This window comes from Nocardioides sp. P86 (genome assembly GCF_023712465.1).
Taxonomy (GTDB): Bacteria; Actinomycetota; Actinomycetes; order Propionibacteriales; family Nocardioidaceae; genus Nocardioides; species Nocardioides kribbensis.
On sequence record NZ_JAMAYE010000003.1, the window covers coordinates 285,199 to 342,869 of the forward strand.

The 57,671-nt window shown below is 75.9% G+C and carries 49 protein-coding genes (1 of these 49 running past the window's edge); 31 read left to right on the forward strand and 18 right to left on the reverse strand.

Annotation, left to right across the window (positions count from 1 at the left end; all coding sequences use genetic code 11):
• The first annotated feature begins 481 nt into the window (after positions 1–481).
• The 8 genes from M3673_RS14795 to M3673_RS14830 all read left to right on the forward strand — a co-directional run bounded on the left by M3673_RS14795 (position 482) and on the right by M3673_RS14830 (position 10,221).
• The gene (locus M3673_RS14795) at positions 482–880 is read left to right on the forward strand and encodes a hypothetical protein (RefSeq protein WP_251534517.1); all 399 of its coding nucleotides are present in this window, start codon (positions 482–484) and stop codon (positions 878–880) included.
• A gap of 111 nt (positions 881–991) precedes the next feature.
• Positions 992–2,941 (forward strand): M13-type metalloendopeptidase, encoded by a 1,950-nt coding sequence (locus tag M3673_RS14800; protein WP_308196155.1) that lies wholly within the window; start codon positions 992–994, stop codon positions 2,939–2,941.
• A 7-nt stretch (positions 2,942–2,948) separates the two neighbouring features.
• Positions 2,949–3,257, forward strand: coding sequence for a DUF2470 domain-containing protein (locus tag M3673_RS14805; protein ID WP_251534519.1), 309 nt, complete (start codon positions 2,949–2,951; stop codon positions 3,255–3,257).
• Between the two features lie 99 nt (positions 3,258–3,356).
• The gene (locus M3673_RS14810; RefSeq protein ID WP_251534521.1) at positions 3,357–5,462 is read left to right on the forward strand and encodes a RecQ family ATP-dependent DNA helicase; all 2,106 of its coding nucleotides are present in this window, start codon (positions 3,357–3,359) and stop codon (positions 5,460–5,462) included.
• A gap of 107 nt (positions 5,463–5,569) precedes the next feature.
• Positions 5,570–6,397: a hypothetical protein gene (locus M3673_RS14815; protein WP_251534523.1), complete on the forward strand. Its 828-nt coding sequence runs from the start codon at positions 5,570–5,572 to the stop codon at positions 6,395–6,397.
• A gap of 123 nt (positions 6,398–6,520) precedes the next feature.
• On the forward strand, positions 6,521–7,069 hold the full coding sequence (locus tag M3673_RS14820; RefSeq protein ID WP_251534525.1) for a hypothetical protein: 549 nt from the start codon (positions 6,521–6,523) through the stop codon (positions 7,067–7,069).
• 52 nt (positions 7,070–7,121) lie between these two features.
• Positions 7,122–7,988, forward strand: coding sequence for an LLM class flavin-dependent oxidoreductase (locus M3673_RS14825; RefSeq protein ID WP_251534527.1), 867 nt, complete (start codon positions 7,122–7,124; stop codon positions 7,986–7,988).
• Between the two features lie 958 nt (positions 7,989–8,946).
• On the forward strand, positions 8,947–10,221 hold the full coding sequence (locus tag M3673_RS14830; protein ID WP_251534529.1) for a hypothetical protein: 1,275 nt from the start codon (positions 8,947–8,949) through the stop codon (positions 10,219–10,221).
• A 66-nt stretch (positions 10,222–10,287) separates the two neighbouring features.
• On the opposite strand, the gene M3673_RS14835 is transcribed toward M3673_RS14830, so the two are convergent.
• The 3 genes from M3673_RS14835 to M3673_RS14845 all read right to left on the reverse strand — a co-directional run bounded on the left by M3673_RS14835 (position 10,288) and on the right by M3673_RS14845 (position 14,528).
• Positions 10,288–11,592, reverse strand: coding sequence for an acyltransferase (locus M3673_RS14835; protein ID WP_251534531.1), 1,305 nt, complete (start codon positions 11,590–11,592; stop codon positions 10,288–10,290).
• Positions 11,589–13,580 carry a glycosyltransferase family 2 protein gene (locus M3673_RS14840; RefSeq protein WP_251534533.1) on the reverse strand — a complete coding sequence of 664 codons (1,992 nt, stop codon included), beginning with the start codon at positions 13,578–13,580 and terminating at the stop codon, positions 11,589–11,591. Before M3673_RS14840 ends, M3673_RS14835 begins: the two co-directional genes overlap by 4 nt.
• A gap of 459 nt (positions 13,581–14,039) precedes the next feature.
• Positions 14,040–14,528, reverse strand: a complete 489-nt coding sequence (locus tag M3673_RS14845; protein WP_056865157.1) for a glutathione peroxidase — start codon at positions 14,526–14,528, stop codon at positions 14,040–14,042.
• Positions 14,529–14,723: 195 nt separating this feature from the next.
• Here M3673_RS14845 and M3673_RS14850 point away from each other — a divergent pair, with 195 nt between their 5' ends.
• From M3673_RS14850 to M3673_RS14860, 3 genes are all read left to right on the forward strand, one after another.
• On the forward strand, positions 14,724–17,624 hold the full coding sequence (locus M3673_RS14850) for a DEAD/DEAH box helicase (RefSeq protein WP_251534535.1): 2,901 nt from the start codon (positions 14,724–14,726) through the stop codon (positions 17,622–17,624).
• Positions 17,621–18,382 carry an SWIM zinc finger family protein gene (locus tag M3673_RS14855; RefSeq protein ID WP_251534537.1) on the forward strand — a complete coding sequence of 254 codons (762 nt, stop codon included), beginning with the start codon at positions 17,621–17,623 and terminating at the stop codon, positions 18,380–18,382. Before M3673_RS14850 ends, M3673_RS14855 begins: the two co-directional genes overlap by 4 nt.
• Before the next feature lie 159 nt (positions 18,383–18,541).
• A complete protein-coding gene (locus tag M3673_RS14860) occupies positions 18,542–19,792 on the forward strand; it encodes an MFS transporter (protein ID WP_056865159.1) in 1,251 nt (416 codons plus the stop codon).
• A gap of 34 nt (positions 19,793–19,826) precedes the next feature.
• On the opposite strand, the gene M3673_RS14865 is transcribed toward M3673_RS14860, so the two are convergent.
• Positions 19,827–20,402, reverse strand: a complete 576-nt coding sequence (locus M3673_RS14865; RefSeq protein ID WP_251534539.1) for a TetR/AcrR family transcriptional regulator — start codon at positions 20,400–20,402, stop codon at positions 19,827–19,829.
• Between the two features lie 120 nt (positions 20,403–20,522).
• Here M3673_RS14865 and M3673_RS14870 point away from each other — a divergent pair, with 120 nt between their 5' ends.
• The 6 genes from M3673_RS14870 (at position 20,523) to M3673_RS14895 (ending at position 28,890) form a co-directional block, all read left to right on the forward strand.
• Complete coding sequence (locus M3673_RS14870) at positions 20,523–22,115, forward strand: carboxyl transferase domain-containing protein (protein WP_251534541.1); 1,593 nt, start codon at positions 20,523–20,525, stop codon at positions 22,113–22,115.
• Positions 22,116–22,120: 5 nt separating this feature from the next.
• A complete protein-coding gene (locus M3673_RS14875; RefSeq protein ID WP_251534543.1) occupies positions 22,121–24,232 on the forward strand; it encodes a biotin carboxylase N-terminal domain-containing protein in 2,112 nt (703 codons plus the stop codon).
• Positions 24,233–24,381: 149 nt separating this feature from the next.
• Positions 24,382–25,314 (forward strand): hydroxymethylglutaryl-CoA lyase, encoded by a 933-nt coding sequence (locus M3673_RS14880; protein WP_193662068.1) that lies wholly within the window; start codon positions 24,382–24,384, stop codon positions 25,312–25,314.
• The gene (locus tag M3673_RS14885; RefSeq protein ID WP_193661663.1) at positions 25,311–26,453 is read left to right on the forward strand and encodes a hypothetical protein; all 1,143 of its coding nucleotides are present in this window, start codon (positions 25,311–25,313) and stop codon (positions 26,451–26,453) included. The genes M3673_RS14880 and M3673_RS14885 overlap by 4 nt, the downstream gene beginning before the upstream one ends.
• Positions 26,450–27,670: a hypothetical protein gene (locus M3673_RS14890; RefSeq protein WP_251534547.1), complete on the forward strand. Its 1,221-nt coding sequence runs from the start codon at positions 26,450–26,452 to the stop codon at positions 27,668–27,670. The genes M3673_RS14885 and M3673_RS14890 overlap by 4 nt, the downstream gene beginning before the upstream one ends.
• Entirely contained in the window at positions 27,667–28,890 is a 1,224-nt protein-coding gene (locus tag M3673_RS14895; RefSeq protein ID WP_251534548.1) for a hypothetical protein, read from the forward strand. Before M3673_RS14890 ends, M3673_RS14895 begins: the two co-directional genes overlap by 4 nt.
• Here the strand turns inward: M3673_RS14895 and M3673_RS14900 are convergent.
• On the reverse strand, positions 28,851–29,543 hold the full coding sequence (locus M3673_RS14900; protein WP_082500454.1) for an EcsC family protein: 693 nt from the start codon (positions 29,541–29,543) through the stop codon (positions 28,851–28,853). The genes M3673_RS14895 and M3673_RS14900 overlap by 40 nt on opposite strands.
• Positions 29,544–29,575: 32 nt before the next feature.
• Here M3673_RS14900 and aat point away from each other — a divergent pair, with 32 nt between their 5' ends.
• From aat to M3673_RS14915, 3 genes are all read left to right on the forward strand, one after another.
• Positions 29,576–30,280: a leucyl/phenylalanyl-tRNA--protein transferase gene (gene aat / locus M3673_RS14905; RefSeq protein WP_251534550.1), complete on the forward strand. Its 705-nt coding sequence runs from the start codon at positions 29,576–29,578 to the stop codon at positions 30,278–30,280.
• A gap of 152 nt (positions 30,281–30,432) precedes the next feature.
• Positions 30,433–30,912 carry a hypothetical protein gene (locus M3673_RS14910; RefSeq protein ID WP_193661659.1) on the forward strand — a complete coding sequence of 160 codons (480 nt, stop codon included), beginning with the start codon at positions 30,433–30,435 and terminating at the stop codon, positions 30,910–30,912.
• 157 nt (positions 30,913–31,069) lie between these two features.
• Complete coding sequence (locus M3673_RS14915) at positions 31,070–31,618, forward strand: hypothetical protein (RefSeq protein WP_251534552.1); 549 nt, start codon at positions 31,070–31,072, stop codon at positions 31,616–31,618.
• Between the two features lie 36 nt (positions 31,619–31,654).
• Here the strand turns inward: M3673_RS14915 and M3673_RS14920 are convergent, their stop codons facing one another.
• On the reverse strand, positions 31,655–31,990 hold the full coding sequence (locus tag M3673_RS14920; RefSeq protein ID WP_193661657.1) for a rhodanese-like domain-containing protein: 336 nt from the start codon (positions 31,988–31,990) through the stop codon (positions 31,655–31,657).
• Between the two features lie 89 nt (positions 31,991–32,079).
• Positions 32,080–32,946, reverse strand: coding sequence for a DNA-formamidopyrimidine glycosylase family protein (locus tag M3673_RS14925; RefSeq protein WP_251534554.1), 867 nt, complete (start codon positions 32,944–32,946; stop codon positions 32,080–32,082).
• Between the two features lie 198 nt (positions 32,947–33,144).
• On the opposite strand from M3673_RS14925, the gene M3673_RS14930 reads away from it, so the two are divergent.
• Positions 33,145–33,405, forward strand: coding sequence for a hypothetical protein (locus M3673_RS14930; RefSeq protein WP_193661655.1), 261 nt, complete (start codon positions 33,145–33,147; stop codon positions 33,403–33,405).
• 75 nt (positions 33,406–33,480) lie between these two features.
• Here M3673_RS14930 and M3673_RS14935 read toward each other — a convergent pair whose 3' ends face one another.
• A complete protein-coding gene (locus M3673_RS14935; protein WP_251534556.1) occupies positions 33,481–35,871 on the reverse strand; it encodes a bifunctional SulP family inorganic anion transporter/carbonic anhydrase in 2,391 nt (796 codons plus the stop codon).
• A gap of 396 nt (positions 35,872–36,267) precedes the next feature.
• On the opposite strand from M3673_RS14935, the gene M3673_RS14940 reads away from it, so the two are divergent.
• A complete protein-coding gene (locus M3673_RS14940; protein ID WP_193661652.1) occupies positions 36,268–37,515 on the forward strand; it encodes an ATP-binding protein in 1,248 nt (415 codons plus the stop codon).
• Positions 37,516–37,574: 59 nt separating this feature from the next.
• Here M3673_RS14940 and M3673_RS14945 read toward each other — a convergent pair whose 3' ends face one another.
• Positions 37,575–38,141: an OsmC family protein gene (locus M3673_RS14945; protein ID WP_251534558.1), complete on the reverse strand. Its 567-nt coding sequence runs from the start codon at positions 38,139–38,141 to the stop codon at positions 37,575–37,577.
• Between the two features lie 113 nt (positions 38,142–38,254).
• On the opposite strand from M3673_RS14945, the gene M3673_RS14950 reads away from it, so the two are divergent.
• Genes M3673_RS14950 through M3673_RS14960 form a run of 3 tightly spaced genes read left to right on the forward strand, consistent with a single transcriptional unit; the run spans position 38,255 to position 40,105 of the window.
• Positions 38,255–38,902: a glycerophosphodiester phosphodiesterase family protein gene (locus M3673_RS14950; protein ID WP_251534560.1), complete on the forward strand. Its 648-nt coding sequence runs from the start codon at positions 38,255–38,257 to the stop codon at positions 38,900–38,902.
• Positions 38,899–39,144 carry a glycerophosphodiester phosphodiesterase family protein gene (locus M3673_RS19710; protein ID WP_251534561.1) on the forward strand — a complete coding sequence of 82 codons (246 nt, stop codon included), beginning with the start codon at positions 38,899–38,901 and terminating at the stop codon, positions 39,142–39,144. Before M3673_RS14950 ends, M3673_RS19710 begins: the two co-directional genes overlap by 4 nt.
• Positions 39,145–39,154: 10 nt before the next feature.
• On the forward strand, positions 39,155–40,105 hold the full coding sequence (locus M3673_RS14960) for a DUF5926 family protein (RefSeq protein ID WP_251534563.1): 951 nt from the start codon (positions 39,155–39,157) through the stop codon (positions 40,103–40,105).
• A gap of 246 nt (positions 40,106–40,351) precedes the next feature.
• On the opposite strand, the gene M3673_RS14965 is transcribed toward M3673_RS14960, so the two are convergent.
• The 6 genes from M3673_RS14965 to M3673_RS14990 all read right to left on the reverse strand — a co-directional run bounded on the left by M3673_RS14965 (position 40,352) and on the right by M3673_RS14990 (position 46,816).
• Positions 40,352–41,743 (reverse strand): adenylate/guanylate cyclase domain-containing protein, encoded by a 1,392-nt coding sequence (locus tag M3673_RS14965; protein ID WP_251534565.1) that lies wholly within the window; start codon positions 41,741–41,743, stop codon positions 40,352–40,354.
• Between the two features lie 13 nt (positions 41,744–41,756).
• Entirely contained in the window at positions 41,757–42,134 is a 378-nt protein-coding gene (locus tag M3673_RS14970; RefSeq protein ID WP_193661649.1) for a Crp/Fnr family transcriptional regulator, read from the reverse strand.
• Positions 42,135–42,448: 314 nt separating this feature from the next.
• Positions 42,449–43,687 (reverse strand): arginine deiminase, encoded by a 1,239-nt coding sequence (locus M3673_RS14975; protein WP_193661648.1) that lies wholly within the window; start codon positions 43,685–43,687, stop codon positions 42,449–42,451.
• A gap of 197 nt (positions 43,688–43,884) precedes the next feature.
• Positions 43,885–45,243, reverse strand: coding sequence for a nickel pincer cofactor biosynthesis protein LarC (larC, locus tag M3673_RS14980; protein WP_251534567.1), 1,359 nt, complete (start codon positions 45,241–45,243; stop codon positions 43,885–43,887).
• A complete protein-coding gene (gene larB / locus M3673_RS14985; protein WP_251534569.1) occupies positions 45,240–45,980 on the reverse strand; it encodes a nickel pincer cofactor biosynthesis protein LarB in 741 nt (246 codons plus the stop codon). Before larB ends, larC begins: the two co-directional genes overlap by 4 nt.
• Positions 45,977–46,816, reverse strand: a complete 840-nt coding sequence (locus tag M3673_RS14990; RefSeq protein WP_251534571.1) for a prephenate dehydratase — start codon at positions 46,814–46,816, stop codon at positions 45,977–45,979. Before M3673_RS14990 ends, larB begins: the two co-directional genes overlap by 4 nt.
• Positions 46,817–46,839: 23 nt before the next feature.
• Between M3673_RS14990 and M3673_RS14995 the strand changes: the two genes are divergently transcribed.
• Together M3673_RS14995 and M3673_RS15000 are read left to right on the forward strand one after the other, a co-directional pair.
• On the forward strand, positions 46,840–47,244 hold the full coding sequence (locus tag M3673_RS14995; protein ID WP_251534573.1) for a DUF4446 family protein: 405 nt from the start codon (positions 46,840–46,842) through the stop codon (positions 47,242–47,244).
• Between the two features lie 314 nt (positions 47,245–47,558).
• Complete coding sequence (locus M3673_RS15000) at positions 47,559–49,193, forward strand: MFS transporter (protein WP_251534575.1); 1,635 nt, start codon at positions 47,559–47,561, stop codon at positions 49,191–49,193.
• Here M3673_RS15000 and M3673_RS15005 read toward each other — a convergent pair.
• The 3 genes from M3673_RS15005 to M3673_RS15015 all read right to left on the reverse strand — a co-directional run bounded on the left by M3673_RS15005 (position 49,175) and on the right by M3673_RS15015 (position 54,401).
• Positions 49,175–49,846, reverse strand: coding sequence for a response regulator (locus M3673_RS15005; RefSeq protein ID WP_193662065.1), 672 nt, complete (start codon positions 49,844–49,846; stop codon positions 49,175–49,177). The two genes, M3673_RS15000 and M3673_RS15005, sit on opposite strands and share 19 nt — an antisense overlap.
• Before the next feature lie 71 nt (positions 49,847–49,917).
• Positions 49,918–52,689: a DUF4118 domain-containing protein gene (locus M3673_RS15010; protein WP_251534577.1), complete on the reverse strand. Its 2,772-nt coding sequence runs from the start codon at positions 52,687–52,689 to the stop codon at positions 49,918–49,920.
• Positions 52,690–52,826: 137 nt separating this feature from the next.
• The gene (locus tag M3673_RS15015) at positions 52,827–54,401 is read right to left on the reverse strand and encodes a diacylglycerol kinase family protein (protein ID WP_056865189.1); all 1,575 of its coding nucleotides are present in this window, start codon (positions 54,399–54,401) and stop codon (positions 52,827–52,829) included.
• A 78-nt stretch (positions 54,402–54,479) separates the two neighbouring features.
• Between M3673_RS15015 and serS the strand changes: the two genes are divergently transcribed.
• The 4 genes in view from serS to M3673_RS15035 are tightly spaced (each overlapping or abutting the next) and all read left to right on the forward strand, a layout consistent with a single transcriptional unit that may run on beyond the window.
• On the forward strand, positions 54,480–55,814 hold the full coding sequence (serS, locus tag M3673_RS15020) for a serine--tRNA ligase (RefSeq protein WP_251534579.1): 1,335 nt from the start codon (positions 54,480–54,482) through the stop codon (positions 55,812–55,814).
• The gene (locus M3673_RS15025) at positions 55,807–56,691 is read left to right on the forward strand and encodes an HAD family hydrolase (protein WP_251534581.1); all 885 of its coding nucleotides are present in this window, start codon (positions 55,807–55,809) and stop codon (positions 56,689–56,691) included. Before serS ends, M3673_RS15025 begins: the two co-directional genes overlap by 8 nt.
• Positions 56,688–57,356, forward strand: a complete 669-nt coding sequence (locus M3673_RS15030) for a GNAT family N-acetyltransferase (protein WP_251534584.1) — start codon at positions 56,688–56,690, stop codon at positions 57,354–57,356. The genes M3673_RS15025 and M3673_RS15030 overlap by 4 nt, the downstream gene beginning before the upstream one ends.
• Positions 57,353–57,671, forward strand: the 5' end (the start) of a protein-coding gene (locus tag M3673_RS15035) for a Cof-type HAD-IIB family hydrolase (protein WP_251534586.1). Its footprint extends 476 nt past the window's final position; 319 of the gene's 795 nt are visible here — the first part of the coding sequence; the start codon lies at positions 57,353–57,355; the stop codon falls past the right edge of the window. Before M3673_RS15030 ends, M3673_RS15035 begins: the two co-directional genes overlap by 4 nt.

Genomic DNA, 57,671 nt, shown 5'->3' on the forward strand with positions numbered 1-57,671 from the left:
GCGGTGTCGTCGGCCCTTCCTCCGCCCGCTGCGGCCGTGCGGGTGACGGGGTGGCGCAATTGCGTGGTTGGGGCAGTCCTCGGGGGGGCGGGGTCGCGTGGATCGCGCAGACCCCTGCGGTGGGGGTGCCGGGGGAGCGCAATTGCGTGGTTGCCGCCCTCGCCGGGCACGGTGGGTCGCGTGGGCGCCCCGCGTCGTGTGGATCGTGACGATCCGCGGCCGTGCGGATGTGGGGGTGGCGCGATTGCGTGGTTGGGGCAGTCCTTGGGGGTGGCGGGTGGCGTGGATCGCGCAGACCGCTGCGATGGGGGTGCCGGGGGAGCGCAATTGCGTCGTTGGGGCAGTCCTCGGGGGTGGCGGGTCGCGTGGATCGTGCAGACCGCTGCGGTGCTGGTGCCGGGGAGCGCAATTGCGTGGTCGGTGTGCTCCACCGGCGCGCGCCACCCGCCGGCACCGGGCCGGCCCGCGAGATGATGGCGCCATGACCCACGACGACGGCCACGACCACGCCGCGGACCACCAGCACCACGACCGGCCCCACGACCACGACCAGCCCGGTCCCTTCGCCGACCTGGGCGACGAGGAGCGGATCCGCCGGGCGGGCCACATCATCCTCGACGGCGTCACCGCCGCCGACGCGCAGGGCGTCGACCCCGACGTCGACCCGATGGAGCTGGCCTTCTCCCACCTGCTGGAGATCGAGGCGATCGCGCTGGCCTTCGACGAGGCGGCCGAGGAGGTCGAGCTCGACATCTCGCCGCTGATGGGCGGGGTGATGCTCGTCGTGCGCCGTCTCGTCGCCGAGCTCGCCGTGCGCGAGGGCGTGAGCCAGGAGAGCGTCGTGATGGCCGTGCGCGCCGCGATCGACGACGCGGTCTGACCCGGCCGAACGCTCGCGGCCACCGCCCGGCGACCGCCCGGCGCGCCCCCGGCGGGCGCGACCCGCACCGGTCGCGTGCCCGCGGTCGGGGCGCCCGGCTAGGGTCGCTGCGTGAGCATCCTCGACGACGCCCGCGCGGGCATGGACCCTGCCACCCGCCCCCAGGACGACCTCTTCGGCCACGTCAACGGCCGGTGGCTGGAGGAGACCGAGATCCCCTCCGACCGCTCCAGCTGGGGGCCGTTCGTGCAGCTGGCCGACGCGGCCGAGCAGCACGTGCGCACGATCGTGGAGGAGCTCGCCGCGGGCGAGCCCCGCGACGACGACGCCCGCAAGATCGGCGCCCTCTACGCCTCCTTCATGGACACCGAGACCATCGCCGCCCGCGGCACCCGCCCGATCCAGCCGCTGGTCGACGCGGTCGCCGGCCTGCGCGACGTGCGTGACCTGGCCGCCTTCCTGGGCGAGTTCGAGCGGATCGGCGGCCACGGCCTCTTCGGGTCCTACGTCGACACCGACAGCCGCGACTCCGACCGCTACCTCTTCCACCTGGGCCAGGGCGGTCTCGGCCTGCCCGACGAGTCCTACTACCGCGACGAGAAGTTCGCCGAGACCCGCGAGAAGTACGTCGCCTACCTCACCCGCCTGCTCGGCCTGGTCGGTCACGCCGACCCCGCCGGCGCCGCGGCGACCGTGCTGGCGGTCGACACCCGCATCGCCGCCGGCCACTGGGAGCGCGCCGAGACCCGCGACGTGCAGAAGACGTACAACCTGCTCACCCACGACGACCTCCTGGCGCTGTGCCCGGCCTTCGACTGGGACGCCTACGTCACCAACCTCGCCGGCCCCGGCATCGACCAGGCCCTCGTGCTGGCCGAGGTCTGCGTGCGCCAGCCCTCGTTCTTCGAGCACCTCTCCTCGGTGCTGACCGAGGTTGACCTCGACGACTGGCGCCCGTGGCTGCTCACGCACGTGCTGCGCTCGGCCGCGCCGTACCTCACCGACGACTTCGTGGAGGCCAACTTCGACTTCTACGGCCGCACCCTCAACGGCACGCCCGAGCTGCGGGCGCGCTGGAAGCGCGGCATCGCGCTGGTCGAGGGCGCGATCGGCGAGGCGGTGGGCAAGGAGTACGTCGCACGCCACTTCCCGCCGGCCTCCAAGGCGATGATGGACGACCTGGTCGCCAACCTGCTCGCGGCCTACCGCGAGTCGATCGCGGCGCTGGACTGGATGACCGAGGAGACCAAGGAGCGGGCCTACGAGAAGCTCGCGACCTTCCGGCCCAAGATCGGCTACCCCGACCGCTTCCGCGACTACTCCCGTCTCCAGGTCACCCCCGACGACCTCATGGGCAACGTCGCCGCCACGTCGGCCTTCCAGACCGACCGCGAGCTGGGCAAGCTCGGCGGGCCGGTCGACCGCGACGAGTGGTTCATGCTGCCGCAGACCGTCAACGCCTACTACAACCCCGGCACCAACGAGATCTGCTTCCCCGCGGGCATCCTGCAGAAGCCGTTCTTCAGCCCCGACGCCCACCCGGCGGAGAACTACGGCGGCATCGGCGCGGTCATCGGCCACGAGATCGGCCACGGCTTCGACGACCAGGGCGCGCAGTACGACGGCGCCGGCAACCTCAACGACTGGTGGACCGCCGACGACAAGGCCGCCTTCGAGGTCAAGTCGCAGGCGCTGGTCGAGCAGTACGCCGCCTTCGAGCCGCGCGCCCTGCCGGGTGAGAAGGTCAACGGCTCGCTCACCGTCGGCGAGAACATCGGCGACCTGGGCGGCCTGACCATCGGCCACAAGGCCTACGTCATCTCCACCGGCGGCGCGGCCAGCGTCGAGGACCGCGAGCGGCTCTTCCTCAACTGGGCCTTCGTGTGGCGCACCAAGCGCCGCGTGGAGCAGGAGCGGCAGTACCTCACCATCGACCCGCACTCCCCGCCGGAGTTCCGCGCCAACATCGTGCGCAACCTCGACGAGTTCCACGAGGTCTTCGGCACCCGCGAGGGCGACGGGCTGTGGCTCGACCCCGCCGACCGGGTCAGGATCTGGTGAGCCGGCCGTGACCGCCGGGCCCGGGGCCTCGGGCGGCGGCCTCGGCGAGGACGTCGTCGACGCCGTGCTCGCACACATGAACGACGACCACGCCGAGGACTCGCTGCGGATCGTGCGCGCCCACGGCTACCCCGCGGCGACGTCGGCGGAGATGACCTCGGTCGACGCCCACGGCGGCACGTGGCACGTCGTCGACGCCACGGGGGAGGCCTCGCTGCGGGTGGCCTGGCCCGGCGGTCCGGTCACCGAGCGGGCGCAGCTGCGACGCGAGGTCGTCGCGCTGCACGAGGCCGCCCGGGCCGCGCTGGGCGGCTGAGCCGGCGCGCAGCGGCGTGCGGGCCCGGGGGTGCGCCGGGCGGGCGGTCCTGTGGACGGCGGCCCCCGGGCCGTCGGCGGACGCTGGTAGACAGGCCGCATGAGCGCAGCAGCCACCGAGGCCACCCCCGCCGAGGTCCGTCACGAGGCCGAGGCCCACCTGCGCGCCCTGGTCGGCCGCGACGACGCCGTGCTGCGCGAGGACCAGTGGTCGGCCATCGAGGCGCTCGCGGTCCACCGCCGGCGCGCGCTGGTGGTGCAGCGCACCGGCTGGGGCAAGTCGGCGGTCTACTTCGTGTCCACCCTGCTGCTGCGCTCGCGCGGCGCCGGGCCCACGGTGATCGTCAGCCCGCTGCTGGCCCTCATGCGCAACCAGATCGCCGCCGCCGAGCGCGCCGGCATCCGCGCGGTGACCATCAACTCCACCAACATCGGCGACTGGGAGCCGATCCACGACGCGATCAACGCCGGCGAGGTCGACGTCCTGCTCGTCAGCCCCGAGCGGCTCAACAACCCCGGCTTCCGCGACGAGGTGCTGCCCCGGCTGGCCGCCACCGCCGGCCTGCTGGTGGTCGACGAGGCCCACTGCATCTCCGACTGGGGCCACGACTTCCGCCCCGACTACCGCCGCATCCGCACGATGCTCGACGACCTGCCCGAGGGCATCCCGGTGCTCGCCACCACGGCGACGGCCAACGAGCGCGTGACCGAGGACGTCCAGCAGCAGCTGGGCCGCGACGTGCTCGTGCTGCGCGGCTCGCTCGACCGCGAGTCGCTGCGCCTGGGCGTCGTGCGGCTGCCGACCGCCGACCAGCGGCTGGCCTGGCTGGCCGACCACCTCGCCGAGCAGCCCGGGTCGGGCATCGTCTACTGCCTCACCGTGGCGGCGACCCAGGAGATCGCCGACTACCTGCGCTCGCGCGGCCACGAGGTCGCGGCGTACTCCGGGCAGACCGAGCCCACCGAGCGCCAGGCCCTCGAGAGCGACCTGATCGCCGGCAAGGTCAAGGCGCTCGTGGCCACCAGCGCGCTCGGCATGGGCTTCGACGCCACGCTCGGCTTCGTGGTCAACATGGGCGCGCCGTCCTCGCCGGTGTCGTACTACCAGCAGGTCGGCCGCGCCGGGCGCGGCACGAGCGAGGCCACCGTGGTGCTCCTGCCCGCCACCGAGGACCGCGACATCTGGGCCTACTTCGCCTCCCTCGCCTTCCCCCGCGAGGAGCTGGTGCGTCAGACCCTGGAGGTGCTGGCGCAGGAGGGCCGGCCGATCAGCACCGCTGCGCTCGAGCCGCGCGTCGAGCTCAACCGCACCCGCCTGGAGACGATGCTCAAGGTCCTCGACGTCGACGGCGCCGTGCGCCGGGTGCGCGGGGGCTGGGAGTCGACGGGGCAGGAGTGGAGCTACGACGAGGAGCGCTACGCCCGCGTGCGCGAGGCCCGCGAGCGCGAGCAGCGGGCGATGCTGGACTACCTCGACACCGACCGCTGCCGCATGTGGTTCCTGCGCGACCAGCTCGACGACCCGGCCGCCGAGCCGTGCGGGCGCTGCGACAACTGCGGCGGGCTGACCCTGTCGAGCGCGGTGTCGCAGGCCGCGGTGGAGGAGGCCCAGCAGCGCCTGGCCCGGCCCGGTGTGCCGATCGCGCCGCGCAAGATGTGGCCGGTGGGCATGGACCGCCTCGGCGTCGAGCTCAAGGGCAAGATCGCCGCGGCGGCCGAGGAGGGCCGCGCGGTCGCGCGGCTCACCGACCTCGGCTACGGCCAGGCCCTGCGCGAGCTGTTCCGCCCCGAGAGCCCCGACGGGCCGGTGCCGGTGCCCCTGGTGCGCGCCGTGGTGGAGGTGCTGGGTGACTGGCGTCCCCCGGTGGACGGCATCGTCGTGGTCGAGTCGGCCACCCGACCGACCCTGACCGCCGACCTCGCCGACGGCCTCTCGCGCTACCTCCAGGTGCCGGTGCTCGGGCGCTGGGCCGTCGTCGACCCCGACGTCGCGCCCGGCAAGGGCTCCATGAACTCCGCCCAGCGCGTCGCCGCCGTCGGTCGCCGCAGTGCCCTGGAGGCCGAGCCCGGCGCGCTCGAGGGCCGCTCCGTGCTGCTCGTCGACGACCTCGTCGCCACCGGCTGGAGCCTCACCCTCGCCGCCCGGGCGATCCGCGGCGCCGGCGCCGCCGCCGTCCACCCGCTCACGCTGGCCGCGCAGGCCTAGGCCCGCCCCGGGCCCCAGCCCCAGATCCCGCCCGGGCCGTTGCCCGGGGCGGCGAGCCCGCGTGGTCGTGACCCGCCCGTGACGCCGGGGCACTACCGTCACCGGGCATGACCCCGCGACCCGCCGGCCCCCGCAGGACGAGCCGCGCCCGGCGCCGGGGCGAGGGATCGGCGGGCCGTGGACCGGGGCCGGTCGCCGCGGTGAGGGGGTCGGGCCCCGTCCGCACCGGGCCCGACGGCGCCTCGCGGAGAGGCTGGTCCGCCGCGATCGCGACCCTGACCCTGACCGTGGCGCTGACGGCCTGCGGCGGCGGCGCCGGCCCGGCCGACCGGTCCGACGACGAGCGCCCCACCGCCGAGGCGACGACCCCCCGCGCCCTCGCGGCAGCGGTGATCGACCACGTCGGGCGTCCGGCGTCGGCCGCGGCGCCGCTCTTCCGCCGCGACGGCGTACCGAGCGGTGCCCTCGGGGTGGAGGTGGCCTTCCCCGACGACCGCGGGATCAGCACCCACGTCAGGGTCGTGGTCAGCCGGCGCACCGAGGCCTTCGAGCGTTTCACGTGCAACAGCCGGGCCACGCGGTTCGCCACCGGCTGTGAGGAGTCGAGTCCCGGAGGCGTGCGCACCGCGCTCAGCTGGGAGGCGGGCTACCCCGAGGAGGATCCCGGCTCCCTCAGCGTGGCCGGCCTCCACGACGGCTGGACCGTCACGATCAGCAGCCACGGACCGTTCTTCGAGGAGGAGCTCGGTGACGAGCGGGCCCTGGCCGACCGGTTGGTCGACCTCGCGGCCGATCCCGCCGTCGGCTTCCGCACCAGCGCGTCCTACGTCGAGGCCGGCGCGGCGATCGGCGACGACGTGTGGCTCGACTACTACGGGCAGGGCAACGGCTACCCGCCGCCGCCTGAGCTCAAGGACCCCGGCGCCACCGGCTGACCGGCTGCGGGGACCGGCCGACACCGCGGCGACCGGCTTGCGGCCCGCCCGGCAGCGGGTGGCCGCGGGGCCGCCGTACGGCGTGTCGCGTGACGCCGGGCCGTCGGTGTGGGAGCAAGGACCATGCGCCTCCTCCCCGCGGCTGCGGCCGCCGCCCTCGTCCTCGGGGTCGCCGCCCCGCTCGCCCTCACCGCCCCGGCGTCGGCCGTCACGGTGGTCGTCACCGACCCGACCGGTGACGCAGGCGGCGTCAAGCGGCTCGACGTGACCCGGGTCAAGGTCGCCAACGACGACCGCCGCGTCGTCGTGCGCACGACCTTCGCCGCCGACCGGTCCGGGGTGCTGGTCGTGAGCCTGGACCCCCGCGGCGACACCGGGCTGAGGCTGGTCGCCCGCAAGAACGGCAGCGGTGACGTGAGCGCCGAGGTCGTGGAGGGCGCCTTCACCGACCGCGAGCCCACCGAGGCGCCGCTGGAGTGCGACGGGCTGCGGCTGCGCTGGGCCGACGACGTCGCGCGGCTGTCGATGCCCTCGACGTGCCTGCACGACGGCGACTACGGCGCCGTCCGGTTCTCCGTGCTCACCGAGCGCGCGGGCGGCGGCGACTCCGACGAGGCGCCGCAGACCGCGCAGGGCGAGATCGGGAGCTCGGTCTGGATCCCGCGCGGCTGACACGGGCCGCCGCCCCGACCGGGCGGGGGCTCCAGCCCCTAGAGTCGCGGGCATGCGCTTCGGACTGACGATCCTGCCCGAGCTGCCCTGGGCCCAGCTGCGCCCGCGGTGGGAGGCCGCCGAGGCCATGGGCTTCGACCACGCCTGGACCTACGACCACCTCGTGTGGGGCGGTCTGCCGGAGTCGCCGTGGTACGGCACGACGCCGACCCTCACCGCGGCCGCCCTGGTCACCGCGCGGATCGGTCTGGGCACCTTCGTCTCCTCGCCCAACTTCCGGCACCCGGTGGCCCTGCACCGCGACGTGCAGTCGCTCGACGACGTGTCGGGCGGCCGCTTCCTGCTCGGCGTCGGCACCGGGGGCGACCTCGACTCGCGCATCCTCGGCGGCGAGGAGCTCAGCACCCGGGAGCGGGTCGACCGGTTCCAGGAGTTCGTCGAGCTGCTGGTGCGGCTGCGCACCGAGGACCACGTCGACGCCGACGGCCGGTGGTTCTCCGCGCGCGACGCCCGCACGCTGCCACCGCTGCGCGACGTGCCCCTCGTGGTGGCCGCCAACGGCCCGCGCTCGCTGCGCTTCGCCGCCCGCACCGGCGACGCGTGGGTCACCACGGGTCCGCGCGTGGACACCCTCGACGCATGGTTCGACGGCCTCGACCAGGCACGGCGGACCCTCGAGGAGGCGCTGGTCGAGCACGGTCGCGACCCCGCCGAGGTGCCGCGCTACCTCAACCTCGACTCGGCACCGCAGTTCTCGCTGGAGAGCGCCGGCGTCTTCACCGACATGACGGGGCGGGCCGCGGAGCTCGGCTTCACCGACGTCATCACGCACTGGCCCCGCCCCGACGGCCCCTACGCCGGCGACGAGGCGGTCCTCGAGCAGGTGGCCGCCGACGTGCTGCCGGCCCTGCGCGGCTGACAGTTGGCATGGGCGGTGCGGTCGCTGCGGTCGTCGCGCTCGTGGCCCGGGCCCCGGCCCACGCCCCGTCCTGACCGGCCGTGCCTGGCGGTGCGGCGCAGCCGCGGACCCCGGGTCGTCCGCACCGCGGTGTGGCCGCCGCTGGAAGAGTGCCGCGGGTTGGTCGAACGTTCGTTCAACCCGGGACGTGCGGGCCCGGGGTCGTCGGCGCCACGGTGTGGCCGACGCTGGAGGAGTGCCGCGGGTTGGTCGAGCGTTCGCGTCCGACCCCGGGACGTGCGTGCCCCGGGTCGTCCGCACTGCGGTGTGGCTGACGCTGGAGGAGTGCGGCGGGTTGATCGAACGTTCGTTCAACCTCAGGACGTGTCGTGGCCCGGGGGGCGGCGGGCAGGCCGAGGACTCGGGCGACGGCGCTGCCCGGGACACCTGCGGTCCGCGACGCCGCGCGGGAACCCTGCGAGGCGGCGCCGCGAGCGGGACGGCGGGGGCAGGGCCGCGAAGAACGCTGCGGAGGTAAAGAGTCGGCCCCTAGGCTGCCGGGATGACGCAGCCCCCCGACGCCGGGCCCCCCACCGGCCCCCTTCCCGCCAGTCCGCGCTCGTCCGGTCCGCCCGCCCCCGTGCCGCCTGACTCAGGTCCGACTGCCCCCGTGCCGCCTGCCCCCGTGCCGCCTGCCCCCGTGCCGGTCCCGGCGGACCCGCCTCCGTCCGTGCCCCCGCCGGCGGGATCCGCCGCCCCGGGGCCGACCGGGCCCCGGCCGAGCGCCCCGCCGCCGAGCGCCCCGCCGAGCGCCCCGCCGAGCACCCCGCCGAGCGCCCCGGCGTCGGCGGCGTACCCCGGTCCTGGCGCGGGTGGCGGACACCCGGGCGGACCCGGGCAGCCGCCCGGCCCGTCGCTGCTCGCCCGGCTGCACGTCGACGGGCCGCTGGACCCGGAGCGCGCTGCGGTCGGGCTCGGGGTGGCGTTGCTGTCGACCGCGGTGGTGCTGTCGACGCTCTACTCCCGCTTCGACGGGGAGCTCGACTGGTCCAACTACGTCGTCGGCCTGCTCGCGACGCTCGGTCTGCTGGGCGTCGCCGCCCTCGGCGTGGTGACCAGCCGCGCAGGCGCCGCCACCACCGGCCCGGGCGCGGGCCTCCCCGTGGCGACCGGTGCACCCACGGCCCCGGGGTCCGCTCACGGCCGCCCGGTCGGCGCGAGCCCGACCGGCCCGGTGTCCGGCCCGGTGGCCGTCCCGGCGAGCGGCTCGGCCAGCGGCGGGACCGCCGGCGGCGCCGACGACCGGCGCGACCGCCACGACCTCGTCTCCTGGCCGGGCGCCTTCGGCGCCCTCGCGGTGGCCCTCATGGTGGGAGTGGCCTTCGACGACAGCGACGCGACCCTCTACCTCGCGGGTCTCGCCGCGGTGCTCGTCGCCGCCGGCGGCTACGTACTGACCCGCCGGGCGCCCTTCGTGGTCGTGGCCGTGCTGGGGCTCTTCGTCGTCTACGGCCAGCTCGTCGACGACGTGCTCGGCACCTCCGACAGCGGCGACGATCTCGGCGCGGTCGGCCCCGCCGTCGCGCTGCTGCTCTTCGCCGTGCTGGTCACCGCCGGTGGCTGGCTGCTGCCGACCCGTGCGCTCAGCGGCGTGGTGGTCGGGGCGCTCACGGTGGCCGGCTACGCCACGCTCACCGGGGTGCTGGCCGTCACCGGCCTCTTCGCGCGGGCGATGGCCGGCTTCAGCCTGGACGACCAGGGGCGCCCCGTGCCGCGGGTCGACCGCTTCGACGACGACGCCTGGGTGGTCCTCGTGCTGGCCCTGCTGCTCATGCTCGGCTGGTCGGCCTGCGCCGCGCTCACCCGCCACGTGGGCTTCCGCGTGCTGGTGGTGGCCATGGCCGTGACCGTCACCCCGCTGGCGACGATCGTGCTGGCCGTCGAGCACCCCACCTGGTGGGGCGTCGTCCTGGGCGCGCTCGGCGGGGCGCTGCTGGTGCTGGTCGTGCTGCGCGCGCTCGGCGGACCGGGCGGCCTGGCCCGCGCCGGCGGCCGCGGTGGTGGGCCCGCGAGCCAGCCGCTGCCCCCGCTGCCCCCGGCGTACGCCGACCAGGCCCGCCCCGCCTGGGGCCCGGCCCCCGGCGAGCCTCCCAGCGGCGGCTGGGGTCCGCCCGGCACCGGTCCCGAGCCCGACGGCACGCGCATCCGGCCCACGACCCCGCCGCCTGCGCCGCCCGCGCCGCCCGCCCAGTAGCCGCCCGCGCAGAAGCCACCCGGCCCCGGCCGTCGGGCCGGGGCCGGGTGGCCGGGGTCGATCTCGTCAGGCGCGCCGGGACCCGGCGCTCGCCGGCTCCTCGAGGTGGGCGTAGAAGTCGCGCGGCGAGCCGTCGCGCTCCATGAGGCCGAGCATCCGCTGACCCGCGGCCTCCACGGTGCGCGAGCTGACCCAGGCCAGCGCCACCGAGGGCACGGCCACCAGCACCGCGGTGATCAGGAAGCGCCAGCCGGGAGCGGGGTCGGGGAAGAGGCCGAGGGATCCCAGGAAGCGCATGACCGGCTCGTGGATGAGGTAGATGCCGTAGCCCAGGCCGCCGAGCCAGGCGAGCGGGCGCCACGACAGCCAGGACGGGTAGGGCCCGTCGTGCAGCACGATCGACGACAGCGCCACGCAGATGGCGAGGGCGTAGAGCGGGTGCCACCACTCGCCGGCCACCGAGAGCGGGCGGGTGATCACCAGGGCGAGCAGCGCACCCAGCCCGAGGGCGAGCAGCGCTCCGCGGGCGGCGCCGCCGAGGCGGACGCCGGCGACCGCGAGCAGGGCCAGGCCCATGCCGAGGCCGAAGTCGGTGGCCCGCGAGAGCGGGGAGAACCACGTCGACCAGTCGGTGTGGGGGACGCCCGCGAGCATCGCCCAGGCCAGGTAGACCGGGCTCACGACCACCAGGGCGGCGGGCAGCGCCGAGGCGACGGCCAGCCGGCCGCGGCGGGTGGTGGCACGGCGGACACCGGCGTTGACCAGCGGCACGCTCAGCGCGACGAGCACGTAGAAGTGGAACTCCACCGCGAGCGACCAGGCCGGGCCGTTGGTCCAGAAGATGTACTGGTCGCTGTAGATGTGGGTGAAGGTCAGGTGGGTCACCAGGTCGACCCAGTGACCGGGGAAGGTCGGGTTGGTCAGCGACCACACCAGCAGCACGAGCACGACGTAGAGCGGCAGCAGCCGCGCCATGCGCCGGTAGAGCAGGGTGCGCCCCGACCGGCTGGCCACGCCGCGCTCGGCGGCGCGGGCGATCGGCAGCCACAGCACCAGCCCCGAGAGCACGAAGAACATGTCGACGAAGAGGTCGGTGCCGCCCATGAGCTGGTGCCCGATCCCGCTGAAGGGCCAGGCGGAGTCGGGCCCCGAGCGGTTGTTCTGGTAGGCGTGGAAGGTCACGACCGACAGCGCCGCGAGGGCGCGCAGCCAGCCGAGCGGGTAGACCGGCGAGGACGGCGACGCGGTGGCCGCGACCGGGTCCTGCGACGGCGTGCGGCCGGTCGGGCCGGTGGCGAGGCCGGCGTCCTGGCTGGTGTCCTGCGTGGTGTCGGGGTGTGCGGTGGGACGTGAGGTCAGGGTCGAGCTCATGCGGCCACCTCCTCGGTCTCGGCGGACGTGCGGTCGGTCGTGCGGTCGGACGGGGGGTGCTCGGCGGCGGCGGCCTCGTCGCCGCGCGAGCGCCGCGGGGTGACGACCCACTGGTGCTCCCCGCGCAGCTGCTTGAGCTGGGCCACGCGGTTCACGAGGTTCTTGGCCTCGGTGTAGAGCAGCAGGTTGGCCACCATCGCGCCCCAGAACCACGCCTTGTGGGCCCGGATCTCCGGAGCGGCGAGGCGGTAGGCCGCCAGCGTCTGCAGCGGGCCCGAGACGCTCACGAAGAGGGTGATGAGCAGGAAGAGCGGCGAGGTCATGTCGAGCCCGCCGTCGCGCCAGGCCAGGAAGCCGAAGAGCGGCCAGGCGGTGATGGAGATCCACGGGTAGAGCTCGCGCCAGGCCAGCAGGTAGGACGCGCCGATCTTCTGGCGCAGGCTGAGGCTGCGCGAGCGCAGGATCGGGCCGAGGTGGCGCAGCGAGACCTGGAACCAGCCCTGGGCCCAGCGCATCCGCTGCTTCCACAGCGCGCGGGGGGTCTCGGGGGCCAGCTCGCGCGAGATCAGGCCCGGGTCGTTGACGATGCGACCGCCGGCCTCGAGCACCCGCATCGAGGCTTCGATGTCCTCGGTGAGGAAGGAGCCGCGCAGGCGGATCCGCTCGAGCGCCGAGGCGCGCCAGTAGCCGTTGGAGCCACCGAAGATGCCGAAGCCGTGGAGGCGGGCGCGGCCGGGGTGGGAGACGGCGTAGATCTGCTCGAACTCCACCGCGACCAGCTTGGCCAGGGCCGACTCCGAGCCGTTGCGGATGACGCAGTGGCCCTGCACGACGTCGGCGGGGTCCTCGTCGGCGCCGATCCAGTGCCACGCGCGCTCGAAGGCACCGGGCATGGGGTGGTGGTCGGCGTCGAAGATGCCGATCAGCTCGCCCTCGGCCACCCGCAGCGCGGCGTTGACGTTCTGCGCCTTGGAGGTCGAGTCCTCGACCTTGAGCAGGGTCAGGTCGGGGTGGGCCTCGGCCATCGCGCGCAGGTCGTCCTCGACTGGCAGGGCGAAGGGGGTGTTGTAGGCCAGCACGACCTGCAGGCCGCCGGAGTACTCCTGGGCCAGGAAGGTCTCGAGGGTCTCGACGATGGTGTCGGCCTCGTTGGGCAGGTACGCCGCGATGACGGCGCTCGCCCGCGGCGCCGGGGCGCTCGGGCGGGCCGGCAGTCGCGGCGGGTCGAGGGCGTAGGAGCTCTCGGCCCACAGCGTCAGGGCGGTCACGCCCAGCGACCCGACGAGGACCCAGTAGAGGGCGCTGGAGACGTCGAGGCCGAAGGAGTAGAGGCCGACCAGCGCGAGGAAGGGCAGGAAGACCGCGCCGACGGTGGCCATGGCGACCTGGTTGCCGGCCGACCACCAGTCGATGTGGGGCCGGCGCACGCGCAGGTGACGACCCAGCTGACGCGGCTGCAGGTCGCGCTGCAGGACCGACTCGGCCGCGGCGGAGGCGGCGTACTCCTCGGCCTGGTGGGCGTCCTGCTTGCGGCTCACGGGGGCCCAGCCGACGCCGAGGTCGAGCACCGCGGGCCGGTCGCCCTCGCGGTGGTCGACCGACTCCAGCGCCTCGACGGCGTGATAGGCCATGGCCTGCAGGCGCTCGGGGCGCGCGGCCTTGTCCTCGTGGCGCAGCCGCAGGCGCAGCTGGCCGTCGTCGGTGGGCGCGACGAGCTCGCCGGGCTGGAGGTGCCGGGTCAGCCGCTCGGCGGCGGCCGCCAGCACCTCCTCCTCGGTGCGCACCGAGGAGGTCGCGTCCTCGGGGTCGGCGCGCACGGGGTCGAGCACCGCGACGATCTCGCGCGGGCGCGGACCGGGCAGCGAGACCCGGCTGCGCACGGTGAGGTCGAGGACCTCGTCGGCGGAGACGACGCGGCCGGTCTGGCCGGCGGGCGCGCCGGTGTGGTCGGTGTGGGGGTCGTTGAAGTGTCGTTCGAGCAAGGACATGGAGAAGCCTCTCGGTGGACGCGCTGATGCGCAGAACTGGTGAGATGGGTCGGACGGCGCACGACGGGGTCGTGGGTCCTGACTGCCGGTGGGCGCTGCGTGAGGCCCGTCGACCGGTGCGGCTGCTTGAGCCGCGAGGCAACGACCACCATGGCGAGACGGGTCTGGATCGTTCAAGTCGGCGGATCGTGCGCGCCGTCACTGAGAGGGGTCTTGTCGGCGCAGGCACGCTGGAACGCCCCGGCGTTACGTCGGCCCCGTCACACGGGTTTTACCCGGGGCCCACCCGTGGGGGTGAGGTCGATCCGTGGCCGGGGACCGGCGAACGACAGCGGACCCGCCTCCCGCCGGAGGGCGGGGGACGGGTCCGGGAGTCGGGTCGGGGGTCGGGTCGGGGAGGGGTCGGTGCCGGCCGGTGGCGGCGGGTGGCGGCGGGTGCCGGCGGGTGCCGCCGGCGGGTCAGCCGACGAGGGCGGCCACGGCGTCGACGAGGCGGGGGTCGTGGGGCTCCACCCGGGGTCCGAAGCGCGCGACGACGGTGCCGTCGGCGGCGAGGAGGAACTTCTCGAAGTTCCACGACACGTCGCCGGCCTCGCCCTGCTCGTCGGGGGTGCGGACCAGCTCGGCGTAGACCGGGTGGCGGCCCTCCCCGTTGACCTCGACCTTCTCGGTCATCGGGAAGGTCACGCCGTAGGTCGCGGAGCAGAACTCCTCGATCTCCTCGGCCGAGCCGGGCTCCTGGCCGGCGAACTGGTTGCACGGCAGGCCGACCACGGTGAAGCCCTGGGGGGCGACCTCCTCGTGGAGCCGCTCGAGGCCGGCGTACTGCGGGGTCAGGCCGCAGCGGCTGGCCACGTTGACCAGCAGCGCCGGGCGGCCGCCGGTGATCTCGCGCAGGGTGCTCGGCGTGCCGTCGAGGCGGGCGATCGGGGCGTCGAGGATGCTCATGGCCCGACCCTACGGCGCGCCCAGGTGCCCCTGCGGCGGGCGGGCCCGGCCCGGGGTGCGGGCGGCGGCGCGCGGCCACCGGTGCCGGGGGAGGCCGGCCGGCGGGGCTGGTCGGCGGGAGTGGTCGGCGGGTGTGGTCGGCGGGGGCGGCTACGGTCGGTGTCCCCTCCCCCACCCGGCTGCGAAGGTGCTGCGTTGAGCTTCGTCCCCGTCACCGGCACGGCCTCCTTCCGGCCCGCCGACCCGCCCCGCGAGAGCGTGGTGGAGTTCGTCGACGAGCGACGCACGGTCGCGCTGCCGATGCGGGCGGCGCTGCCGGTGCTCACCCGGGCCCACACGCGCGACGACCTCCACCCGAGCGTGGCCCTGCTCTCCGGGGCGGCCCTGCTGGGGCTGCGGCTGGTGGCCGCGGGCCGGTTCGAGCCCGCGGTCGGGGCCGGTGACTCCGACGGCAGGACCGGCCCGGCCTCGTGGCGCGCCGCGCCGCTCGACGACGCCGACACCGACCGGGTGGCGATGCTGGCGCGGGCCCGCCACCACGACGACCTGAGCGAGCAGGAGGCGGAGGCCGTCGTGCGGCAGGTGCTCGACGCCGTGTGCGACGCCATGCCCCGCGGCGCCCCCACCGGCGGGCGCGACGCGGCCCGGCCCGGCGGCGCGGACGCGCCGGGCGCGCGGCGGGCGGCGAGCGCTGCGCGGCGTACGGGCGCGGGGTCGGGGTCGGGGTCGGGGTCGGGGGAGACCTTCGCCGACCGGCTGCGCCGGCGCATCGAGGCCCACCGCGAGGAGCCGGCCGACGACCGCCCCCAGCTGGTGACGGTGTCGCTGCGGGTGGAGGCCGACGAGGAGGAGCTGGTCGCCGGTGCGGTGCGGCTGGTGCCCCAGGTGCACGACGAGCGCAACCCGCTCCACGTCTGCGACGCGGCGCTGCTGTGGACGCAGGACCCGGGCGAGCCCGGCGGCCACGGGTTCGGCGACCGGGCCCGCACGCACGCCCTCGTCGCGCTGCGCGCCGCCGCCGACACCTGGCCGGTGCTCGAGCGGCTGCTCGAGCTGCGCGTGCCCGACGAGATCACCCTCGACGCCGAGGAGCTGGTCAGCCTGCTCGAGGTCGGCGTGGGCGCGCTCGGGCAGCGCGGCGTCGACGTGCTGTGGCCGCGCTCGCTGGGCCGCGACCTCACCGCCACGGCGGTGCTCGACGCGCGGCCCGCCCCACCCGGCCGGGCCGCGCCCGGCCCGCGGGAGGAGGCCCTCCAGGACAGCATCCTGGCCCCCGACCAGCTCTTCGCCTTCCGCTGGCAGGTCGCGCTGCACGGCGACCCGCTCACCGAGGAGGAGATGGAGCAGCTGGCCGGCGCCGCGGCCCCGGTGCTCCGGCTGCGGGGCGGCTGGACCGTCGTCGACCCCGCGGTCGCCCGCAAGGCCCGCAAGCGGATGGTGCGCTCGCTCTCGGCGGTCGAGGCGCTCGCGACGGCGCTGACCGGCGTCGGGGTGGTCGAGCGCCGGCGTGCCGACGCCGAGCCCGCCGCCCTGGAGCAGGTGGTGGTCGGGGCGAGCCTGCTGAAGATGCGCGACCGGATCACGCAGGCCGCGGTCAGGGCGCCCGTCGAGACTCCCCCCGGCCTGCGCGCGACCCTGCGCGACTACCAGCGCCACGGCCTGACCTGGCTGGCGGAGATGACGTCGCTGGGGCTGGGGGCGTGCCTGGCCGACGACATGGGCCTGGGCAAGACCGTCACCCTCATCGCGCTGCACCTGCACCGTCACGACGAGGGCGCCACCGGCCCGACCCTGGTGGTCTGCCCGACCTCGCTGCTCGGCAACTGGGAGGCGGAGATCGCGCGCTTCGCCCCCGGCGTGCCGGTGCGCCGCTTCCACGGCGGCCAGCGCTCCCTCGACGACCTCGAGGCGGGCCTGACCGGCGACCCCGGCTTCGTGCTGACGACCTACGGCACGATGCGGGTCTCCCACGAGCAGCTGGCCGGTGTGGCCTGGGACCTCGTGGTCGCCGACGAGGCCCAGCACGTCAAGAACCCCCGCTCGGCCACGGCCCGCCACCTGCGCCGCATCCCGAGCCGCGCCCGGGTCGCGCTCACCGGCACCCCGGTCGAGAACGACCTCACCGAGCTGTGGGCGATCCTCGACTGGGCCACCCCGGGGCTGCTCGGCAGCCGCAACGCCTTCCGCAAGGTGTGGGCCGCGCCCATCGAGTCGGGCCTCGAGCCGACCAAGGCCCGGCAGTTCGCCGACCTCGTCGAGCCCTTCCTGCTGCGCCGGCGCAAGTCCGACCCCGGCATCGCCCCGGAGCTGCCGGCCAAGACCGAGACCGACCACCCGCTCTCGCTGACCCGCGAGCAGACCGTGCTCTACGAGGCCTTCGTGCGCGACACGATGGAGCGCATCGAGCGGGCCGACGAGGAGACCCGGCGCGGCCTGGTGCTGGCCCTGCTCACCGGGCTCAAGCAGATCTGCAACCACCCCGCGCACTTCCTCAAGCAGTCGGGCGGCCGCGTCGCGGGACGCTCGGAGAAGATCGACCTGCTCGACGAGCTGCTCTCCACGGTGCTCGCCGAGGGCGGCGCCGCCCTGGTCTTCACGCAGTACGTCGCGATGGCGCGGCTGGTCGAGTCGCACCTCTCGGCCCAGGGGATCGCCCACCAGTTCCTCCACGGCGGCACCCCCGTGCGCGAGCGCGAGGCGATGGTGCGGCGCTTCCAGGACGCTGCGCCCGACGAGCCCGCGCCGGTCTTCCTGCTCTCGCTCAAGGCCGGGGGAACGGGGCTCAACCTCACCCGTGCCGACCACGTCGTCCACCTCGACCGCTGGTGGAACCCCGCGGTCGAGGAGCAGGCCACCGACCGCGCCTACCGCATCGGTCAGACCCGCCCGGTGCAGGTGCACCGCATGACCACCCGCGGCACGATCGAGGAGAAGGTGGCCGAGCTGCTGGCGCGCAAGCGGGCGCTGGCCGATGCCGTGCTCGGCGGCGGGGAGGCCGCGCTCACGCAGCTGAGCAACGAGGAGCTGCGCGACCTCGTGACGCTGCGCCGCGACCCCGCCGGGGGCGCCGCGTCCGGCGGGCCGGACCTCCCGTGAGCGCCCTGCTCCACCCCCGGCTCGCCCCGCGCCGCTCGCGCACCCGGGCGAGCACGTGGTGGGGCAAGGCGTGGGTGCGCGCGGTCGAGGAGTCGGCCTACGCCGAGGCCGACCTGGCCGCCGGCCGCAGCCTGGCCCGGGGCGGCCGGGTGGGGCAGGTGAGCGTCGACGACGGGTCCTTCCTCGCCTCCGTCGAGGACGCCCACGGCCTGTGGACGGTCTCCGGGGAGGTCCCCGTGCTCGACCGGCCCGGCGCCGAGGCCCTGGTGGAGGCGGTGGCGGCCGCCTCGGGCCGTGTGGCCGCGCTGCTGGCCGGCGACCTGCCCCACGACCTGGTCGAGCACGCCGAGGAGGCCGGCGTCGAGCTGCTGCCCTACGGCGGCGAGCTCGCCACCACCTGCACCTGCCCCGCCTGGACCGACCCCTGCGCGCACGCCCTCGCGGTGCTCTACCAGCTGACCTGGCTGCTGGAGGCCGACCCCCTCGTGCTGCTGCACCTGCGCGGACTGGGCCGCGAGGAGCTGCTGGCGCGGCTGCACGCCGACCACGGGGATCACGGCGCGGACCCCGGCCCGGCCGGTCGCGGTGACCACCCCGGCCAGGGAGACGCCGCCGGCGCGGGGGAGGACCTCGACGACCTGACCCTGGCGCTCGACGCGAGCGTGCGCGCCGCGCGGCTGCTCGACCTGCTCGAGCGCGGCGCCGGCGACCCGGGCGCCGACGGTGCCCCCGGGGCCGCGCTCGACCGTCTGTTCTGAGCGACCCGGCCCGGCGCCGCGGCGCGCACGAGGACTTCCCGGCGCGACGTAGCACTCGCTACGATGGTCGGAGCAGAGGGTTCCTGCGCGTCTCGGAGGTGGGTTCGACGCGCGCCGGACGTGTCGCGCCCCGACACCAGCGAGATTCGAGATCGATCCGTGTCACCCCTCGTCAGCTACCGCCGTCTCCTCGGCCTCACCGGCCCGCTCTACGTCGTCGTCGCCTTCGTCGGCCGCCTGCCCGCCGCGATGAGCCAGATGGGCGCCCTGCTCCTCGTCTCCTCCGTCACCGGCTCCTACGCCGCGGGCGGCCTGGCCGCCGGCAGCCTCGCCGTGGCCAACGCGGTCGGCTCGCCGGTCGCCGGCGCGCTCGCCGACCGCCTGGGCCAGCGCCCCGTCGTGGTCGTGCAGTCGCTCCTCGGCGGGGCGGGCCTGCTCGTGCTCGTCGCACTGGCCCACCGGGGCGCCGCCACCGGCGTGCTCGTCGCCGCGGCCGGCGCGGCCGGCCTGCTCATCCCGCAGGTGGGCCCGCTGGCCCGCGTGCGCTGGCGCCCGATCACCCGCGGCACCGGCGCGGCCCGCTCGCGGCTGGTCGACGCCGCGTTCTCCTACGAGGGCGCGGCCGACGAGGCGTCGTACGTGCTGGGCCCGGCGCTGCTCGGCGTCGTCGTCGCGATCGCCAGCCCCGGCACCGCGGTCGTGGTGGCCGCCGCGCTGCTGCTGGCCTTCGGCACGTGGTTCGGCCTGCACCCGACGGCCCGTCTGGTCGACCCCGACCACGCCGGCGCCGCGCGCGGCCGCCTGGTGACCGGCACCTTCGCGGCGCTCTTCGGAGCCCAGCTGCTGGTGGGCGTGCTCTTCGGGTCGGTGCAGACCGGCACGTCGGTGCTCGCCGAGGCCCAGGGCCAGCTCGGCCTGGCCGGCCTGGTGCACGCGACGCTGGGCATCGGCTCGGTGCTGGCCGGCCTCGCGATGGTGCTGCTGCCCGACTCCTTCCACCCCGCCCGCCGGCTGCTGGCCTTCGCCGTCGGCATGCTCGTGCTGTCCGCGCCGCTGCTGCTGGTCGACGGCCTCGGTCCGCTGGTCGCCGTCGTCATGGTGCTCGGCACGGTGATCGCGCCCTACATGATCACCACCTTCACCCTCGCCGAGCGGGTCGCCCCTCGCGCCCGCGTCGGCGCCGCGATGACGCTGATGGCCGGCGCCACCGGCATCGGCTACGCCCTGGGCTCCAGCACCGCCGGGCGCCTGGCCGACGCCTCGGGCCACACCGCGGCCTTCGCGGTCTCGGTGACCGGGGCCGGCCTGGCGGTCGTGCTCGCCCTCGTCGCCCAGCCGGCGCTGCGCCGCATCGAGCGGGTCGCCGACCCCGTCGCCACGCCCGAGCCCGCGGTCAGCCCCGTCGCCTGACCCCGCGGCCCCGCGCGCGGTCGCCCGGCCCGGGTCAGGCGTCGGCGCGCAGGGCGCGGACGGCCATGGCGCGCAGCAGGTCGCGCATGGCCGCGTCGTCGAGCAGGCCGCTGTGGGGCGTGGAGTTGATCAGCCCGAAGGCCGCGTGGGCGGTGGCACGGGCGGCGCCGAGCCCGAGGTCGGGGTGCAGCAACCGCAGCTGCTCGGCCCAGACCTCGACGTACTGCCGCTGCAGCAGCCTCACCTGCTCGCGCGCGGCGGGGGGCAAGGACTCCCAGTCGCGGTCCTGCACCACGATGAGCGCCCGGTGGCGCAGTGCGAAGTCGACGTGCCAGCCGACGAGGGCCTCGAGCGCGGCCGCCGGCGAGTCGGTCGCCGCGGCCCGCTCGCGCCCGACGGCCAGCAGCTGCTCGCTGATCGAGACCAGCATCTCGGCCAGCACGGCGTCCTTGCTGGCGAAGTGCTTGTAGAGCGCCGGGCCCGAGATGCCGCACGCCGCGCCGAGGTCGGCGACCGAGACACCGTGGAAGCCGCGCTGGGCGAAGAGCTCGGCCGCCGTGTCGAGGATCTGCTGCCGCCGGCTGGGCGGGGCGTCCTGCTCGGTCGTCACCGGCACAGGTTAGCGCTCGTTCACCGGCGCCCCGGGTGACGTTCCAGACCCCGGCCGCCCCGGACGGGTCGCCGGGGGCACCCCGTGGACGCTGCGGTTAACGATCGCTAACCTGGGCGCGTGACAGACCTCAGGGAGCTCACCGCCGACCTGCACGAGCGGCTGGCCGCGGCGCGGCGCGGCGGCACCGAGGCCGCGCGGGCCAAGCACACCGACCGCGGCAAGCTGCTGGTGCGCGACCGGGTCGACCGGCTGCTCGACCCCGGCAGCCCCTTCCTCGAGCTGAGCCCCCTCGCCGCCACGGGCATGTACGGCACCCCGGGCCAGGCCGGACCCGGGGCGGACGCCGGGGTCGACGCCGTGCCCAGCGCCGGCATCGTCACCGGGGTCGGCCAGGTCAGCGGCCGGCTGTGCGTGGTGGTGGCCAACGACGCCACGGTCAAGGGCGGCACCTACTACCCGCTCACGGTCAAGAAGCACCTGCGCGCCCAGCAGGTCGCGGCGGAGAACCACCTGCCCTGCGTCTACCTCGTCGACTCCGGCGGGGCCTTCCTGCCGATGCAGGACGACGTCTTCCCCGACCGCGAGCACTTCGGGCGGATCTTCTTCAACCAGGCCACGATGTCGGCGCGGGGCATCCCGCAGATCGCCAGCGTCATGGGCTCCTGCACCGCCGGCGGCGCCTACGTGCCGGCGATGGCCGACGAGAGCGTCATCGTGCGCGAGCAGGGCACGATCTTCCTCGGCGGCCCGCCGCTGGTGAAGGCCGCGACCGGCGAGGTCGTCACGGCCGAGGAGCTCGGCGGCGGCGACGTCCACGCCCGCACGTCCGGGGTCGTCGACCACCTCGCCGACGACGACGACCACGCCCTCGCGGTGGTGCGCGGCATCGTCGACACGCTGCGACCGACCCCGCCGCCGCCGTGGGAGGTGCGCCCGGTGGAGGAGCCGCTGGAGGACCCCGCCGGCCTGCTCGACGTCGTGCCCGCGGAGGTCCGCACGCCCTACGACGTGCGCGAGGTGATCCGCCGCGTCGTCGACGGCAGCCGCTTCCAGGAGTTCAAGCAGCTCTACGGCGAGACCCTCGTGTGCGGCTTCGCCCACGTGTGGGGCCACCCGGTCGGCATCGTGGCCAACAACGGCATCCTCTTCAGCGAGTCGGCGCTCAAGGGCGCGCACTTCATCGAGCTGTGCAACCAGCGCGGCATCCCGCTGGTCTTCCTGCAGAACATCTCGGGCTTCATGGTCGGGCGCGAGTACGAGAACAACGGCATCGCGCGCGACGGCGCCAAGCTGGTCACCGCGGTCGCGTGCAGCGTCGTCCCGAAGTTCACCGTCGTCATCGGCGGCTCCTTCGGCGCGGGCAACTACGGCATGTGCGGGCGGGCCTACGACCCGCGCTTCCTGTGGATGTGGCCCAACGCGCGGATCTCGGTGATGGGCGGCGAGCAGGCCGCCTCGGTGCTGGCCACGGTGCGCCGCGACGGGCTCGAGGCCCGCGGCGAGGACTGGTCGGCCGAGGCGGAGGAGGACTTCCGCGCCCCGATCCGCGAGCAGTACGACGCGCAGGGCTCGCCGTACTACTCCACGGCCCGGCTGTGGGACGACGGCGTCATCGACCCCGTCGGCACCCGCCGGGTGCTCGGCATGGGCCTGGCGGCCGCCGCGCACGCGCCGGTGCCCAGCCCCTCCTACGGCGTCTTCCGGATGTGAGCGAGATGACGATCCACACCCTGCTCGTCGCCAACCGCGGCGAGATCGCGCTGCGGGTCTTCCGCACCGCCGCCCGCCTGGGCCTGCGCACGGTCGCGATCCACACCGACCTCGACGCCACGGCGCCCCACGTGCGCGCCGCCGACGCCGCGGTGCGCGTGGAGAGCTACCTCGACGTCGACGCGGTGGTCGCCGCCGCGGTGGCCGTGGGCGCCGACGCGGTGCACCCCGGCTACGGCTTCCTCTCCGAGCGGGCGGCGTTCGCGCGGGCGCTGGAGGCCGCCGGTGTCGTCCTGGTCGGCCCGTCGGCCGAGGTCATGGACCGCATGGGCCGCAAGGACGCCGCGCGCGAGATCGCGGTGGCCGCCGGGGTGCCGGTGGTGCCGACCGGCGAGGACGCCGCCTACCCCGTGCTGGTCAAGGCCGCCGCGGGCGGCGGCGGCAAGGGCATGCGCGTGGTGCGCTCGGCCGCGGAGCTCGAGGAGGCCACGGCCGCCGCGCGCCGCGAGGCGCTGGCGGCCTTCGGCGACGACACCATGCTGGTGGAGAAGTACGTCGAGCGCGGTCGCCACGTCGAGGTCCAGGTGCTCGGCGACGCCCACGGCACCGTGCTGCACCTCTTCGAGCGCGACTGCTCCACCCAGCGCCGGCACCAGAAGGTGCTCGAGGAGGCGCCCGCGCCGACCCTCGACGAGGCCACGCGCGCCCGGGTGCGCCAGGCCGGCGTCGACCTGGCCGCCCACGTCGGCTACACCGGCGCCGGCACGGTGGAGTTCCTGCTCGACGCCGACACCGGGGAGTTCTACTTCCTGGAGATGAACACCCGCCTCCAGGTCGAGCACCCGGTCTCCGAGCTGGTCGCCCGCGTCGACGGCGCTCCGGTCGACCTGGTCGAGCTGCAGCTGCGCGTGGCGGCCGGCGAGCCGGTCGGCCTGGCCCAGGACGACCTGACCCTGGTGGGTCACGCCATCGAGGCGCGGGTCTACGCCGAGGACGCCTACGCCGGCTTCCTCCCGCAGGCCGGTCGGGCCAGCCTGGTGCGCTGGCCCGCGGCGACCTCGGCCGCCCCCGCCGCCGCAGCCGCTGGACCTTCCGCTGGCCCTGCCGCTGGCCCGGCCGCGGACCCCCGGGGCGCCACGGTGGTCCGCGTCGACCACGCCCTCGCCGACGGCCAGGTCGTCTCGACCGCCTTCGACCCGATGCTCGGCAAGGTCGTCGTGCACGGGCCCGACCGCGAGAGCGCCCGCCGCGCCCTCGTGGCGGCCCTCGACCGCACCGCCATCCTCGGTCTCACCACCAACGCCGGCTTCCTGCGCGCGCTCGTCGCCTCCGAGGAGTTCCGCGACGCCACGATCGACACCGCCTGGCTCGACCGCCACGAGCTGCCCCGGCCCGAGGAGTCGCAGGCCCGGGTCGTCGCCGCGTGGACCCAGGCGATGCTCACCGCGACCGGCGGCACCGGCGAGGTCGGCGAGACCGGCCGGGCCCGCCCCGGCGCCGGCCCCTTCCACTCCGACGGGTTCCGCCTCGGCGGGCCGCCCGCCCCGCAGCGGGTGGGCCTCGACCGACCGGTGGTGGTCGAGCGGGCCGCCGACGGTCTCGGCGGTGCCGTCGACGGGGTGCGGGTCGTGCAGCTGCGCGCCGAGCACCACACGGTGCTGCTCGACGTCGACGGCGAGCGCCTCGAGGCCGTCGTCGACGCCCGGGCCCACGAGGTCGAGGTCGTCCTGCGCGGTCAGCGCCACGTCTTCCGACGACCCGACCCGGCCGCCGACCGCGGGCCCGCCGCGGGTGACGGCACGCTGGTCTCCCCGATGCCGGGCACCGTGCTCGACGTGCGCGTGGTGGTGGGCCAGGAGGTCGCGGAGGGAGACGTGCTCGGCGTCGTGGAGGCGATGAAGATGGAGCTGGCCCTGCGGGCGCCCTTCGCCGGCACCGTCACCGAGGTCGACGCCGTCGCCGGACGCCAGGTCGCGCTGGGAGCGACGCTCTTCGTCGTCGAGGCCGCGCCCGACGCGCCCGGCTCCGCCGGCACCGGGGCGGACAGCGCCGGCACGGGAGCACCCAGCAGCGGAGCACCCAGCAGCGGAGCACGTCGCGACGGAGGCGCCCGGTGACCGGCGGCGAGCAGCCCCGCACGGGCGGCCCCGGCGCTCCCGCCGCCGGTGACGCCGCGGCCGCGGCCCCGGCCGGTGCCGGCGACAGGCCCGGCGCGGGCCCGACGGCGGCGACCCCGGCGGGCGAGCCTGCGGTGGGTGCCCTGCCGATGGTGGTGCGCGACCCCGCCCTGCCGCAGCGGGTGACGATCTACGAGGTCGGGCCGCGCGACGGCCTGCAGAACGAGGCGTCGCTGGTGCCGGTCGAGGTGAAGGCGGAGTTCGTGCGCCGCCTGCTCGACGCGGGGCTCACCACGGTCGAGGCGACCAGCTTCGTGCACCCGCGGTGGGTGCCGCAGCTGGCCGACGCCGCCGAGCTCATGGGCCGCCTGGCCGACGACCTCGGCGAGGCCTCGCGCGACCTGCCCGTGCTGGTGCCCAACGAGCGCGGCCTCGACCGCGCCCTCGAGCTGGGCCTGCGCCACGTCGCCATCTTCGGCTCGGCCACCGAGACCTTCGCCCGGCGCAACCTCAACCGCGGGCTGGAGAGCCAGCTGGAGATGTTCGCCCCCACCGTCGCCCGCGCCCGCGCGGCCGGCCTCGACGTGCGGGCCTACGTCAGCATGTGCTTCGGCGACCCCTGGGAGGGTCCGGTGCCGGTCGCGCAGGTCGTGGCCACCGGGCGCCGCCTGCTCGACCTGGGCGCCGGGCAGCTCAGCCTCGGCGACACCATCGGCGTCGGCACCGCCGCCCACGTCACCGCGCTGGTCGAGGCGTTCGGCGACGCCGGCATCGGCCCCGACCGGCTGGCCCTGCACTTCCACGACACCTACGGCCAGGCCCTCGCCAACGCCGCCGCGGGCCTGCGCGCCGGGGTGACGACGTTCGACGCCTCGGCCGGCGGTCTCGGCGGCTGCCCCTACGCCGCCAGCGCCACCGGCAACCTCGCCACCGAGGACCTCGTGTGGCTGCTCACCGGGCTGGGGGTGGAGCACGGGGTCGACCTCGACGCCCTCGTGGGCACCAGCACCTGGATGGCCGAGCGGCTCGGGCGGCCCAGCCCGTCGGCGGTCGTGAGGGCGCTGGCACAATCAGCACCGTGAGTGCCGCCGCCCGCCGCCGGGTCTACCTGCACATCGGTGCGCCGAAGACCGGCACGACCTACCTCCAGGACCGGCTGAGCCTCAACGCCAAGGCGCTGGCCGCCCACGACGTGCACTTCCCGACCCGCTCGGCGCTGGTCAGCCCCGCGCTCTTCCACTTCCGCGCCGCCCTCGACCTCCAGGGCCAGGACTGGGGCGGCGAGCCGGGCCACGCCGAGGGCAGCTGGGACGCGCTCGTACGCCGGGTCCGCCGCCGCACCGGCACCGTCGTGGTCAGCCACGAGATCCTCGCCCCCGCCAGCGCCGAGCACGTGGCCAAGGCCAAGCGCGACCTCGCCGGGCCCGGCGGCGACACCGAGATCCACGTCGTCTACAGCGCCCGCGACCTCGGTCGGCAGCTGCCCGCCGCGTGGCAGGAGAGCATCAAGCAGGGCCGCACGTGGAGCTACCGCCGCTTCCTCAAGCGCGCGCGTCGCGGCCGCACGTGGTTCGCCCGGTCCTTCGACCTGCCCGCCGTGCTCGGCACGTGGTCGGCCGGTCTCCCGCCCGAGCAGGTCCACGTCGTCACCGTGCCCCAGCGGGGCTCGGGGGTCTCGGTGGCCGGCCCCGGCGCGCCCGGCGGCGACGAGCTGTGGCTGCGCTTCTGCCGCGCCTTCTCCATCGACCCCGCCTGGGCCCCCGCCGAGAGCGAGCGCACCAACCCCTCGCTGGGTGCCGCGGAGAGCGCGCTGCTGCGCCGGCTCAACACCAGCCTCGGGCGACGCACCCGCGGTGGCCCCGACTTCGACGCCCTCGTGCGCGGCCTGCTGGCCGAGCAGGAGCTGGTGGGTCGCGAGTCGGGTCGCGTCGGCCTGCCGCCGCGCTTCCACGACTGGGCCGAGGAGCAGTCGGAGCGCTGGATCGAGTGGGTCGAGGCCAGCGGCGTGCACGTCGTCGGCGACGTCGCCGACCTGCGCCCCGTGCGTCCGGGCCCCGACGAGTCGTGGAACGACCCCGACCGGGTGCCCCCGCGCCGCCAGCTCGCCGCCGCCGTCGACGCCCTCGCCGCCATGACCCGCGAGGCCGCGCGCCGCGAGGACCCCGACCGTCAGATCGGCAGCCGCGTGCGCGACCAGGCCCGCCGCCTGCTCGACTCGTGAGCGGCACGCCCGGGGAGGGACGCGCCTGGGCGTGGCTCGACCACCTGCAGGCCGGCGGCACCACCCCGTGGGCCCGGTGGTCGGCCGAGGTGCCGACGCGCGGCCGGGTCCTGCCCGGCGCCCAGCAGCTCGAGCTCCTGCGCCGCCTCAACCTCGCCGGCGGGGTCTCCCCGCGGCTCGCGCAGCGGGTGCTGGGCGCGAGCGCGCCGGGCCGCGGGCGACCCGACCTCGAGCTCGTCGGCGCCACCGAGGCGCGCGGCTTCGGCTGGGCCCCCGTCGACCCCGCCGACCTGCCCGACGACGAGCTCGTGCGCGTCGCCACCGGCCTGGTCGCCGAGGACGTCCGGGAGGCGGCCGCACGCGCGTCCGACCCGGCCGCGGCGGCCCCCCGCACCGCGCGCCCGGTCCTGCAGCGGGTGCGCACGGCGTGGCCGTGGGCCCGGCGCGCCCCGGCGTACCGCCTGGCCGGCGACCCGTGGCTGGGCTCGCTGTGGCGCCGCGAGCTCGCCGCCGCGGGCCGGCCCCCGGGCGGGCGCGCGCCCGAGGTGCTCGTGCTCGCCGGCCCGCTCTCGGTGGGCCTGGCCCACACCTGGAGCGCCCGCAGCGCCGGGGTCGACGGCGCACCGCCGTGGCCGCAGTGGCTCGCCGCGACCACCGAGCGCCGCCACGTGCCGCGACCCCTCGACGTCGCCGCCGTCGCCGACCGGTGGGCCGCGCGGGTGGGCCGCGAGCGCGTGCGCGTCGTGGTCGACCCCGACCGCCTGCCCGCCGTGGTCGACGCCCCGGTGCGGCCCCAGGCGCCCCGGCTCTCCGGCGACGCCGTCGAGCTCGTACGCCGGGTCGGCGTGGGGCTCGGGCTGCTCGTGCTGCCGCGGGCGCGCCAGGAGCTGCTGCGCGGGGTGCTCGTGCCGATGCTCCACGACCTCCCGGCCGCCACCGCCGGGCCCCGCCTCGTGGTGCCGCCGGAGCACCACCGGTGGGTGGCGCGACGCTCCGTGCAGGTGCGCGCCGCGGTCCTGCGCGCTGGCTACCCTGTGCTCGGCGACCCCGACGCGCTCGTCGACGCCCCCGACGCGCTCGCCGAGGCCGAGGGCGCCCCGCCGTCGGACGCCGCCGTGCTCGACCTCGCCGTGGCCCTGCTGCGGCGTCACGACGACCGCGGCGCCGCCAGCCCTGCGACCCCGACGATCCCCACGACCCGAGAGGACGAGCGATGAGCCAGCGCGTCCTGCTCCACGTGGGCACCCCCAAGACCGGCACGTCGGGGCTGCAGGACGTGCTCTTCCGCAACCGCGAGCGGCTGCTGGAGCACGGCATCCTCTATCCCGCGGAGCGCTTCGACGCCCACTTCCTCGCCGCCCTCGACCTGATGCGGCTGCCGTGGGGCGGTCTGGAGACGGAGGCCTTCGGGGCCTGGGACGACCTCGCCGCGCAGGTGCGCGCCCACGAGGGCACGGCGATCATCAGCCACGAGATCCTCGCGACCGCCTCGCGCTCGCAGGTCGGTCGTGCCCTGGAGTCGCTGGGCCACCGCGCCGACGGCACCGGCGCCGAGGTGCACGTCGTGCTCTCGGTGCGCGACCTGGTGCGCCAGGTGCCCGCGGAGTGGCAGGAGAACGTCAAGCACCGCAGCACCATCACCTTCGAGCGCTTCCTCGAGCAGCTGCGCGACCCGGCCCGCGAGAGCCGGATCGCCACGTGGTTCTGGGGCGTGCAGGAGATCCCCGACATCCTCGACCGCTGGGGCCACGCCCTGCCGCCCGAGCGGATCCACGTGGTCACGGTGCCGGCGCCCGGCGGCCCGCCCGACCTGCTGTGGCAGCGCTTCACCCGCGCCTTCGGCCTGGACGGCCTCGAGCTCGACCTCACCGTCGAGCGCGCCAACCCCTCCCTCGGTGCGCCGGAGACCGCGCTGGTGCGGCGCATCAACCAGGCCGTCAACCAGCGCCTCGAGCCGGCCGACTACCGGCCGCTGGTGCGCGAGCTGCTGGCCCACCGCACCCTGTCGCAGCGCTCGCGCTCGCCCCGCCTGGCGCTGCCGCCCGACGTGCACCCGTGGGCCGCCGACCTGTGCGCGCGGTGGGTCGAGGAGGTCCGCGCGCGCGGCTACGACGTCGTCGGTGACCTCGAGGACCTGCGCGGACCGTCGGCCAGCACCGCCTGGGCCGACCCCGACTCGCCGTCGGAGACCCAGGTCGCCGGCGCCGCGGTCGACGCGATCGCGGCGCTGCTGCTCGACAACGCGCGGCTCAGCCACGAGGAGCAGCGCCTGCACGCCGAGCTGGCCGAGACCCGCGAGGCCCTGCAGCGGTCCTACCTGCGCCCGTCGTACCGGCTGCGCGAGCGGGTCGTGGGCCGGCTCCAGGGCGGGCGGGTCGGGCGCGCGGCGCTGGGGGCCTACCGCGCGGTGCGGGGCAGGAGCTCGCGCTCGGCGTAGCGCCCGATCTTCCAGGTGGAGTAGCCGTCGGCGCCCATGCCGACGACGCCGCCCACCACGGGCACGCGGCGGCCCACGGTGACGGCCAGGCGCTTGCCCATGACCCGGGTGACCAGGTCGGAGGCGACCTCGGTGGAGACCGCGCGGTCGGTGTCGGGCGAGCCCGACGGGGCCGTGGCCAGCGCCATCGGCGGGGCGGGCAGCTTCTTGGCCTTGACCAGGGAGTTGACGGTGTCCTCGCCCATGAGGCAGGCCAGGATCGCGTTGCGCACGCGGGCGTCGTCGAGGTCGTAGCCCCGGAGGTGGGCGATGCCGGCGATCATGCGGCACTGCACGAGCGCCAGCCCGGTGATGTTGGTGGGGATCGTGACCGCCGCGGTGACGACGCCGCCGATGTTGGTGAGGAAGCCCTGGGCGCCGGCGTAGCGCACGTGGTTCTCGATGACCTCGTGGATCGCCTTGTCGACGTCGCCCCCCTGCTCCTCCAGCTGCTTGTCGGCGGCCGCGGCGGCGGGAGGCAGCGGGCCGGCGCCGGCGATGGCGCGCGCCAGCGCCTCGCGCACGAAGGAGGTGGTCAGCCCGGGGGCCATGCCGGTCACCTTCGGGGCGATCTTGCGGGTCACGGTGCCGGTCAGGGTGCGTCGGGCGCTCATGACTTACAGCGTACGGGGGCTACGGTCGGCGGGTGCCCGTCGAGCCCCCGCCCAGCCCGTGGTCCTTCGGCGACCCGAGCCGCTTCCCCGACGACGACGACCTGGTCGGCATCGGCGCCGACCTCGAGCCCGGCACGCTGCTCGCGGCCTACCGCCAGGGTCTCTTCCCGATGCCCTCGGGCCACCGCGGCGACCCGATGTACTGGTTCTGCCCGCTCGAGCGGGGTGTGCTGCCGCTCGACGGGCTGCGTGTCTCGCGCTCGCTGCGCCGCGCGACGCGCGACTTCGAGATCCGGGTCGACACCGCCTTCGCCGAGGTGCTCGACGCCTGCGCCGACCCCCGGCGCCCGGCGGGCTGGATCGACGGCGAGATCCGCGCCGCCTACGTGCGCCTGCACGACCTGGGCTGGGCCCACTCGGTGGAGGCGTGGCAGGACGGGCGCCTCGTCGGAGGCCTGTACGGCGTGGCCAGCGGCGGGCTCTTCGCGGGGGAGTCGATGTTCCACCGCGTGCGCGACGCCTCCAAGGTCGCCCTGGTCGGGCTCGTCGACCTGCTCGCCGCCGACCTCGACGTCCACCCCGACCGGCTCCTCGACGTGCAGTGGAGCACCGAGCACCTGGCCAGCCTCGGCGTCGTCACCCTCAGCCGTGCCGACTACCTCGCCCGCCTCGCCCGCGCCCTGGAGTGCCCGCTGCCGGCGGCCTTCGGCGGCCCGGACGCCCCGGGTCCGTCGTGACGCCGGTCGTGCCGGCGCGGTCGGGAAATCCTCGGGGTGGGAGGAGGCATGAACCGCGCGCGCTGGGGCAGGGTCAGCGTGCTCGGGCCCTCACGGGCGAGGACCACGTGGTCCCCGACGACCCCCTACCGACCCCCACGTCTGGAGATCGCATGTCCCTGACCCGTCTGCGCCGCGGAGCCGCTGCCGGCTCCCTCGTCCTCCTCGCCTCGATGGCCACCGCCTGCGGTGGCGGCGACGACGGGGCCTCGACCCCCGACGACGCCTCGTCGGACGACTTCTGCTCGACCTACTCCGACATCCTCTCGGGCATCGGCGACCAGGAGGAGCCCGACGCCGGCGCCATCAAGGACTTCGCCGACCAGCTGGCCGAGGTCGGCACCCCGGAGAACATCTCCGAGGAGGCCCGCGAGGGCTTCGAGATCTTCATCGACACCATCAACGACCTGCCCGACGACGCCTCCGCCGCCGAGATCGAGGACTTCGACCCCGACATCTCCGACGAGGACGACGCCAAGGTCGACGCGTTCTTCGAGTACACCGCCACCGAGTGCGCCGAGGCGCTCGGCATCCCCTCCGACCTGCCCAGCGCCGAGCTGCCCGACGACTCCTCCAGCGAGTCCACCGAGTGACTCCCGCGGGTCGGGCCGCTGCGCCCCGACCCACCGCGGGCCCGTCCCGCACCGCTGCGCACCGGCGGGCGGTGACCCGACACGGGGTCGCCGCCCGCCGGGGTGCGCTCCGCACCCGCCCAGGCTGCTCTCAGGTGCGCGTGCCACGCTCGCACCCATGCTGTTCTCCACCCTCGCCGACCGACCCGCCCGCCCCACGACCCCGCGGTCCTCGCGCCGGCCCCGGCGTACGCCGCTGCTCGTGGCGGGCCTCGCGGTCTCGGCCCTCGTGCTCGTGGGCTGCGGGTCCGACGACTCCGAGTCGGCCTCCGACGCGGCCAGCCCGGCGGCGTCGGGCAGCGCCGCCGCGCCCGACCTCGGCGAGGCCCAAGGCCTCTGCGACGCGCTGACCAGCGTCGACGGGCTCGACACCGGATCCGACGTCGCCACCTTCGCCGAGGCGCTGGGCTCCGCCGAGGTGCCCTCCGACGCCCCGGCCGACGCCGCCACCGGCTACGACGTCTACCTCGAGAAGCTCCAGGAGGTCGACCCCGACCTCACCGCCGAGGAGCTGGCCGCCGAGGGCGACTTCCAGCTGAGCAAGCAGGAGAAGACCCAGGTGGCGGCCTTCGTGGGCTACGTCAGCCAGGTCTGCGCCGGTGCCGCGGCGTCGGAGTCGCCGTCGGAGTCGCCGTCGGAGTCGCCGTCGGAGTCGCCCGCCGAGTGAGGCCGGGCGGCCTCGGGCGACCGGCCTCGACCGTGCTCAGACGACCTGGGGCGGCTGGCCGGTCTCGCTGACCATGGGCCGGCCGGCGGCCTCCCAGTCGAGCATGCCGCCGTCGAGGTTGACGACGTCGTGACCCTGCTGGGCGAGGTAGCCGGTGGCCTGGGCCGAGCGGCCGCCGACCTTGCACACCACGAGCACCTGGCCCTCGGGCACGTCGGCGAGGCGCTGGGGCAGGTCCATGAGCGGGATGTGGACCGCGCCCTCGATGTGGCCGTGCTCCCACTCGACGGGCTCGCGCACGTCGAGCACCGCCAGCCCCTCGGGTAGGGGCTGCGGGACGCCGTCGACGGAGACGGTGGGGATGCCGGTCATGGGGGCCTCGATCCTGGTGCGGGGGTGCGTCGGGTCCGTGCAGGGGCTCGCCGGTCGTGCCGGGTCTAGCCGGGGTGCCGGGTCCGACGCTACTTGAGCAGCCGGCTCATCCGGCGGTCGGCCAGCGGCTTGCCACCGGTCTGGCAGGTGGGGCAGTACTGCAGGCTGGAGTCGGCGAAGGAGACCTCGCGCACGGTGTCGCCGCAGACCGGGCAGGCCTCGCCGGCGCGGCCGTGGACGGCGAGGTTCGACTTCTTCTCGCCCTTCAGCTCGCTGGCGGCCAGGCCGCGGGAGCGCTCGACGGCGTCGCCGACGGTGCGGCGCAGGGCGGCGTACAGGGTGGCGAGCTCGTCGTCGGTGAGGCTGTTGGCCGGCTTGTAGGGCGACATCCGCGCGGCGTGGAGGATCTCGTCGGAGTAGGCGTTGCCGATGCCGGCGATGGTGCCCTGGTGGCGCAGCACCCCCTTGACCTGCTTGCGGCCCTCGCGCTGCAGGATCGAGCCGAGCACGTCGACGGTGAAGCCGTCCTCGAGGGGGTCGGGGCCCAGGCTCGCGATGCCGGGCACGTCGTGGGGGTCGCGCACGACGTACATCGCCAGGCTCTTGCGGGTGCCGGCCTCGGTGACGTCGAGACCGGTGCCGTCGTCGAGCTCGATGCGCACCGCCAGCGTCGACTTGCTGCTCGGCTTCGGCGGCACCATCGGCAGCTCCTCGCGCCAGCGCACCCAGCCCGCCCGGGCGAGGTGGAGCACGAGGTGGACCCCCGAGGCGTCGATGTCGAGGAACTTGCCGTGGCGGGTCACGTCGTCGACCAGCGTGCCCTCCAGCGCCGACAGCGGCGGGTCGAAGGTCTTCAGGGCGCTGAACGCCGCCACGTGGACCTTGACGATCGCACGTCCGTCGAGCCGGCCCTTGAGGTCCAGGGCCAGCGCCTCCACCTCGGGTAGCTCGGGCACGTCGCCGAGTCTAGGGGGGTGGGGTCGGCCGACCGGCGGGTTTCACCGGCCGGCTGGCGAAACCCGCACCTGTCGGCCGTCGCACGGGCCGACAGGTGCGGGTCCGGGCCGACAGGATCGGGTACGCCGCGATCCCGGGGTCGCAGGCCTGCGGACCGACCCGGTGACAGACGGGCGCGGGCGGAGCATCATGGGCAGATGTCACGCGTGCGCACGCTGCCCGAGACGGGGTCGATCCACCTCGACGCCCGCGGTGACGACCGCGCGCTGCGGGTCTCCTGGCACCCCGAGGCCGAGGTCGTCGTGCTGTCGCTGTGGCGCGACAACGTCTGCGCCGGGTCCTTCCGGCTCAGCGTCGACGAGGTGCCCGAGATGATCGAGGTGCTGCGCCGCGGCCTCGACCAGGCCTACGACGCAGCGCGCGCCCGCCGCCGCGCGGCCCGGGCCGAGCCGGCCTGAGGGTGCTGGCCGGTCCGGGAGTCCGGGCCGCGCGGGTGCGGGTCGTCCGCGACCGCGGGCGGTCGCGGGGTGCGCTCAGCCGGCCAGGTGGGCCAGCCGGTCGAGCTCGGCGTCGGTGAGGTCGACGAAGGCGTCGTCGCGCAGCACCGAGAGCGAGCCGTCGTCGATGCGGAAGAACAGCCCGACGAGCCGCACCCGCTCGAGCCGCTCGGCGCCGAGCACCTCGCGCAGCCGGTCGAGGGTGACCGCGACGTTGACCTGGGCGAGCTGGTCGACCTCGCCGTCGCCGGCGGCCGCGGCCGACGCGCCCACCGGGTGCTGGGCCCGCCAGGCCGACACCGAGGGTGCGGCGTGGCGCAGCCAGCGGTCGACCGGGTCGCTGGCGTCGGCGCCCGCAGCGCCCGCAGCCCCCGCAGCCCCCGCGGCCCCTGTGGCCGGGCCGGCCGCCTCGTCGGAGGCGACCGCGGCGGTCATCGCGCCGCAGCCGGAGTGGCCGCAGACGACGACGACCTCGACGCCGAGCTGGTCGACGGCGTAGAGCACCGGCGCGGAGACCGCGCCGTCGTCGTCGCCGTCGGCGGGGGCGAGGTTGCCCATGGTGCGGATGGTGAAGAGATCGCCCGGCCCGCTGCTGGTGAGCTGGTTGGGCACCAGCCGCGAGTCGACGCAGCCCAGGAAGGCGGCGCGGGGGGCCTGGCCGTCGCGGAGCTCGTCGTAGACCGGCTGCAGCGAGGCCGAGGTGCGGCGGTGGTACTCCCGCACCCCGACCGCCAGCGGGTGGGCCGGGGCGGTGGTGCCGAGGTCGGCGTCCCCGTTCTGCCAGGCGCCCCACGGCAGCCAGGCACGGGGCGAGACGGGCCGCGACTTGGCGGCCCGCTCGGCAGCGGCCTCCTCGCCGGCCGGGCCGGAGTGCTCGACGACGACCTGGCCGCCCTGGGCCTCGTAGCGGCTGCGCCAGTCGTCGATCTGGTCGCGGGCCGCGGGGTCGAGGTAGTCGACGAGCAGGTCGACCTCGACCACCTGGCCCTCGGGCACGGTGGCGAGCCGCCGGGCCAGCACGGGCAGGGCGAGGAACGACACGCTGCCGTGCACCTCGACGACCCACAGGGCCCGCCCGTCGGGGGCGGGGCCGGCCTCGCGCACGTCGACCTTGACCTGGGCGGTGCGCCACAAGGTGAGCAGCAGGGCGCCGACCAGGCCGATGAGCACGCCCTCGACCAGGTTGAGCGCGAGGACGCCGACCACGGTGGCGACGTAGATCCACAGCTCGCCGCGTGCGCGGGAGCGGCGTACGTCGGCCGGCTTGACCAGCCCGGTGCCCATGACCAGCAGCAGGCCGGCGAGCGCGGCCAGCGGGATCTGCTCGACCAGGCCGACCAGCAGCAGGGCGAAGACGAGCACCCACACGCCGTGCAGGATCGCGGAGGCGCGGGTGCGGGCGCCGGCGGCGACGTTGGTGGCGCTGCGCACGATGACGCCGGTGACGGGCAGGCCGCCCAGCGCGCCGGAGGCGGTGTTGGCGACCCCCTGGCCGACCAGCTCGCGGTCGAGGCGGGCGCGGGGCCCGTCGTGGAGCTTGTCGATGGCCACGGCCGAGAGCAGGCTCTCGACCGAGGCGATGAGGGCGACGGTGAGCACGGCGCCGGCCACGGCCAGGGGCGTGCCCTCGGGCATGGCGACGGTGCCGATCTGGTCGAGCAGCGCCCCGCCGAGGTCGACGCGCTCGGCGTCGGGCAGCCAGGCGGCGGCCATCAGGGTCAGCAGGGTGACGGCCACGAGCGGGCCGGGCACCGCCTTGACCCTGGCGGGCATCCGCGGCCAGAGCAGCAGGATCACCACGACGCCGGTGGCCGCGAGCAGGGCGTGGGAGTCGGGGGAGAGCAGCGAGGAGCCGATGGACTGCAGGTTGGCCCAGGCCGAGGGCTGCGAGGTCGAGCCGAGGGCCACGTTGAGCTGGCCCAGCACGATCGAGATGCCGATGCCGGCCAGCATGGCGGCGACCACGGTGGGCGAGATGGCCAGGGCGTAGCGGCCCAGGCGGGTGGCGCCGAGCACGAGCTGGAGCAGGCCGGCCATGGCGGTGATCGCGCAGGTGGCCTCCCAGCCGAACTCGGCGACGACCTCGGCCACGACGACGGTCAGCCCCGCGGCCGGACCGCTCACCTGGAGCGGGGCGCCGCCGACGATGCCGGCGAGGATCCCGCCGACGGCGGCGGCGATGAGGCCGGCGGCGACGGGGGCGCCGGAGGCCACGGCGATGCCGAGCGAGAGCGGTACGGCGACGAGGAAGACCACCAGCGAGGCCGGCACGTCGAAGCGGGCGTCGCGCCGGGCCCAGCCGGTCAGCGAGCGGCCCAGGTCGCGGGGGGAGGGGAGGCCTCCGGGCGGTCCGGACCCGGCGGGGGAGCCGGGGGAGCCGGAGGAGGAGGCGGAGTGGGCAGCGGGGGGTGCGTGCGTGTGGGTCACCGAGAATTCCCTGGGATCGACGGAGTGTGCGGTCTGTGGGGGAACGGCGAGAGTAGGCAGACGCCTGGGCGCGACACCCGGGCGTGTGACCTGGATCCCGGTGGTCGTAAGAGGATTCTCATCCCCGTCTCAGACGGGGCTCGTGAGGCGGGTGTGGCCGCTGGGGCTCACTCGCGCTCTCTCGAGGCGTCTAGGACTGGCCCGAGACAGCGCGATAGTCGGGTAGGGCGGGGGGCAGGCGGCGCACGAGCAGCCGACGGCAGACGGAGGCAGACGGAGGCAGACGGAGGCGGACGGAGGCGGAGGGAGGCGGAGGAGGGCGGAGGCCGCGGACCGCGTGGCTAGGTCCCGCGCGTCGTCTACGACTGACGCTAGACAGGCGGATACGGTCCGGTCATGGACCCGATCCGCAACCCCTACGCGCCCGGCGCCGGACAGCGCCCGCCGGAGCTGGCCGGTCGCGACGAGGAGCTGGCGACCTTCGAGGTGGTGCTCGAGCGCGTCGCGCGCGGTCGGCCCGAGCGCTCGCTGGTGCTCACCGGGCTGCGCGGGGTGGGCAAGACGGTGCTGCTCAACGCGCTGCGCTCCGCGGCGGTGCGCCGCGGCTGGGGCACCGGCAAGCTCGAGGCCCGCCCCGACCAGCGGCTGCGCCGGCCGCTGTCGTCGGCGCTGCACCAGGCGGTGCGCGAGCTCGGCGTACCCGGGCCTGGTGGTGGGCCGGGTGGTGGGCCGGGGTCGGGGGAGGAGCAGGTCGACCACGTGCTGGGCGTGCTGCGCTCCTTCGCCCAGCGCGACGCCGGCGCCGACGCGCGCCTCAAGGACCGGTGGAGCCCGGGCATCGACGCCCCGGCCGTGCGCGGGCGGGCCGACTCCGGCGACATCGAGATCGACCTGGTCGAGCTGCTCACCGACGTCGGCGGGCTGGCCGCCGACGCGGGCAAGGGGGTCGCGGTCTTCATCGACGAGATGCAGGACCTCGGCCCCGACGACGTCTCCGCGCTGTGCGCGGCGTGCCACGAGATCAGCCAGTCGGGCCTGCCGCTGATCGTGGTCGGCGCGGGGCTGCCGCACCTGCCCGCCGTGCTCTCGGCCAGCAAGTCCTACTCCGAGCGGCTCTTCCGCTACGCCCGCATCGACCGGCTGACCCGGGAGGCCGCCGACCGCGCGCTGAGCGCCCCGGCCACCGACGAGGACGCGGCGTTCACCGAGGCGGGGCTGGCGGCGATGTACGACGCGACCGGCGGCTACCCCTACTTCATCCAGGCCTACGGCAAGACCGTCTGGGACGTCGCGCCCCGCTCGCCGATCACCGAGGACGACGTGGCCGTGGCCGCCCCCGAGGCCGAGCGCGAGCTGGCCGTCGGCTTCTTCGGCAGCCGCTACGAGCGCGCGACCCCGGCCGAGCGGGAGTACCTGCGCGGCATGGCCGACGCCGCCGTCGCCCTGGCCGCCGGCGGCACCGACGTCGACGCGGTCGGCTCGGTGGCCACCGCCGACGTCGCCACCACCCTGGGCAAGAAGCCGCAGTCGCTCTCCCCGGCGCGCGACGCGCTGATGAAGAAGGGCCTGGTCTACTCCGGCGAGCGGGGCCGGATCGCCTTCACCGTGCCCCACTTCGGGCGCTACCTGCGCGAGCAGGCCTGACCCGCGCCGCCGGGTGGCGTAGCGGCGACGCGTGGGTCGGCGCAGGGTCGGGTGCGGGGTCAGGCGCGGCGTACGACGACCCGCGGCGGCTCGCGCAGCGACTGCCCCACGACGCAGTAGCGCTCGGTGGTCGCGGCCAGGCGCGCCAGCTGCTCCTCGTCGACGGTGGAGTCCTCGGGCAGGGTGAGGTCGAAGGTCACGACGACGTCGGTGACCCCGACCGGGGCCTCGCGGTCGACGCCGAGGGTGCCGCGGGCGTCGAAGACGGCCTCCGCGGTGCCGGTGGCCGCGAGCACGTCGACCCCGCTGGCCAGCGCGACGCTGCGCAGGGTCACCCCGGCGCAGGCGAGCAGCGCCTCGAGCAGCATGTCGCCGGAGCAGGCGTCGCTGCCGTCGCCGCCGGTGGCCTCGTGCAGCCCGGCCCGCGCGGGGCCGGCCCAGGTGTCGACGGTCGCGGTGACCCCGGGGTCGGCGAAGCCGGCGCGGGCCCGCAGCGGGGTGCGGGCGCTGGCGGGGTCGTCGCGGTAGCGCTGCTTGAGCGGCGCCTGGGCCGCGCGCACCTGCGCGCGCAGGTCGGAGGGCCCGGTCGAGGGCTGGGGCGAGGGCCCGGTCGGGAGTGCGGTCATGGCGCCAGTCTGCGCGGCCCGACGGGCCCGCGGACCGTCCGGTCGGACGGGGCGAGACCGGCCCGACACGCGATCGTCACCCGCGCGGGCGCGGGCGGGAGCACACTGGGTCGATGAGGTCCGGCGCACGACGCTCCGACGCTCCGCACGGCCCCCGCGCCGGGCCGGCAGCGGCTGCGGCCGGCGCGCTCCCGCAGGTCGTGGCGCACCGCGGGGCCAGCCACGACAACGCCGAGCACACGCTGGGGGCCTATGTCGCGGCGCTCGACGACGGGGCCGCCGCGCTGGAGTGCGACGTACGCCTGACCGCCGACGGGCACCTCGTCTGCGTGCACGACCGCACGCTGCGACGCACCGCGAGCGCCGAGGGGGCGGTCTCGACCATGGAGCTGGCCCAGCTCTCCCAGCTCGACTTCGCCTCCTGGAAGCACCCCTGGGCCGACCTCGACGACGAGGCGCCCGAGCGCGACCCCGCCCACGACACCGTGCTGACCCTGCGCCGGCTGTGCGAGGTGGCCGCCGACTACGACCGGCGGGTGGAGCTGGCGATCGAGACCAAGCACCCCACGAGGTACGGCGGGCTGGTGGAGCGCCGGCTCGTCGACGTGCTGCGCGACTTCGGGTGGGACCGCCCGGGCACCCCGGCGCGGGTGATGAGCTTCTCCCACACCGCCCTGCAGCGCGTGGAGCGGCTCGCGCCCGCCGTGCCGCTGGTGATGCTGCTCGACAAGGCCGCGCTCTGCCGATGGTGCGCCGCGTGATCGGCCCCGACTGGCGGGTCGGGCCCGGCGTCGAGGTGCTCGCCGGGCACCCGCGGCTCGGCCCGCGGATCACGGCCTCGGGGCGGCGGATGCACGTGTGGACGGTCAACACCCGCGACCAGCTCGACCTGTGCGTGCGGCTCGGGGTGGAGGCGGTCATCACCGACCGGCCGGCCTACCTGCTCGACCTGCTCGAGGCGCGGGGTCGCACCGGCGCCGACGGGTCGGGGGGCGGCGTATAGGTTCACGCCCATGGCGAAGAAGTCCCGCACCAAGGCCCGTGAGACCACCACCCCCGGCGAGGTCGGCCCGCGCCAGCCCTGCCCCTGCGGCTCCGGCAAGCGCTACAAGGCCTGCCACGGCGCCCCCGGCGGCCCCGCGGCGACCTTCGTCAACCGCCCCTTCGAGGGCCTGCCCTCGGAGTGCGACGTCATCGCGCTGCGCGAGCTCGTGCCCGCCGGCACCGCCCCGCTGACCCTCAAGGACGGCGTCACGGGCTCCGGGCGCGCCGTCACGCTCTGCTCGCTGCTGCCGATGGCCGCGCCCGCCATGGTGCGCGACTCCGGCGAGGTGTGGCTGGGCCTGCAGGTGCAGCACAACTTCGGCGACCCCGCCCGCGACCTCGGCGCCGTGCTCACCAAGGCCCTCGAGCAGGCCGAGCGCGGCGAGGCCGGCATCGTCGGGCTCACCGGCGACCCCGGCGAGGGCCCCCGCCTGCAGGACCTCGTCGAGGGCGGCACGCTCGACGTCACCGTGCACGAGGGCTTCGACTACTGGATCGCCGACGTCGACGACCGCGACGGCATGGCCGCCGCGCTGGAGCAGGCCAACGAAGCCGCCGCCCCGACGGCCAAGCTGACCTCGGTGGAGTCGGCGTACTGGACCAACGTCGGCACCAAGGAGCACCTGCGCTGGGTCATGCCCGAGCCCGAGGACCGGCTGCTCGACGCCCTCGCCCGCCTGCACGCCGCCGGCAAGGACGACATCGCCCCCGGCTCGCGCCTGGTCGGCATGTTCCGCGCCCACGGCCTGCTCGCCCCCGTCTGGGACCTCCCCGTCGGCACCGGCCCCGAGGCGCTCGAGGAGCCGGCCGCGCAGTACGCCGCCGACCTCGCCGCCGCCCTCGCCGACGACGCGCCCCTCACCCCCGAGGAGCGCTCGGCCCGCAACGGCCTGGCCAACCGGCAGCTGACCATCCGCTGAGGGCTGGGCCGGCTCGGCGGGTTTCACCAGCCGGCTGGTGAAACCCGCACCTGTCGGCCCACGCGTCGGCCGACAGGTGCGGGTACGGGCCGACCGGTGTGACCGGTGGAGCCGGTGTGACCGGGCTGGGCTGGACGTCGGCGTCGTCCTCGGCGCAGCAGCCGCCCGCCCGGCGTCGGCCCGAGGTACGCCGTGAGCGCCACGGCCCGCCGCGGCGCGGCGTCGATCCCCCGCGGGAGCCCGCGGTCAGCGGGGACGCACGACGTAGGCGGGCAGGCGGGAGTAGCCCTTCACCGAGACCCGCCGCAGCCGCTTGAAGCGGTACGCCGCCGCCCCGTCGCCCGGCGGTCCGGTGCCGGCGGGCCTGGTGCCCGCGTCGTTGTCGGCGTCGCCGTCGGCGTCTGGTCGCTCGTCAGGCCCGGGCCCGGTGCCGTCGCCGCCGTCGTCGCTGTCGCCGTCCCGGCCGTCGGACTCACCCCGGTCGGCGCCGGTGAGCACGTCGTGGGCGCCGCGGTCGACGAGCACGGCGCCGGGTCGGGCGACGGAGGTCAGCCGGGAGGCGACGTTGACGGTGGGCCCGAAGACGTCGCCGAGCCGGCTGACCACGTCGCCGTGGGCGACACCGGCCCGCACGGCGGGGAAGTCGTCGTGCTCGTCTTCGCCGCGTGCGGCCATGGCCAGGGCGACGTCGACGGTGGCGGCGACGTCGTCGGCGACGAAGAGCACCTCGTCGCCGATGTTCTTGATCACCCGGCCGCCCGCCTGCACGACGAGGTCGGAGACGGCGGCCTCGAAGCCCTCCAGCCACGCGACCAGCTCGGCGTCGCCGAGGGACTTGGAGCGCGAGGTGTAACCGACGATGTCGACGAAGCAGACCGCCATCGCGGAGGTCTGGGTGCCGGGGGCGCCGGTGGTGTCGACGGCGAGCAGGCGGCTGGTGGCCGTGGCCAGGTGGCGGCGCCACATGTAGGACTGCAGGTGCTCGACGCGCTCGAGCGCCTCGGTGGCGAGCACGGCGAGGGTCTCGGCGGGGTCGCGCCCGCCGGGCCCGCCTTCGCCGCCGACCGCCCGCGCCGACTCCAGGGTCACGTCGGCCAGCAGTGCGGCCTGCCACTCCGCGAGGCGGGCGTAGCTGCGGCCCCAGGTGCGCACCAGCGCCGACTGGCGCTCGGGGCTCAGCACCCCCAGGCGCACCAGGTCGCTGCTCCACCGCAGCGCCTGCACGTCGGCGGCGGTGAAGGCGACGTCGTCGTCACCGGCGGTCGGGAAGCCCAGCAGCCGCCACAGCTCCTCGGCCAGCTCCGAGGGCACACCGGCCCGCTCCGCGACCTGGCGCCGGGTCAGGCTCGGTGGCTCGCCGAGCAGGTAGGTCTCCAGGGGGGCCAGGGCCGCGGCCAGCACCGCCGGGTCGACGTCGCGGTCCTCTCCCGACCCTTCACCCGCCGCGCCGTCAGTCGGGCCGTCGGCCGGGCCGTCGGCCGCGCCGGCGCCGCCCGGGGCGGTCCCGTCGGCCGGAGCCGCCGAGGCGACCGCGGCTGCCTCGCCCACGGGGCCTGCCGCGTCGGTCGCGCCGTCGACCGCCGCGCGCTCGCCCGACCGGCGCCGGTCACCGGGGCGGTCGGCGTCGCGGCGGCTCACGGCGTACGCGGGGTCAGGACTTGTCGCCGAAGCGCTCGCGCGCCACGGACTCGAGCGCGTCGGAGAACTTCGGCATCTCCACACGCAGCCGCGCGATCGCGTCGTCGGTGAAGTGGATGAGCTCCAGGGGGGTGAGGGCGACGACGCTGGCGGTGCGCAGCGAGTGGTTCATCAGGGCGGCCTCGCCCATGATGTCGCCCTCGCCGAGCTGGGCGATCTCGGTGCCCTTGTGGCGCACCGAGACGGTGCCGGAGAGGATGACGTAGGCCTTGTCAGCGGGGGTGCGCTCCCAGATCGGAGACCAGCCCTCGGGCAGGGTCACCCGGGTGCCGGCGGAGCTGATCTTGGCGATCTCCGCCGGGCTGAAGGCGCTGAAGAACGAGTCGGCCATGGCTGGTGCCTCTTCCTGGTGCGTGCGTGTCGCGTGGTGCTCCCCGCGCGGGATCCTCCCGGAGTCGCTGCCGCGTGGCAAGCGGTCCGGGGGGCCCGACGGCGAGCGGGTCGGCCGCCGTGGCCGCCGCCGCCGCAGCGCCCCGTGGTGACGCCCGGTGCGCGCGACTGCCGCCCCGTCACGACGGGTCGGGAGGAAGTGTAACTGCGCGTTACAGCAGGCGTACGCCGATGCGGCCGCGCCGCCCGGGTGGTCTGGTCGGGTGGCGCGACTGGCCGACCGGCCGGCCGGCTGGCGGGCCGGCGCGGTGCGGGTCAGGCGGTCGGCAGCGGGTCGCGGGTGACGGGGCAGCTCATGCAGCGCGGGCCGCCGCGCCCGGAGCCGAGCTCGGAGCCGGCGATGCGGACGACCTCGATCCCGGCGTCCTCGAGGCGGGCGTTGGTCTCGTCGTTGCGCTCGTAGGCGACGGCGACCCGGGGGGCGAGGGCGAGGGTGTTGTTGCCGTCGTCCCACTGCTCGCGCTCGGCGGTGACCGGGTCGAGGCCGGTGTCGATCTGGTGCAGCTGGTCGATGCCCATGGCGTCGGCGGCGGCCTCCAGGAAGGGCCGCGGCTCGCCGACCCGCAGCACCAGCTCGTCCTCGCCGGCGGCGGGGTCGGCGGCGGTGACGGTGTAGGCCTGCAGGGTGTGCGCGACGTTGGGGTACATCACGATCTTGTCGACGTCGACCAGCGTGCAGATCGTGTCGAGGTGCATCGTCGCGCGCTCCTGCGCGATCGGCACCGCCAGCACGGTGTGGGCCAGGTCGGCGTGGAAGACCTGGCGCGCCAGCGACTCCACGCCGGCGGGGGTGGTGCGCTCCCCGACGCCGATGGCGATGACGCCGGGGGCCAGCAGCAGCACGTCGCCGCCCTCGACGTGCTCGGCGTGCCAGCCGTGGATGCGCAGCGAGCCGGCGAAGCGCGGGTGCTCGGTGTAGATCAGCTCGGTCAGCTGCGTCTCGCGGCGCCGCGCGGGCATGGCCAGCGAGGTGATCGCGACCCGGTTGCGCACCCACACGCTGGAGTCGCGTGTGAAGAGCAGGTTGGGCAGCGGGTCGACCAGGAAGTCGTCGCTGGCCAGCAGCGAGGTCACCAGGCCGTGGCCGCCGCGCACCTCGTCGTTGCGGATGCCGGCGGTGAGGTGGCCGGCCAGCTCGCTCGGCGTCGCGTCGCGCAGCGCGCGGGAGAGGTAGGTGCGCAGGGTGTCGCCCAGGTGCAGACCCGACAGGCCGGTGGTGATGGCGTGGTTGCGCGCCGACTCGCTCTCGAGGGTCTCGGCGAGCAGCTCGGTGAGGTAGAGCACCTCCACGTCGCGCGCCCGCAGCGCCTCCGCGAAGGCGTCGTGCTCCTCCTGCGCGCGCGCCACCCAGGGCAGGCCGTCGAAGAGGAGGCGGTCGTTGTTGCGCGGCGTGAGGCGCTTCAGCTCGTCGCCGGGGCGGTGCAGCATCACCGTGCGCAGCCGCCCGACCTCGCTGTCGGCGTAGTGCGTCGGGTTCTCGTGCGTCGAGGTCATGGGCCCAGCCTAGAGAGGTACGCCGGTCGCGCGCCGCTGGCCCGCCGCGTGGTGCGCGGAGGGGGTCGCCGGCGACCTCGCACGCGTTCACGTCCTACTGACCGTTGCGACCACTGGCCGGGCGTGGTGACTGTCGGGTAGTGGTCGCAACGGTCAGTAAGACGCGGGCGCGGGCGCGGGCGCGTATCGGGCGGGGCTCAGTCGAGCAGGTCGAGGGCCAGGGCGGCGGCGCGGGCGAGCACGGTGCGGGCGGGCAGGCCGAGGGCGGCGGCGGCGCGGGCGACGTCGTCCCACTCGGGCTGGGCGGTGACGACGCGGCCGTCGACGGTGGAGAGCTTGACCGCGACGCGGTGGCCGTCGAGGTCGACGCCGGCGAGGGTGCGGGGGAGCGCGTGCTTGGTGACGGGGTGCTCGCGCAGCCCGATGGCGGAGGTCTCGCGCAGCACCACGTCGCGCACGGCGGCGACGCGGGCCGGCACGACCAGCACCGACAGGGTGTGGGCGGGGCGGCCCTTCTTCATCAGCACCGGGGTCAGCCACGCGTCGGCCGCCCCGGCCGCGAGCAGAGCGTCGAGCACGCCCGGCCACACGCGGGGGTCGAGGTCGTCGACGTTGGTCTCCAGCACGACCTCGGTGGTGGTGTCGCCCGCGCCGGGCGCGCCCCCCGGGCCGTCCGCTCGGGGGTCGACGTCGACGGGGTCGCCGAGGAGCAGGCGGAGCACGTTGGCGTGGCCGGCCGGGTCGCGCCCGCCGGCGCCGACGCCGACCGCGGAGACGCGCAGCGGCGGCTGGGGTCCCCAGCCGGCGGCCAGCGTGGAGAGTAGGGCCGCCCCGGTGGGGGTGCACAGCTCCTGGGCGGGGGCGCCGGCCGGTCCGGCGTACGACGGGGCGCCGCGCAGCAGCTCCACGACCGCGGGCGGCGGCACCGGCAGCACGCCGTGGGCGCTGCGCACCGTGCCCGACCCCACCGCGACCGGGCTGACGTTGAGCCCACCGGGACGCGCTCCGGGGTGGAGGCCGAGGTGGACCACGCCGGCGCAGACGCCCACCACGTCGGCGATGGCATCGAGGGCGCCGACCTCGTGGAAGTGCACCTCGTCGGCGGGGTGGCCGTGCACGGCGCCCTCGGCCGCCGCGAGGCGGGCGAAGACCGCCAGCGCGAGGTCGCGGACGGCCGGCGCGAGGTCGGCGGCGCCGAGGAGGGCGCGCACGTCGCGCCACGTGCGGTGGGTGGTGGAGTCGGCGACGACGACGTGGCAGCGCACGGCCGCGAACCCGCCGCGCCGCACCCGCTCCACCTCGAGGCGCACCGGCTCGGGGGAGACCGCGTCGACGGCCGCCTGCAGGACCGCCAGCGGCACCCCCGCGCCCAGCAGGGCGCCGAGGAGCATGTCGCCGCTCGCGCCGGAGGAGGCGTCGACCCAGGCCGACGCGCCCGCGGCGCCGGCGGCGCCCGCGGCGCCGTCCTGGCCCGCGCCGCCCGCCTCGCCCGCGCCGCTCGGGCGGCCGGCGGGTCGCCCGTGGTGGTCGCTGCTCGAGGCGTCGGGGTCGCTCACGGGCGCGGCGCTGCCCGTCGGGCCACGCGGGCGGCGAAGACGCCGGCGCCGTAGCCGTTGTCGACGTTGACGACGCTCACGCCGGGCGCGCAGGAGCTGAGCATGGCCAGCAGGGCGGTGACCCCGCCGAGCGAGGCGCCGTAGCCGACGGAGGTGGGGCAGGCCACCAGCGGCACCCCGACCAGCCCGCCGACCACCGAGGGCAGGGCGCCCTCCATGCCGGCCACCACGACCAGGCAGTCGGCCGCCTCGAGCCGCTCGCGCACCGCGAGCAGGCGGTGCAGGCCCGCGACGCCGACGTCGTCGATGCGCTCGACCCCGGCGCCGTGCACCCGCACGGTGAGCTCGGCCTCGGCTGCGACGGGGGCGTCGGAGGTACCGGCGGCCACCACCAGCACCCGCCCGGCGGGCGTGGGCAGCGGACCGAGGGTGGCCGCGCGGGCCACCGGGTGCAGCGCCGCCTGCGGCAGCTCCTCGGCGAGCGCGGCGAGCGCCTCGGGGGCCAGTCGCGTGGCGAGCACCGCGCGGTCGGGGTGCTGGGCGTGCAGGCGGCGCAGGATGGCGACGACCTGCGCGGGGGTCTTGCCCTGCCCGAAGACGACCTCCGGGTCGCCGGTGCGCGCGGCCCGGTCGAGGTCGAGACGGGCGAAGCCGAGGTCCGCCGTACGCCCGTCGGGAGCGTCGGTGGCGTCGGCCCCGTCCACGCCGTCCGGGTGCTGCTGCGAGGGCGAGGTCATGCGCGGAAGGGGTCGGCGGGGTAGACGCCGAGGATCTTGACGTCGGTGGTGAAGAAGGCCAGCTCCTCCAGGGCCCGCTTCAGGCCGGGGTCGTCGGGGTGGCCGTCGACCTCGGCGAGGAACTGGGTGGCGGTGAACTGCCCGCCGACCATGTAGCTCTCCAGCTTGGTCATGTTGACGCCGTTGGTGGCGAAGCCGCCGAGCGCCTTGTAGAGCGCGGAGGGCAGGTTGCGCACGTTGAAGATGAAGCTGGTCACCACCGGGCCCGAGCCGGGCGCGGCCTCGACGAGGTCGCGGGAGAGCACGACGAAGCGGGTGGTGTTGTGGTCCTCGTCCTCGACGTCCTCGGCCAGCACCTGCAGGCCGTAGATCCGCGCGGCCAGCGGCGGGGAGATCGAGGCCTGGGTCGGGTCGCCGGCCTCCGCGACCTCGCGCGCCGCGCCCGCGGTGTCGCCGGAGATGACCGGCGTGAGGCCGTGGGCCCGGATCACCTTGCGGCACTGGCCCAGCGCGTGCACGTGGCTGTGCACGGTGTCGATCGACTCCAGGGTCGCGCCCGGCACGCCCATCAGGTGGAAGCGGATGCGCAGGAAGTGCTCGCCGATGATGTGCAGCCCCGAGTCGGGCAGGAAGTGGTGGATGTCGGCGACACGCCCGGCCAGGGAGTTGTCGATCGGGATCATGGCCAGGTCGGCCTCCCCGGACTCCACGGCGGCGAAGACGTCCTCGAACGACGCGCACGCCAGCGCCTCCCAGGTGGGGTAGTGCTCCTGGCACACGATGTGGGAGTTGGCTCCCGGCTCGCCCTGGTAGGCGATGCGTCGCTGGTTCGGCACGCGGGCAGTTTAGGTTGAGCGGCGTGATCGCTGTCGTCGTGCTCTCCCTGGTGGTCGCCCTCGCCGCCGTCGCCCTCGCCGTCGTGGCGCTGCGTCGTACGGCGGTGCCCGCGGCCGGCGACGCCGAGGCGCTGCCCGCCGACGTGGAGGGCCTGCGCCGCGAGGTCGCGGCCCTGCGCGCCGAGGCCCGCGACGCCCTGCGCCACCTCTCGGTCGTGCGCTACGACGCCTTCGGCGACATGGGCGGGCACCTCTCCTGGTCGCTGGCCCTGCTCGACGACTCCGGCCACGGCGTCGTGCTGACCTCCATCCACGGCCGCTCCGAGGCCCGCACCTACGCCAAGACGATCGTCGCCTGGCGCTGCGAGCAGCAGCTCTCCCCCGAGGAGCAGGAGGCCGTCACCGCGGCTCGCCCGGGCAAGGGCTGAGCGGCTCGGCGGGTTTCGGGCTCGGCGGGTTTCACCAGCCGGCTGGCGAAACCCGCACCTGTCGGCCCACGCACGGGCCGACCAGTGCGGGTCCGGGCCGACAGGTGGCCGCTCGGCCGGCGGGCGAGCACCGCGCCGACCTGGCTCGTCGCCGGCCGGGCCGCGGGTGAGGGCCCAGGAGTCGGGGGTCGCGTCGTCCCCCTGGCCGGCCCGCTCACCCCTCCGGCCACGATCGGTTGACCGCCGCAACCGTCGGCGTACCGTTCACCGGGTCATCGTCAGCCACGTGAGCACCCCAGCCGCAGGAGCACCCCATGTCCCACCAAGCCGTGGCCACCGACCACAGCGCCGCGACCCGCTCGAAGTGGTGGACCCTCGCCGCGGTCTGCACCGGGGTGTTCATGCTGCTGCTCGACATCACGATCGTGAACGTCGCGCTGCCCGACATCCAGCGCGAGCTCGACGCCTCGCTCTCCGACCTGCAGTGGGTCATCGACGCCTACGCCCTGAGCCTCGCCGCGCTGCTGCTGACCGCGGGCTCGCTGGCCGACCTCTTCGGGCGCCGCCTGGTCTTCACCATCGGCCTGGTCCTGTTCACCATCGGCTCGGTGGCGTGCGGCGCCGCCCAGGACATCTTCCTGCTCACGCTGGCCCGCGCCTTCCAGGGCATCGGCGGCGCGGCGATGTTCGCGACCGCGCTCGCGCTGCTGGCCACGGCGTACGTCGGGCGCGACCGCGGCGTGGCCTTCGGCGCGTTCGGGGCCACCACCGGCGTCGCCGTCGCGATCGGCCCGGTGCTGGGCGGCGTGCTCACCAGCGGGCTGTCGTGGCGCTGGATCTTCTTCGTCAACATCCCGATCTGCGTGGTCGCGATCGCGATCACGCTGCTGCGGGTCAAGGAGTCGCGCAACCCCCACGCGGGCCGGCCGGACTGGTTCGGCTTCGTGACCTTCAGCCTCGCGCTGGGCTCGCTGGTCTACGGCCTCATCGAGGCCGGCCAGGACGGCTGGGGCGACCAGCGGGTGGTCGGCTTCCTGGTGGCCGCGGCGGTGCTGATGGCGGTCTTCCTGGTCAGCCAGGTGCGCCAGCGCGCCCCGATGCTCGACCTGGGCCTGCTGCGCAAGCCGACCTTCGTCGGCGGCCTCGTGGCGGCCTTCGGCGTCTCCGCCTCGATCTTCTCGCTGCTGACCTACCTGGTCATCTACGTCCAGAACGTCCTCGACTACTCCGCCGTCGGCACCGGCGTGCGCTTCCTCTTCCTCTCCGGCGCCTCCTTCGTGGCCGCCGCGGTGGCGGGCCGGCTGACCGAGAAGGTGCCGACCAAGTGGCTCATCGGCCCCGGCTTCCTCGTGCTGGGCGTGGGGCTGCTGCTGGTGCTCGGCATCGAGGACGACTCGTCGTGGACCCACCTCATCCCGGGCCTGCTCGTCTCCGGTCTCGGCATCGGGCTGATCAACCCGCCGCTGGCCTCGACCGCGGTCGGCGTGGTCACCCCGGAGCGCTCGGGCATGGCCTCGGGGGTCAACTCGACCTTCCGCCAGGTCGGCATCGCCACCGGCATCGCCGCGCTCGGCTCGATCTTCGGCAACCAGGTCGCCGACGCCGTCACCTCCGACCTCACCGGCCAGGTGCCCGACCAGGCCCTGCCCGGTCTGGTCGCCGCGCTCTCCGGCGGTCAGGTCCAGGCCGCGGCGGAGGGTGCCCAGGCCGCCGCGGCCTCCGGGGCCGGGGGCGCCTCGGCCGGCCAGCAGGCCTACGACCTCGTCAACGGCGTCGGCACCTCCGCGGTCGTCGACGCCCTCAACCACATCACCGCCATCGGCGCCGGCATCGCCTTCGTCTCCGGGGTGCTGTGCCTGCTGCTGATCCGTCAGAAGGACTTCGTGGTCCACGGCGCCCCGCCCGCCGGGGCGTCGGCGCAGCAGCCGGCTCAGGGCTCCAGCGTGTAGCCCAGCCCCGCGGAGGTGATGAGGTGCCGCGGGTGGGCGGGGTCGTCCTCGAGCTTGCGCCGCAGCTGCGCGGCGTAGACCCGCAGGTAGTGGGTCTCGGAGTGGTAGGCCGGCCCCCACACCTCCCGCAGCACCTGCTCGCGGGTCACCAGCCGCCCCAGGTGGCGCGTGAGCAGCTCGAGGAAGGCCCACTCCGTGGGCGTGAGCCGTACGTCGTGCCCGCGCCTCGCGACGCGCTTGCGGGCCAGGTCGATGCGCAGCTCGCCCACGACCACCACGGGCTCGGCGGGGGCGGCGGTCTCGGCGGCGCGGCGCACGGCGGCCCGCAGCCGGGCCATGAGCTCGTTCATCGCGAAGGGCTTGGTGACGTAGTCGTCGGCGCCGAGGTCGAGCGCCTCGACCTTGTCCTCGCCGTGCTGGCGCGCGGAGAGCACCACGATCGGCACGCTGGTCCAGCCGCGCAGGCCGGTGATCACCTCGGTGCCGTCGAGGTCGGGCAGGCCGAGGTCGAGCAGCACCACGTCGGGGCGCCCCCCGGCGGCGGCCTCGAGCGCCGTGCGGCCGTCGGGGGCGGTGGTGACGTCCCAGCCGGCGGCGCGCAGGTTGACCGCGAGGGCGTGGGCCAGCGGCGCCTCGTCCTCGACCACCAGCACCCGCGGGCGCGGCCGGGCGGCGGCGTCGCCCGACCCGTGCGCGGGCGACCGGTCGGTGCGCTCCTGCCCGCTCACCGGGCCACCCCCTGCGACCGGTCCCCGCCGGCCGCCGGCCGGGGCCGGTCGGCCGCGTCGGTGGTGGGCCGGGTCGTGGGCCGGGTCGCGGGCCCGGCCGCGGCCGCGGTCCGGGTCGCGGGTGCGTCGGCCGGTGCGTCGGCCGGTGCGTCGCCCAGGGGGTCCTGACCGGCGCCCGCCCGCGGCACCGACAGCACCATGGTCAGCCCGCCGCCGGGGGTGTCGTCGGCCTCGAGGCTCGCCCCGACGGCCTCGGCCAGCCCGCGGGCGACGGCCAGGCCGAGCCCGAGCCCGCCGGGGGAGCGGTCGCCGAGACGCTGGAAGGGCTCGAACATCCGCGCCCGCTCCGCCGGCGGCACCCCGGGGCCGCGGTCGACCACCAGCACCTCGACGCTCGTGGGCTGCACGTGGGCGAGCACGCGCACGGCCACGCCGTCGGAGACCCGCACGGCGTTGGCGACCAGGTTGGCCACCACCCGCTCGAGCAGGCCCGCGTCGGTGCGGACCAGCGGGGTGTCCTCGGCGACCTCGAGGCTCACCGCCCCCGGGGCGTGGCCCGACACCGCCAGGGGCAGCACCTCCTCCAGGCTCCGGTCGGCGAGCACCGGGTGCACCAGCCCGGTGCGCAGCCGCGAGAGGTCGAGCAGGTTGTCGATGAGGCCCTCCAGCTGCTCGGTCGAGGCGCCCACGCTGCTCACCAGAGCGGCCCGGTCGGCCGGGTCGAGGTCGGCGCCGCCCGGTCCGCTGCCGATCAGCCCGTCGACCGACGCGCGCATCGTGGCCAGCGGAGTGCGCAGGTCGTGGGAGACCGCCTGCAGCAGGGCGGTCGAGGTGGCCTCGGCGCCCTCGAGGGCGACCGCGCGCTCCTCGCGCGCCCGCAGCCGGCGGTGCTCCAGCACGAGGGAGGCCTGCACCGCGAAGGCCTCCAGCACCCGCTGGTCGCTGGCGCGCAGCGTCTCGCCGCGCAGGCACAGCTCGTGCACGTCGTCGACGCGCACGCGGGTGTCGGCGGCCTCCGGCGTCGCGGCCGGGCCCTCGCCGGAGGCGGCCACGACCCGCCACCCGGTCGGTGCGGGCGCGCCGCCGGTCGGCCCCGCGGTGCCCGGCGTACGGCCCGAGGAGGCGCCGGCCCGCCCGTCGGCCCCGCCGGCGTCGATGGAGGCGGCGGCACCGCGGGCCAGGAGGGCCACCGAGGTCTGCCCGAAGACCTCGCGCACCCGCTCGGTGACGGCTTCGGCGGTGTCCTGGCCGGTGAGCACCGAGCGCGACAGCGAGGCCAGCGTGGCCGCCTCGGTGCGGGCGCGCAGGGCGTCGGCGGCGCGGCGCGAGGCCCGGTCGACGACCGAGGCGACCCCGGCGGCGACGGCGACGTAGACCAGCAGGGCCACGACGTCGGTGGGCTGGGCGATGGTGAGCCGGCCGACGGGCTCGGTGAAGTACCAGTTGAGCAGCACGAAGCCGAGCAGCGCCGCCAGCAGCGCCGGCAGCAGCCCGCCGACGAGGGCGACCAGCACCGCCACCGCGAGCAGCAGCATCTCGGCGAGCGGCAGCTGCCCCGGGCCCTCGACGCGGGTCAGCACGGCGGTGAGCAGCGCGGGGAGCAGCAGGGCGCTGAGCCAGCCGGCGACCTGGCGCGAGCGCGAGAGCGGGGAGAGCAGCGGGCGGCCCTGCAGCCGCCGGCCGACCTGGTCGTGGGTGACCAGGTGCACGTCGATGGAGCCGGCCAGCGAGGCGATCCGGTCGCCGCTGGAGCCCACGAGCAGCCGCCGCAGCCGGCCGTGGCGGCTGACGCCGACCACGACCATGGTGGCGTTGGCGCCCGAGGCGAAGTCGACCACCGCCGCCGGCACGTCCTCGCCGACCACAGGGTGGAAGCTGCCGCCGAGGTCGGCGACCAGCTGCTGGACCCGCGCGATCGGCTCGCCGCCCTGCGGGCGCAGCCCGTCGGTGGCCAGCACGTGCACGGCCATCAGCTCCGAGCCGGCCGCCCGCTGGGCCAGCCGGGCCCCGCGGCGCAGCAGGGTCTCGCTCTCGGGGCCGCCGGTCACGGCCACGACGATCCGCTCCTTGGTCGGCCAGGTGTGCGCGATGCGGTGGGCGCGGCGGTAGTCGCCGAGCGCGTCGTCGACGCGGTCGGCCAGCCACAGCAGCGCCAGCTCGCGCAGCGCGGTGAGGTTGCCGACGCGGAAGTAGGAGGCGAGCGAGGCGTCGACGTTCTCGGGGCGGTAGACGTTGCCGTGGGCCAGGCGCCGGCGCAGTGCGTCGGGGCTCATGTCGACCAGCTGGATCTGGTCGGCGGTGCGCACGACCTCGTCGGGCACGGTCTCGCGCTGGCGCACCCCGGTGATCCGCTCGACCTCGTCGTTGAGCGACTCCAGGTGCTGGATGTTGACGGTGGTGACGACGTCGATGCCGGCCGCGCGCAGCTCCTCGACGTCGCCGGCGCGCTTGTCGTGGCGCGAGCCCGGGGCGTTGGTGTGGGCCAGCTCGTCGACCAGCACCACCGCGGGCCGCCGGGCCAGCACGGCGTCGACGTCCATCTCGGTCAGGCGGGCGCCGCGGTGCTCGACCACGCGGCGCGGCAGCACCTCGAGCCCGGCCACCGCGGCCTCGGTGTGGCGCCGGCCGTGGGTCTCGACGTAGCCCACGACCACGTCGGTGCCCCGCTCCGCGCGCCGCCGGGCCTCGTCGAGCATCGCGTAGGTCTTGCCCACCCCGGGCGCCGCGCCGAGGTAGACCGTCAGCCGGCCCCGGCGCGCACCCTCCATGCCCCGATCCTCCCACCGGCCCGGCCGCGACCCCAGCGCCGCGGCGTCAAGGATGCGTCAAGACCCGTCCGCCCGCACCGGACCGCAGCCACGGCCCGGGTCTGCGCCGCAGCCGCACGACCGCGACGTACGACGGCTCAGCGCGGCACGCGCACGAGCACGCGGCCGTGCACGCACTCCATGCGCAGCTCGCAGCCGGGGCCGATTGAGTCGCCGTCGAGCTGGCGGGGGGTCTCGGTGGCGGCGCGGACCACGACGGAGTGACCGGTCATCCGGTTGACCAGCTCGTCGGTGTGCTTGCGCTTGAGCAGCACCCGCCAGGCCAGCGGGATCCAGGAGAGGAAGTTGCGCGGGTGGAGGATGACGACGTCGAGGGTGCCGTCGTCGATGGCGGCGTCGGGCAGCAGCGGCATGCCGGCCTGGAGGAAGCCGACGTTGCCGACGACCACAGTGCGGGCGCGGTGGGTGGTGGGCTCACCGCCGTCGACGGAGATCTCCACCTTCACCGCGGGGAACATGATCGACTTCAGCCCCGAGAGCACGTAGGCCAGCCAGCCCACGCGCTTCTTGATGTCCTCGTTGACCCCCTCCATGATCGCGGCGTCGAAGCCCATGCCGGCCATGACCATGAAGTGGCTGTCCTCGATGCCGTCGCCGCTGACGGCGACCATGTCGATCGCGCGGTCCTGGCCGGTGAGGGCGACGTCGATGGCGGCGCGGATGTAGAGCGGCACGGCCAGGTTGCGGGCCAGCAGGTTGCCGGTGCCGGCCGGGATGATCCCGATCGGGATGCCGGTGCCGGCCAGCTCGGCGCAGACCTCGCGCACGGTGCCGTCGCCGCCGCACACGATGACCAGGTCGGCGCCGGCGACCGCGGCGGCCTCGGCCATGCCGGTGCCGGGGTCCTCGACGGTGGTGAGGTGCCAGCGCGGCTCCGACCAGCCGGCCTCGGCGGCCATCGCGGAGACGGTGGCCTGGAAGGCCTCGACGCTCTCCACCTTGATGGGGTTCAGCACGACGTGCAGCCGCCGCGCCGAGGGGTAGGGGTCGGGCAGCGGGTCGGACTTGACCGCGTGGCTGCGCGGCAGCGGGGAGTAGAGGGCCAGCACGAGCAGCGCGACGCCGACGCCGAGGAGCACGCCCGCGGTGACGTCGGTGGTGTAGTGGCGCCCCAGCAGGACCCGGTCGGCGCAGACGACGACCACGAGGACGGCGACGGCGCCGAAGGCCAGCCGCCGCACCCCGGCGCGGCGTACGAGCATGACGACGAGCACGACGACCACCGCGCCCCAGGCGGCGATGGAGGAGGCGTGGCCCGACGGGAAGGCGTTGGAGGAGAGCACGGCGTCGGGGTTCTGCCACGGCGGGCGCTCCCGGCCCACGGTGAGCTTCAGCCCGGTGGTGGCCGCGGAGGTGATGGCCATGACCAGCACGGCGTAGAGCGCGGCGCGGCGGTGCCCGCGGGTGAACATCAGCACCGCCACGACCGCCGTGAGCACGGTCATGCCGACCGTGCCGAAGGCCGCCTCCACCAGGTGCAGCGGCGTGCGCAGCCAGCCGAGGTCGACGGCCCAGGCCTCGATCGGGTCGCCGCGCTCGTCGAGGCCGCTGAGCGGGCCCCAGGCCTGGGTGACGGCGAGCGTGAGCAGGGCGAAGGCCACGAAGCACGCGCCGGCCCAGCTCAGGAGGACGAGGCGGGGGCGGTCGAGCACCCGGACAGTATGCCGACGCCCCGGGGGGCCTGTGGAACTCGCGTGAGACGGCGCCGGCCGCCCCGATAGCCTCTCACCATGATCGACCCCCGGATCCTGCGAGACGACCCCGACCGCGTGCGCGCCGCCCAGGCCAAGCGCGGCCTGTCCGACGCGGTGGTCGACACCGCCCTGGCCGCCGACGCCGCGCGCCGGGCCGCGATCGGGGAGTTCGAGGCCAAGCGGGCCCAGCAGAAGCAGCTGGGCAAGCAGATCCCGCAGGCCCAGGGCGAGGAGAAGCAGGCGCTGCTGGCGCAGACCAAGACCCTCGCCGCCGAGGTCAAGGCGGCCGAGGCCGCGCAGGGCGAGGCCGAGGAGGCGTGGCGCGCCGCGCTGCTCAGCATCCCCAATCTCGCCGACGAGCAGACCCCGGCCGGGGGCGAGGACGACTTCGTCGTGCTCGAGACCGTCGGCACCCCTCGCGACTTCGCCGCCGAGGGCTTCGAGCCGCGCGACCACGTCGAGCTGGGCCGCCTCCTCGGTGCGATCGACCTCGACCGCGGCGCCAAGGTGTCGGGCTCGCGGTTCTACTTCCTCACCGGCGTCGGCGCCGAGCTCGAGCTGGCCCTGGTCAACCTGGCCATGGAGCAGGCCCGCGAGGTCGGCTTCACCCAGGTCATCGCGCCCTCGATGGTCAAGCCCCGCGCCATGGACGGCACCGGCTTCCTCGGCCAGGCCGCCGACGACGTCTACCGCATCGAGGGCCAGGACATGTACCTCGTGGGCACCTCGGAGGTGCCCATGGCGGCCTACCACTCCGACGAGATCCTCGACGGCGCCTCGCTGCCGCTGCGCTACGCCGCCTTCAGCCCCTGCTTCCGCAAGGAGGCCGGCTCGCACGGCAAGGACACCAAGGGCATCATCCGGGTGCACTGGTTCGACAAGGTCGAGATGTTCGTCTACACCACGCCCGAGGAGGCCGTCGCCGAGCACCAGCGGCTGCTGGAGTGGGAGAAGATGTTCCTCGACAAGCTCGAGCTGGCCTACCAGGTCATCGACGTCGCGGCCGGCGACCTCGGCCTCTCGGCGATCCGCAAGTTCGACTGCGAGGCCTGGATCCCCACCCAGGGCAAGTACCGCGAGCTCACCTCGACCTCCAACTGCACCGAGTTCCAGACCCGCCGCCTCGACACGCGCGCCCGGTACGCCGCCGGCGCTGCGGCCGGCGACGGGTCGGGCGGCAGCGGCGGCGGCAGCGGCACCGAGGTCGGCCCGGTCGCGACCCTCAACGGCACGCTGTGCGCCATGACGCGCACCATCGTGGCCATCCTCGAGACCCACCAGCAGGCCGACGGGTCGGTGCGGGTGCCGAAGGCGCTGCAGAAGTGGATGGGCCGCGAGGTCCTCGAGCCGCTGGAGCCCGCGCGTGGCTGAGCTGGTCACCGAGCCCGGCGGCTCCGACGGCGCCGACGAGCGCCCCGCCCCCGGCCCGGGCTGGCGCCCGCGGCTGGTGGCCCTCGACATCGACGGCACGCTGCTGCGCTGGGTCGACGGCGGTGGGGCGGCCCACGAGGAGATGTCGGAGGCGGTGCGCGAGGCAGTGCAGGCCGCCCGTGACGGGGGCGCCCACATCGTGCTCTCCAGCGGGCGCAGCCCCCACAGCATGACCGACGTGGCCGACCAGCTGGGCCTGGGCAGCCAGGACGAGCCGGTCTGGGTCGTGGCCTCCAACGGCGCGGTCGTCTTCCGCTACCCGCCGCTCGACGTCGTGCTGGAGGAGACCTTCGACGCCCGCGCCGCGGTCGCCGCAGTGCTCGCCGAGCACCCCGACGCCATCGTGGCGGTCGAGGAGCGCGGCGTGGGCTACCGGCTCAACAAGCCCTTCCCCGAGGGCGAGCTCACCGGGGAGATGATCCTGGCCGACGTCGAGGACATCGTGGCCGAGCCCGTCAGCCGCGTCATCATCCGCGACCCCGCCGCCACCGCCGACGACTTCGTGGCCCTCGCTGCCCGTCTGGGCCTCCAGGGCACCGACTACGTCGTGGGGTGGACGGCGTGGCTCGACCTCGCCGCCGCCGGGGTCTCCAAGGCCTCCGGCCTCGACCACGTGGCCGCCGAGCTCGGCGTCACCGCCGACGACGCGCTGGCCATCGGCGACGGGCGCAACGACCTCGAGATGCTCGCCTGGGCCCGGCGCGGGGTGGCCATGGGCCAGGCCGTGCCGGAGGTGCACGCGGTCGCCGACGCCACCACCGCCAGCGTCGACGACGACGGCGCCGCCGTCGAGATCCGCCGCTGGTTCCCCGCGTGAGCGAGCAGGCGGCCCTCGTGGCCGGGCCGCCGCGCGTGGTCTCCACCGAGCGGCTGGCGCTCGTGCTGTGGTCCCCCGAGGTCGCCGCCGACGTGCGGGGGCGCCGCCGACGCCCCGAGTTCCACCCCGACTTCCCGCGCCCCGACGACGCCGACGCCGCGACCCTGTGGGTCGACGGCGACGCCTGGGGGCCGCGCAGCATCGTGCGCGGTCGCACCGTGCTCGGCTCGATCGGCTTCTTCGGTCCCCCCGAGCCCGCGGCCGACGCGACCCCCGAGACCGAGGTCGGCTACGGCCTGGTGCAGGAGGCGTGGGGGTGGGGCTTCGCCACCGAGGCGCTGCAGGGGCTGCTCGCCCACACCGACCACGTGGGGGTGCGGGTGCGGGCCGGCGTACGCCCCGACAACCGGGCGAGCGTGCGCGTGCTCGCGAAGTGCGGCTTCACCGAGCTGCGGGGCTCCGACGAGGAGGGCCGGCTGATGATGGCGCGGCCCCTGCCGGGCACCGCCTCGCCGCTCGCGGGCACCGGCGCGCGGCGCGCCGCGGAGCGCGAGCAGGAGCGGCAGGAGCGGCTCGAGCAGGAGCGTCTGGAGCACGAGCAGCCGGCGGCCGACCCCGCGACCGGCCCGACGCCCGGCCCGACGCCGGCGGAGGAGACACCGTGAGCCTGCCCCGTCTGGTCGCCACCGACCTCGACGGCACCCTGGTCCGCTCCGACGGCAGCGTGTCCGACTACACCCGCGAGGTGCTGGTGGGCGTCGAGCGCCTCGGCGTGCCCGTGGTCTTCGTGACCGGCCGCCCGCTGCGGTGGGCGCGCGACGTCTTCGACCACGTCGGCGACCACGGTCTGGCCGTGGTCTCCAACGGCGCCCTGCTGTGGGACGTCGCCGCCGACCGGGCCCGCCTCGAGCGCGCCATCTCCGCCGAGGACGCCCTGGCCTTCTGCCGCGACCTGCGCGCGGCCGTGCCGGGCACGGCGT

Coding starts and splice junctions, on each gene's coding strand:
- serS (WP_251534579.1), top strand. CDS start 54,480: ATGATCGACCCCCGGATCCTGCGAGACGACCCCGACCGCGTGCGCGCC.
- M3673_RS14930 (WP_193661655.1), top strand. CDS start 33,145: ATGTCACGCGTGCGCACGCTGCCCGAGACGGGGTCGATCCACCTCGAC.
- M3673_RS14915 (WP_251534552.1), top strand. CDS start 31,070: ATGCTGTTCTCCACCCTCGCCGACCGACCCGCCCGCCCCACGACCCCG.
- M3673_RS14910 (WP_193661659.1), top strand. CDS start 30,433: ATGTCCCTGACCCGTCTGCGCCGCGGAGCCGCTGCCGGCTCCCTCGTC.
- M3673_RS14820 (WP_251534525.1), top strand. CDS start 6,521: ATGCGCCTCCTCCCCGCGGCTGCGGCCGCCGCCCTCGTCCTCGGGGTC.
- M3673_RS14880 (WP_193662068.1), top strand. CDS start 24,382: ATGGTGGTGCGCGACCCCGCCCTGCCGCAGCGGGTGACGATCTACGAG.
- M3673_RS14835 (WP_251534531.1), bottom strand. CDS start 11,592: ATGAGCTCGACCCTGACCTCACGTCCCACCGCACACCCCGACACCACG.
- M3673_RS14810 (WP_251534521.1), top strand. CDS start 3,357: ATGAGCGCAGCAGCCACCGAGGCCACCCCCGCCGAGGTCCGTCACGAG.
- M3673_RS14975 (WP_193661648.1), bottom strand. CDS start 43,687: ATGACCTCGACGCACGAGAACCCGACGCACTACGCCGACAGCGAGGTC.
- M3673_RS15010 (WP_251534577.1), bottom strand. CDS start 52,689: ATGGAGGGTGCGCGCCGGGGCCGGCTGACGGTCTACCTCGGCGCGGCG.
- M3673_RS14845 (WP_056865157.1), bottom strand. CDS start 14,528: ATGAGCATCCTCGACGCCCCGATCGCCCGCCTCGACGGCACGCCGAGC.
- M3673_RS14840 (WP_251534533.1), bottom strand. CDS start 13,580: ATGTCCTTGCTCGAACGACACTTCAACGACCCCCACACCGACCACACC.
- M3673_RS14945 (WP_251534558.1), bottom strand. CDS start 38,141: ATGACCGCACTCCCGACCGGGCCCTCGCCCCAGCCCTCGACCGGGCCC.
- M3673_RS15000 (WP_251534575.1), top strand. CDS start 47,559: ATGTCCCACCAAGCCGTGGCCACCGACCACAGCGCCGCGACCCGCTCG.
- M3673_RS14825 (WP_251534527.1), top strand. CDS start 7,122: ATGCGCTTCGGACTGACGATCCTGCCCGAGCTGCCCTGGGCCCAGCTG.
- M3673_RS14940 (WP_193661652.1), top strand. CDS start 36,268: ATGGACCCGATCCGCAACCCCTACGCGCCCGGCGCCGGACAGCGCCCG.
- M3673_RS14795 (WP_251534517.1), top strand. CDS start 482: ATGACCCACGACGACGGCCACGACCACGCCGCGGACCACCAGCACCAC.
- M3673_RS14920 (WP_193661657.1), bottom strand. CDS start 31,990: ATGACCGGCATCCCCACCGTCTCCGTCGACGGCGTCCCGCAGCCCCTA.
- M3673_RS14950 (WP_251534560.1), top strand. CDS start 38,255: ATGAGGTCCGGCGCACGACGCTCCGACGCTCCGCACGGCCCCCGCGCC.
- M3673_RS14815 (WP_251534523.1), top strand. CDS start 5,570: ATGACCCCGCGACCCGCCGGCCCCCGCAGGACGAGCCGCGCCCGGCGC.
- M3673_RS14875 (WP_251534543.1), top strand. CDS start 22,121: ATGACGATCCACACCCTGCTCGTCGCCAACCGCGGCGAGATCGCGCTG.
- M3673_RS14970 (WP_193661649.1), bottom strand. CDS start 42,134: ATGGCCGACTCGTTCTTCAGCGCCTTCAGCCCGGCGGAGATCGCCAAG.
- M3673_RS14960 (WP_251534563.1), top strand. CDS start 39,155: ATGGCGAAGAAGTCCCGCACCAAGGCCCGTGAGACCACCACCCCCGGC.
- M3673_RS14895 (WP_251534548.1), top strand. CDS start 27,667: ATGAGCCAGCGCGTCCTGCTCCACGTGGGCACCCCCAAGACCGGCACG.
- M3673_RS14900 (WP_082500454.1), bottom strand. CDS start 29,543: ATGAGCGCCCGACGCACCCTGACCGGCACCGTGACCCGCAAGATCGCC.
- larB (WP_251534569.1), bottom strand. CDS start 45,980: ATGACCTCGCCCTCGCAGCAGCACCCGGACGGCGTGGACGGGGCCGAC.